The 57671-nt window shown below is 42.7% G+C and carries 51 protein-coding genes and 2 riboswitches; of the genes, 18 read left to right on the top strand and 33 right to left on the bottom strand.

Going from position 1 to position 57671, the window contains the following annotated elements; genetic code table 11:
• Positions 1-781: 781 nt before the first annotated feature.
• From LF817_RS10945 to LF817_RS10935, 3 genes are all read right to left on the bottom strand, one after another.
• Positions 782-1858 carry a nitric oxide synthase oxygenase gene (locus tag LF817_RS10945; RefSeq protein WP_253935850.1) on the bottom strand — a complete coding sequence of 359 codons (1077 nt, stop codon included), beginning with the start codon at positions 1856-1858 and terminating at the stop codon, positions 782-784.
• A gap of 99 nt (positions 1859-1957) precedes the next feature.
• Positions 1958-2164 (bottom strand): zinc ribbon domain-containing protein, encoded by a 207-nt coding sequence (locus tag LF817_RS10940; RefSeq protein ID WP_253935845.1) that lies wholly within the window; start codon positions 2162-2164, stop codon positions 1958-1960.
• Positions 2165-2222: 58 nt separating this feature from the next.
• Positions 2223-3554, bottom strand: a complete 1332-nt coding sequence (locus LF817_RS10935) for a CoA-disulfide reductase (RefSeq protein WP_253935844.1) — start codon at positions 3552-3554, stop codon at positions 2223-2225.
• Positions 3555-3700: 146 nt separating this feature from the next.
• On the opposite strand from LF817_RS10935, the gene LF817_RS10930 reads away from it, so the two are divergent.
• Positions 3701-4876, top strand: coding sequence for a pyridoxal phosphate-dependent aminotransferase (locus LF817_RS10930; protein WP_253935843.1), 1176 nt, complete (start codon positions 3701-3703; stop codon positions 4874-4876).
• Between the two features lie 255 nt (positions 4877-5131).
• Here the strand turns inward: LF817_RS10930 and LF817_RS10925 are convergent, their stop codons facing one another.
• Together LF817_RS10925 and LF817_RS10920 are read right to left on the bottom strand one after the other, a co-directional pair.
• Positions 5132-6586 carry an aldehyde dehydrogenase family protein gene (locus LF817_RS10925; protein ID WP_253935842.1) on the bottom strand — a complete coding sequence of 485 codons (1455 nt, stop codon included), beginning with the start codon at positions 6584-6586 and terminating at the stop codon, positions 5132-5134.
• A 74-nt stretch (positions 6587-6660) separates the two neighbouring features.
• Positions 6661-7104, bottom strand: a complete 444-nt coding sequence (locus tag LF817_RS10920) for a GNAT family N-acetyltransferase (protein WP_253935841.1) — start codon at positions 7102-7104, stop codon at positions 6661-6663.
• A 142-nt stretch (positions 7105-7246) separates the two neighbouring features.
• On the opposite strand from LF817_RS10920, the gene LF817_RS10915 reads away from it, so the two are divergent.
• The 3 genes from LF817_RS10915 (at position 7247) to LF817_RS10905 (ending at position 9962) form a co-directional block, all read left to right on the top strand.
• The gene (locus LF817_RS10915) at positions 7247-8632 is read left to right on the top strand and encodes a DUF2254 domain-containing protein (RefSeq protein WP_253935840.1); all 1386 of its coding nucleotides are present in this window, start codon (positions 7247-7249) and stop codon (positions 8630-8632) included.
• A 114-nt stretch (positions 8633-8746) separates the two neighbouring features.
• A complete protein-coding gene (locus LF817_RS10910; protein WP_253935839.1) occupies positions 8747-9658 on the top strand; it encodes a cation diffusion facilitator family transporter in 912 nt (303 codons plus the stop codon).
• On the top strand, positions 9651-9962 hold the full coding sequence (locus LF817_RS10905; protein WP_371925038.1) for an ArsR/SmtB family transcription factor: 312 nt from the start codon (positions 9651-9653) through the stop codon (positions 9960-9962). Before LF817_RS10910 ends, LF817_RS10905 begins: the two co-directional genes overlap by 8 nt.
• Positions 9963-10915: 953 nt before the next feature.
• Here LF817_RS10905 and LF817_RS10900 read toward each other — a convergent pair.
• The 3 genes from LF817_RS10900 to LF817_RS10890 form a co-directional block, all read right to left on the bottom strand.
• Complete coding sequence (locus LF817_RS10900; RefSeq protein WP_253935838.1) at positions 10916-11341, bottom strand: pyridoxamine 5'-phosphate oxidase family protein; 426 nt, start codon at positions 11339-11341, stop codon at positions 10916-10918.
• Between the two features lie 78 nt (positions 11342-11419).
• Positions 11420-12310 (bottom strand): manganese catalase family protein, encoded by an 891-nt coding sequence (locus tag LF817_RS10895; RefSeq protein ID WP_253935837.1) that lies wholly within the window; start codon positions 12308-12310, stop codon positions 11420-11422.
• Positions 12311-12322: 12 nt separating this feature from the next.
• Positions 12323-12529 (bottom strand): YuzF family protein, encoded by a 207-nt coding sequence (locus LF817_RS10890; RefSeq protein ID WP_253935848.1) that lies wholly within the window; start codon positions 12527-12529, stop codon positions 12323-12325.
• Positions 12530-12897: 368 nt separating this feature from the next.
• Here LF817_RS10890 and LF817_RS10885 point away from each other — a divergent pair, with 368 nt between their 5' ends.
• Positions 12898-13752 carry an alpha/beta fold hydrolase gene (locus LF817_RS10885; protein ID WP_253935836.1) on the top strand — a complete coding sequence of 285 codons (855 nt, stop codon included), beginning with the start codon at positions 12898-12900 and terminating at the stop codon, positions 13750-13752.
• Positions 13753-13795: 43 nt separating this feature from the next.
• On the opposite strand, the gene LF817_RS10880 is transcribed toward LF817_RS10885, so the two are convergent.
• The 3 genes from LF817_RS10880 to LF817_RS10870 form a co-directional block, all read right to left on the bottom strand.
• Complete coding sequence (locus LF817_RS10880) at positions 13796-14317, bottom strand: hypothetical protein (RefSeq protein WP_253935835.1); 522 nt, start codon at positions 14315-14317, stop codon at positions 13796-13798.
• A gap of 126 nt (positions 14318-14443) precedes the next feature.
• Positions 14444-15007, bottom strand: coding sequence for a GrpB family protein (locus LF817_RS10875; RefSeq protein WP_253935834.1), 564 nt, complete (start codon positions 15005-15007; stop codon positions 14444-14446).
• A 362-nt stretch (positions 15008-15369) separates the two neighbouring features.
• On the bottom strand, positions 15370-16050 hold the full coding sequence (locus LF817_RS10870) for a class I SAM-dependent methyltransferase (RefSeq protein ID WP_253935833.1): 681 nt from the start codon (positions 16048-16050) through the stop codon (positions 15370-15372).
• A 256-nt stretch (positions 16051-16306) separates the two neighbouring features.
• A riboswitch (cobalamin riboswitch) is annotated at positions 16307-16486 on the top strand.
• A 151-nt stretch (positions 16487-16637) separates the two neighbouring features.
• On the opposite strand from LF817_RS10870, the gene LF817_RS10865 reads away from it, so the two are divergent.
• From LF817_RS10865 to LF817_RS10850, 4 genes are all read left to right on the top strand, one after another.
• Positions 16638-18860 carry a ribonucleoside-diphosphate reductase subunit alpha gene (locus LF817_RS10865; RefSeq protein ID WP_253935832.1) on the top strand — a complete coding sequence of 741 codons (2223 nt, stop codon included), beginning with the start codon at positions 16638-16640 and terminating at the stop codon, positions 18858-18860.
• Positions 18861-18872: 12 nt separating this feature from the next.
• On the top strand, positions 18873-19913 hold the full coding sequence (locus tag LF817_RS10860) for a ribonucleotide-diphosphate reductase subunit beta (RefSeq protein WP_253935831.1): 1041 nt from the start codon (positions 18873-18875) through the stop codon (positions 19911-19913).
• A 180-nt stretch (positions 19914-20093) separates the two neighbouring features.
• The gene (locus LF817_RS10855) at positions 20094-20435 is read left to right on the top strand and encodes a P-II family nitrogen regulator (RefSeq protein WP_253935830.1); all 342 of its coding nucleotides are present in this window, start codon (positions 20094-20096) and stop codon (positions 20433-20435) included.
• Between the two features lie 27 nt (positions 20436-20462).
• Positions 20463-21857 (top strand): ammonium transporter, encoded by a 1395-nt coding sequence (locus LF817_RS10850; RefSeq protein ID WP_253935829.1) that lies wholly within the window; start codon positions 20463-20465, stop codon positions 21855-21857.
• 24 nt (positions 21858-21881) lie between these two features.
• On the opposite strand, the gene LF817_RS10845 is transcribed toward LF817_RS10850, so the two are convergent.
• Positions 21882-23534 carry a YndJ family protein gene (locus LF817_RS10845; protein ID WP_253935828.1) on the bottom strand — a complete coding sequence of 551 codons (1653 nt, stop codon included), beginning with the start codon at positions 23532-23534 and terminating at the stop codon, positions 21882-21884.
• Positions 23535-23656: 122 nt separating this feature from the next.
• Here LF817_RS10845 and LF817_RS10840 point away from each other — a divergent pair, with 122 nt between their 5' ends.
• Positions 23657-24247, top strand: coding sequence for a sigma-70 family RNA polymerase sigma factor (locus tag LF817_RS10840; RefSeq protein WP_253935827.1), 591 nt, complete (start codon positions 23657-23659; stop codon positions 24245-24247).
• Positions 24240-24875 (top strand): hypothetical protein, encoded by a 636-nt coding sequence (locus LF817_RS10835; RefSeq protein ID WP_253935826.1) that lies wholly within the window; start codon positions 24240-24242, stop codon positions 24873-24875. The genes LF817_RS10840 and LF817_RS10835 overlap by 8 nt, the downstream gene beginning before the upstream one ends.
• A 47-nt stretch (positions 24876-24922) precedes the next feature.
• Here the strand turns inward: LF817_RS10835 and LF817_RS10830 are convergent, their stop codons facing one another.
• Positions 24923-25549, bottom strand: a complete 627-nt coding sequence (locus LF817_RS10830) for a uracil-DNA glycosylase (RefSeq protein ID WP_253935825.1) — start codon at positions 25547-25549, stop codon at positions 24923-24925.
• A gap of 147 nt (positions 25550-25696) precedes the next feature.
• Between LF817_RS10830 and LF817_RS10825 the strand changes: the two genes are divergently transcribed.
• Positions 25697-27844 (top strand): MMPL family transporter, encoded by a 2148-nt coding sequence (locus tag LF817_RS10825; protein WP_253935824.1) that lies wholly within the window; start codon positions 25697-25699, stop codon positions 27842-27844.
• Positions 27845-28706: 862 nt separating this feature from the next.
• Here the strand turns inward: LF817_RS10825 and LF817_RS10820 are convergent.
• From LF817_RS10820 to LF817_RS10750, 15 genes are all read right to left on the bottom strand, one after another.
• The gene (locus LF817_RS10820; protein WP_253935823.1) at positions 28707-29696 is read right to left on the bottom strand and encodes a sodium:calcium antiporter; all 990 of its coding nucleotides are present in this window, start codon (positions 29694-29696) and stop codon (positions 28707-28709) included.
• Between the two features lie 770 nt (positions 29697-30466).
• The gene (locus LF817_RS10815; RefSeq protein WP_253935822.1) at positions 30467-31969 is read right to left on the bottom strand and encodes a phytoene desaturase family protein; all 1503 of its coding nucleotides are present in this window, start codon (positions 31967-31969) and stop codon (positions 30467-30469) included.
• A gap of 17 nt (positions 31970-31986) precedes the next feature.
• Entirely contained in the window at positions 31987-32547 is a 561-nt protein-coding gene (locus tag LF817_RS10810) for a methyltransferase family protein (protein WP_253935821.1), read from the bottom strand.
• A 390-nt stretch (positions 32548-32937) separates the two neighbouring features.
• On the bottom strand, positions 32938-33174 hold the full coding sequence (locus LF817_RS10805) for a hypothetical protein (RefSeq protein ID WP_253935820.1): 237 nt from the start codon (positions 33172-33174) through the stop codon (positions 32938-32940).
• 211 nt (positions 33175-33385) lie between these two features.
• Entirely contained in the window at positions 33386-34153 is a 768-nt protein-coding gene (locus LF817_RS10800; RefSeq protein ID WP_253935819.1) for an alpha/beta hydrolase family protein, read from the bottom strand.
• 282 nt (positions 34154-34435) lie between these two features.
• Positions 34436-35776 (bottom strand): copper amine oxidase, encoded by a 1341-nt coding sequence (locus LF817_RS10795; protein WP_253935818.1) that lies wholly within the window; start codon positions 35774-35776, stop codon positions 34436-34438.
• 915 nt (positions 35777-36691) lie between these two features.
• Entirely contained in the window at positions 36692-37483 is a 792-nt protein-coding gene (locus LF817_RS10790; RefSeq protein ID WP_253935817.1) for an anti-sigma factor, read from the bottom strand.
• Positions 37476-38039, bottom strand: coding sequence for an RNA polymerase sigma factor (locus tag LF817_RS10785; protein ID WP_253935816.1), 564 nt, complete (start codon positions 38037-38039; stop codon positions 37476-37478). Before LF817_RS10785 ends, LF817_RS10790 begins: the two co-directional genes overlap by 8 nt.
• A gap of 219 nt (positions 38040-38258) precedes the next feature.
• Positions 38259-39944, bottom strand: coding sequence for an acetate--CoA ligase (gene acsA, locus LF817_RS10780; RefSeq protein WP_253935815.1), 1686 nt, complete (start codon positions 39942-39944; stop codon positions 38259-38261).
• Positions 39945-39957: 13 nt separating this feature from the next.
• Positions 39958-40671: an ABC transporter ATP-binding protein gene (locus tag LF817_RS10775; protein WP_253935814.1), complete on the bottom strand. Its 714-nt coding sequence runs from the start codon at positions 40669-40671 to the stop codon at positions 39958-39960.
• 15 nt (positions 40672-40686) lie between these two features.
• Positions 40687-41517: an ABC transporter permease gene (locus tag LF817_RS10770; RefSeq protein ID WP_253935813.1), complete on the bottom strand. Its 831-nt coding sequence runs from the start codon at positions 41515-41517 to the stop codon at positions 40687-40689.
• Positions 41518-41544: 27 nt separating this feature from the next.
• Complete coding sequence (locus tag LF817_RS10765) at positions 41545-42534, bottom strand: aliphatic sulfonate ABC transporter substrate-binding protein (RefSeq protein WP_253935812.1); 990 nt, start codon at positions 42532-42534, stop codon at positions 41545-41547.
• 16 nt (positions 42535-42550) lie between these two features.
• Positions 42551-44338, bottom strand: a complete 1788-nt coding sequence (locus tag LF817_RS10760) for a PLP-dependent aspartate aminotransferase family protein (RefSeq protein WP_253935811.1) — start codon at positions 44336-44338, stop codon at positions 42551-42553.
• A 106-nt stretch (positions 44339-44444) separates the two neighbouring features.
• Positions 44445-44555, bottom strand: a riboswitch (SAM riboswitch).
• A gap of 76 nt (positions 44556-44631) precedes the next feature.
• On the bottom strand, positions 44632-45777 hold the full coding sequence (locus LF817_RS10755) for a trans-sulfuration enzyme family protein (RefSeq protein WP_253935810.1): 1146 nt from the start codon (positions 45775-45777) through the stop codon (positions 44632-44634).
• Positions 45778-45844: 67 nt separating this feature from the next.
• Entirely contained in the window at positions 45845-46444 is a 600-nt protein-coding gene (locus LF817_RS10750; RefSeq protein ID WP_253935809.1) for an NUDIX hydrolase, read from the bottom strand.
• 831 nt (positions 46445-47275) lie between these two features.
• On the opposite strand from LF817_RS10750, the gene LF817_RS10745 reads away from it, so the two are divergent.
• Both LF817_RS10745 and LF817_RS10740 read left to right on the top strand, forming a co-directional pair.
• The gene (locus LF817_RS10745; protein ID WP_253935808.1) at positions 47276-47431 is read left to right on the top strand and encodes a hypothetical protein; all 156 of its coding nucleotides are present in this window, start codon (positions 47276-47278) and stop codon (positions 47429-47431) included.
• 119 nt (positions 47432-47550) lie between these two features.
• Positions 47551-48951: a hypothetical protein gene (locus LF817_RS10740; protein ID WP_253935807.1), complete on the top strand. Its 1401-nt coding sequence runs from the start codon at positions 47551-47553 to the stop codon at positions 48949-48951.
• 180 nt (positions 48952-49131) lie between these two features.
• Here LF817_RS10740 and LF817_RS10735 read toward each other — a convergent pair whose 3' ends face one another.
• Positions 49132-49905 (bottom strand): alpha/beta fold hydrolase, encoded by a 774-nt coding sequence (locus LF817_RS10735; RefSeq protein WP_253935806.1) that lies wholly within the window; start codon positions 49903-49905, stop codon positions 49132-49134.
• A 170-nt stretch (positions 49906-50075) separates the two neighbouring features.
• Here LF817_RS10735 and LF817_RS10730 point away from each other — a divergent pair, with 170 nt between their 5' ends.
• On the top strand, positions 50076-50663 hold the full coding sequence (locus LF817_RS10730) for an SCO family protein (protein ID WP_253935805.1): 588 nt from the start codon (positions 50076-50078) through the stop codon (positions 50661-50663).
• A gap of 83 nt (positions 50664-50746) precedes the next feature.
• Here LF817_RS10730 and LF817_RS10725 read toward each other — a convergent pair whose 3' ends face one another.
• Entirely contained in the window at positions 50747-51277 is a 531-nt protein-coding gene (locus LF817_RS10725; protein ID WP_253935804.1) for a sigma-70 family RNA polymerase sigma factor, read from the bottom strand.
• A gap of 247 nt (positions 51278-51524) precedes the next feature.
• Between LF817_RS10725 and LF817_RS10720 the strand changes: the two genes are divergently transcribed.
• Positions 51525-52805 carry a tetratricopeptide repeat protein gene (locus tag LF817_RS10720; RefSeq protein ID WP_253935803.1) on the top strand — a complete coding sequence of 427 codons (1281 nt, stop codon included), beginning with the start codon at positions 51525-51527 and terminating at the stop codon, positions 52803-52805.
• A gap of 21 nt (positions 52806-52826) precedes the next feature.
• Here the strand turns inward: LF817_RS10720 and LF817_RS10715 are convergent, their stop codons facing one another.
• On the bottom strand, positions 52827-53726 hold the full coding sequence (locus LF817_RS10715) for a DUF1002 domain-containing protein (protein ID WP_253935802.1): 900 nt from the start codon (positions 53724-53726) through the stop codon (positions 52827-52829).
• A gap of 165 nt (positions 53727-53891) precedes the next feature.
• On the opposite strand from LF817_RS10715, the gene LF817_RS10710 reads away from it, so the two are divergent.
• Positions 53892-54263 (top strand): DoxX family protein, encoded by a 372-nt coding sequence (locus LF817_RS10710; RefSeq protein WP_253935801.1) that lies wholly within the window; start codon positions 53892-53894, stop codon positions 54261-54263.
• Between the two features lie 59 nt (positions 54264-54322).
• Positions 54323-54847: a type 1 glutamine amidotransferase domain-containing protein gene (locus tag LF817_RS10705; RefSeq protein ID WP_253935800.1), complete on the top strand. Its 525-nt coding sequence runs from the start codon at positions 54323-54325 to the stop codon at positions 54845-54847.
• 563 nt (positions 54848-55410) lie between these two features.
• On the opposite strand, the gene LF817_RS10700 is transcribed toward LF817_RS10705, so the two are convergent.
• Complete coding sequence (locus tag LF817_RS10700; protein ID WP_253935799.1) at positions 55411-56571, bottom strand: acyl-CoA dehydrogenase family protein; 1161 nt, start codon at positions 56569-56571, stop codon at positions 55411-55413.
• A gap of 270 nt (positions 56572-56841) precedes the next feature.
• Positions 56842-57636 (bottom strand): YtvA family blue-light photoreceptor, encoded by a 795-nt coding sequence (gene ytvA, locus LF817_RS10695; RefSeq protein WP_253935798.1) that lies wholly within the window; start codon positions 57634-57636, stop codon positions 56842-56844.
• Between the last annotated feature and the right edge of the window lie 35 nt (positions 57637-57671).

Below are 57671 nucleotides of genomic sequence, written 5' to 3'. Positions count from 1 at the left end.
CCTGTCCCGCTCATCCCACAGGAGTCGCACCTTTTCCTTCCGCCCCTCTGCCTAATGAGTATCTCGAAACCGCTTTAAGAAAAAGCAAACATTGATGTTAGTATGCTGATCCTCATAACAAGTCTCTCATGTTAAAAACCTTGTTATAGAGCTCTATATTCTCACAGAACAGGGATATGGAAGGCGCTCCTTCTGGGTTGAGGCTTCGTTTCTCCCCTTTTATCGAATGGGGTGGTTGGGAAGCTGCGAGACTAACTTGGTAAAAGCGGAAGCGCTTTGGTCAGCGGCGTATGGACTGGACTGAGCTGGCGGAGATAAAAGTAACACGAAGAACGAAGTGATTCGATGTTGACTTATCGGACAGAAGTGAAGGAAGTCTCAATAGCCGCTAAGCGCTGGAGCTGGGTAGTCCCCCATAAGGTTTATGAACCAAATCACGCCCTAGACTAATATAAGTGTAAGAGGTGGGAGAAGGGTAGGCGAGATCCCACATGGCTTCAGCCCGAGGAAGCTCGCCAGTTCCCCATAGGAAAGCGAGTAGCTTCCCAACTACCCCTGACTCTTATTACGGCGACGAACCCCGGTTATCTATAAATAAAGTCTTCCACAATCCTCACGTTCAGTAGAATAACTCACTAATAAAACAAACATAAATAAACAAAAAAATCGATCCAATCGATAAAATGTCAGGGACTAAACCCGACAAAAAACGAAAAAGAGCGATTTTATATGAGTAACTATTCAGTGGTTTTTATCATTGCCTCTTAGAGCACTCGTTTCTTCAAGATTGTTTATAAGCATGATCTTGATAAAAATAATTCGGCGTATCCATCCGATTTTCAAATGATTGGTGAAATACCTTCGTAGTTGCGGGGGAAACTGGTGGAATCAGCCACGTCCAATCTCCTGTCGCTTCACGTCCGCACTTTTGTTCTTTCTGATGAAAAAGCTGAAATTGCTGAGCCGCGCTGTGATGATCGACAATGCTTACTTTATCCCTTTTGAAAGAATGAAGGACAGCCTGGTTCAATTCAATGAGCGCCCGATCCTTCCATAAGGAGGAGTTCCTTCTTGTATTAAGTCCCATTCCTTCTGCAACAGCTGGAAGCATGTCGTACCTGAAATCATCCGCTAAATTTCTCGCTCCGATTTCCGTTTCCATATACCACCCATTAAAAGGAGCCGCCTTATAATGAATGCCGCCGATTTCCAGCCGCATATCTGAAATGATGGGAACGGCATACCATTTAAGCTGCAAATCCTGGAACCATTCATACTCAGGATGGCGCAGCTCAACTTCAAGGACTTTATCGCAAGGAATATCAAACCATCTAGGGGGATCATTTCCGATTTGAATAACTAGAGGAAGAATATCAAACTGCCCTTTCGAACCTTCCCACCCCAGCTTCTCGCATTCCTTCGTGAATTCGATCGAAGCCGGATCTCCGATTACACCTGTCGGCTCCTCATACCCAGCGTAACGGATCAATTGGTGGTTCCAAATGCGAACAGACTTCCCTTCCACATGAGGAGGGAAAATAGAAATAGTAGAGCGGATACGTCCCCCATTCGTCGCATAATCGATATGATAAAATACAGCGTCGCGAATATCTTCTTCCGTCAATGCCCCACGCTGGTCGATCACTTTCAGACTATCCCAAAAAAGACGGCCGATACAGCGGTTGCTATTGCGCCAGGCTGCTTTAGCTCCATACTCCAGCTCTTCATATGTATGGTCATAGCTTCCTGTCCGCTGGATTATTTCTTCTATCTCCTGGAGTCGTTCCTCGATTTGCTCTTCTTTTTCTAATTCCTTATAACATTGACGTATGAAAGACTCGGCTTCCTGCCACATCATCATTTCAATCCTCTCATCTCGTACTTTCTTACCTTATAGTACCATAATGGAACTGAAGCCAGAAAAATAATCAGCCTTATTAAGACTGATTACTAGATACTAACCTCCAAAGAAAAAATCGAAGATATTGCTGGCTTGGGACGCTTCTTTATTATAGAACTCTGAGTAGCCGCAATTTTTACAATAGACGACTGTAAACTGGTTATTCTGCACGTCGAACATTTTGGATAGACCTGAACCCGTCATCGAAACATCTTTCGAATCTGCATCGGTACTCCCGCATTTCATACACCCTTGTGCACTCATGAAAACCCCTCCTTTTATTCGTTTCATACTTGTATACGAAATAAGAGGCTTTTTTGTTTCACTTCGCTTTTCTGGCAGCCTGCTGGATGGGGTCCCATACGCTGTTATAAGGAGGAGCATAAGATAAATCGAGCTCCACGAGTTGGTCCACCGTCATGTGATGGTACAGAGCGGTCGCTAAAACATCGATACGCTTATCGACTCCTTCTTTGCCGATAATCTGCCCTCCAAGCAATTCTCTAGTCTTCTCATGGTAAAGCAGCTTCAGATTCATTTTCCCTTCTTTTGAGTAATAGCCAGCCGCATGAGTAGATTCGATCGTCACCGTTCGGTAAGGGATATGATCCTGTTCTGCTTCCTTAGCTGAAATTCCTGTTCTTCCTAGAGTAAGATCAAAGAACTTCAATATCGAAGTACCGACAACGCCATGGAAGCTTCGATGTTCATTCACCATATTCAACCCGGCTACCTGCCCCTGCTTATTAGCATGGGTCCCTAGCGGTATGTAATCATGCCTCTCTTTCACACGATGGTATTGTGTAGCACAATCTCCGGCCGCATAAATATCCATAATACTCGTTTCCATAAAGCCGTTCACTTGAATAGCATCATTGTAACTTTTATAAATTCCCGTACCCTCTAAAAACGAAGTGTTGGGGCTGACACCGACAGCTAAGAGTACATGATCAGCTGAGTACCTTGTTTTATCCGTAACTACACCCTCTACTTTGTCTGAACCTTCAAAGCCTTCCACGGATTCACCCAGTGCCAGTTTGACACCATTACGCTTTGCCTCTTCATGAATAAATCCAGCCATATCTTCATCGAAAATTTTAGCCAATTGACTTCCGCGGTCGATGATCGTTACATTCTTTCCTAGATGCACAAGGTTTTCAGCCATTTCTAATCCAATATATCCTCCCCCGATGATTACCGCTTCATTTACCTCATCATTTAAATCCTCCATAATGAGCTCTGCATCAGGAATTGTTTTCAATGATCGTATACCTTTTAAATTGCTGCCTTCCCACGGAGGAAGAATCGGATCAGCGCCTGTCGCGATAAGAAGACGATCATATCGTTCTTCGAAATCTTCTTTCTTCCCGTGGTCGTACCCATAGACTACCTTCTTCTCACAATCCACTTTTGTGACCTCATGAAGTACACGCGCATCTATTCCATGTTTACTTCGGAACGTTTCAGGATCACGAGCAATCAAATCATCACTAGATTCGACCTCTCCTCCAATTAAATAGGGCAGACCGCACTGGCCATAGGAATAAATTTCTCCCCGCTCAAGTGTGACAATCTCGTTCCCTTCACTATTCCTTACAATCTGCATAGCTGCGCTCATTCCTGCGGCGTCTCCGCCGATAATAACAAATTTCATGGTAAACACTCCTTCACATCTTCTTCTCTAGTTATACCCTAAAGAAGGTCTCATAAAAATAGTACTCCCTTTACAAAAGATAAGACCCGCGTTAATATGAATTATTAAACTATTCAAAAAAAATAAACAGAAGGGAAGGGTCTATTATGAAAGAATTCCAGCCGTCAGATGCAATCAAACGTTTGCCTGATCAATTCTTTGCAACACTTGTCAACAAACTTAATACATATCAGCAGAAGGGGCATGATTTAATCAACCTCGGACAAGGAAATCCTGATCAGCCCACACCTGATCATATTGTCAAATCACTCCAAAAGGCTGCTGAAAATCCCATCAACCACAAATACCCTCCGTTTCAAGGCTTCGATCATTTAAAAGAAGCCGTAGCTACCTTTTACAAAAGAGAATACGACGTCGATATTGATCCTTCCTCGGAAGTTTCTATCCTGTTCGGTAGTAAAGCAGGGTTAGTCGAATTAAATCAATGTTTTCTAAACCCCGGCGATATCGCCCTGGTCCCTGATCCAGGTTACCCTGATTACTGGTCAGGCGTTGCTCTGGCTGAAGGTGTTATGGAACCTATGCCTCTTCGGGAAGAGAATGGTTTCTTGCCAGACTATAATGAAATTGATCCAGATGTATTAGCAAAGGCCAAGCTTTTGTTTCTGAATTATCCTAATAACCCGACGGGAGCCGTAGCAAACCCTGAATTTTTTGAGGAAACTATTCAATTAGCTAATCAAAATGACTTTTGTGTCGTCCACGATTTCGCCTATGGCGCCATCGGTTTTGATGGTCAAAAACCGCTCAGCTTCCTGCAAATGCCAGGCGCTAAAGATGTCGGTGTCGAAATCTATACGATGTCGAAAACGTATAACATGGCAGGCTGGCGAATCGCTTTTGCTGTAGGGAATAAAAGCGTCGTCAAAGCCCTGGATGTCATACAAGATCATTATTATTGCAGCTTGTTCGGGGCCGTCCAGGATGCAGCAGCCACGGCACTTCTAGACTCGCAGCAATGTGTAGAGGATTTAAGGGCTGCCTATGAACAGAGGAGGAACTTGCTGGAAGAAGGACTGAAGGATGCAGGATATGAAACCACCCCGTGTAAAGGCTCCTTTTTCATGTGGCTGAAAGCACCGGAAGGATTTACCTCTGAGTCATTCGCAGACGCATTATTAAAAGAAACTGGACTGTTTGTCGCCCCAGGTATCGGATTCGGTACGTATGGAGAATCTTATGTAAGAATTGGCCTGAACAATTCAGAAGAGAAGCTCAAGGATGCAATTAGTCGTTTTAAACAATTCAAATCCAATCATTGAAAAAATCGCCGGAAACTCAATTCCGGCGATTTTTTTATTTAAGCTCTGCACATGTTGATATTCTAATAAGCTCCCTTATTTTGAAGACTCCGTTTTGAGAGACTGAGGAGGCTCACCGTGCTCCCACGGAAAGCGAGCAATCGCCCGCCGCCCTGACCCAATCATCAAACGCCTCGGAAATGAGTCTTCAACCATCCGGCTGTATCACTCAATAATTCTCTTATGAGTGATCAGCAACGGGGTTAATCATTATACTTAAAACGGAAATTCTCGGTGATGGTTCATTACACTGATCGTTTTGACGGTTGTAAATTTATCAATGGCCCATTCTCCGCCAAAGCGGCCTAATCCTGATTCTTTTTCACCACCGAAGGCGACATGCGCTTCATCATTTACAGATTGGTCATTGATGTGGATCATCCCTGTATTCACCTGCTTGGCTGCTTCTACTCCTCGATGGAGATCTTCAGTAAAGACTGATCCGCTTAAACCATATACTGAATCATTGGCGACAGAAATAGCTTCCTCTTCACTGGATACTTTTATAATAACAGCCACTGGCCCGAACATTTCATTCTTCGCGACCGGCATATCGTTTGTGACATTAGTAAGCACAGTTGGCTGCATTACATTTCCATCAGCTTCACCGCCGCACAGTAAGTTTGCTCCTTGATCGAGGCTCGTTTGCACATCCTCCTGGATGCGCTCTACAGCATCTTTGTTGATCAGGGGACCGACTACGGTATCTTTTTCAGATGGATCGCCTGCCTTTAAGCTTTCCACTTTTTCTTTGAATTTTTCTACAAACTGATCGTGGATTGACTCGTGGACAATGATCCGGTTCAACGACATGCAGATTTGTCCCTGGTGCAAGTATTTGCCGAAGGAAGCTGCTTCTACTGCTCTTTCAATATTTGCATCCTCCAACACTAACATTGCATTGTTACCGCCTAATTCAAGCGCGGTATCCTTAATGTGCTTCCCGGCAAGTTCTCCGATGTGACTCCCTACCTCGGTCGATCCAGTAAAAGAAATCAATTTCGCTGCAGGATGAGTGACGAACGCATCGCCGATTTCAGAACCTCTCCCTGCCACTACGTTGATGACTCCTTTTGGAAAACCAGCTTCTTCGAATAGGTCAGCTATTAACAATCCTGAAGTAGCAGGTGTTTCTGACGCGGGTTTAACCACTACTGTATTTCCCAGAGCTACAGCCGGTGCAATAGACCTGAGCGCTAAATGGAAAGGGAAGTTCCATGGACCGATCACTCCTACGACACCTTTCGGAGAACGATAGACTCTGTTCTCTTTACCTGGTGTGTTAGATGGCAAAATCTGTCCAGTCATTCTCGTAGGGAAGGATGACGACTCACGCACAATTCCAAGAGCTGCTTGAAATTCAACCTCTGCCTTCACGAGTGTACTTCCAGCTTCTTTTACCAGCCAATCAATGATCTCATCTTTTCTATCAGTTATATTTCTTAATAAAGCGTCAAAGTAAGATTGGATCTCAGCAGGCGTACGCTGGCTCCAGTCTTGTTGAGCCGCCTCTGCTGCTTGATAGGCTTTATTCAAATCTTCTTCATTAGCTGACGTTATATTAGCCAAAGGTTGGCTTGTATATGGATTAAGGTTTTCAAGTACTTTTTCACTCGAACCGTTTTTCCATTCTCCATTTATATATTGCTTCGTAAACGTTTGTGGACTCATATTTCATACCTCCATGAATGGTTTGACATTAGGGTATTTTCCACAACAATCTCGATACAAAACATTTAGTGTCCCTATCTAACGTGCATCAGCATATCCACATGAGGTATGTCATCTTCTAAATAAACATCCGTCATTTCCTCGAAACCGAATGACCGATAAAAGTTTCTCAAGTAATCCTGGGCATGAAGGGCGATAGTTTTCGCTCCTATTTCTTCTATTATAATGTGAATAGCTCTCTCCATGATTTCACGGCCCAGCCCCCTCCCTCTCGATTCCTTTTCAACTAAGACTCTGCCTATTGAATAAGAATCGCCGTCTTTTACAGGAGGTACGATTCTGCAGTAGGTTACAATCCTTCCATTTTCTTCTTTCCATATATGTAAGCAGTCATCGTCCTGCCCATCTACTTCCTGGTAATAGCAAGTTTGTTCTACGACAAAAACCTTGACTCTTTCTTGAAAAATCCTATGTAACTCATCTTTTGTCAGCTCTTCAAATGCTTTTTTGTACCACATGTTGAAACCCCGCTTCTCTTTAGATTTAAATCCCTTACACCTTACTTCGGATTTTATAGCATTTTTCTGTTTAAAACCACATTCGTGGGGAATATAAGGTTTAGCAAAAAAATTATTATATCAGAATAGGAGGCCACCACTAATGTTTCTTAAAATTCTCCCGATATCATTAAGTAAATATTTTAATATGTCCAAAAGAGTAAGAAGACAAGAGATCCAAACGACATTATGGTATATGCCTCTCGTCTATATCATTCTGGCTTTCTTTTTAGTAGCTTTCACCATAGTGATAGACATACAAATTGGAATAACGGAAATGACACCATCTGCTATACACATAGAAGCTTCAGCGACAAGAACGCTTGTCAGCACTTTGATCAGCGGAATATTGACACTCAGCGCCTTCACGCTGAACTCATTACTCGTTGTATTGACTACGTTCAGTGGACAGTTCTCTCCTCGCATGCTGCTGAATTTCGTCGCGGACAAGCAGACACAGCACGCACTCGGTATTTTTAACGGGAGTTTCGTCTATGTACTGATTACATTCCTCTTCATCGGAACTTCATCAACAGACATTTTTGTAGCTATTCCTGTAATGACGGTGTTATTAGCCTTTATTACGGCTGTTGTTTTCGTATACTTCATCAACCATGCCACAACGTGGATGCAAGTGCACAATATTACGTTCAGCATGAAAAACGTCTCTAAAGAAATCATTTATGATACATTAAGAAAAGACTTGGAAGTTCACCGAACCAGTGAACCGGGAGACCTTAAAGAAAACTACCGCCAAACGCAGCATCATGTACTTGCCAGAGATTCAGGGTACCTTCAATTAATAAATTATAATCTGATGCTCGAAGAAGCTAGAAAAGATGATATCATCATTCAACTTGAATCCCGTGTAGGAGATTATACACTAGCAGGAAATGAGCTTATCACCTACTGGGGACCCGGTTCCGATCAAATCGATGAATCCAAATATTACGAAATGGTGGAAACTGGCCATAAAGAAACAGAAGTACAGGATCTGCAAATGGGGATGCATAAGCTTGCTGAAATCGCCATAAAAGGACTCGGAAATGATGACCCTAAAACTGCTTCGAACACGATCCATCAAATGGCGGAGCTTATGCTGACGGTCGATAACTACATTACCTTCAGCCCTTACCTGAAAGATAATGAAGATCAAGTAAGAATCATATTAAAAGAAGAAACGTTTGACTATTATATATACCGCGGATTTGGGTTCATTAGACATTACGCTGCCAAAAACCATCTCATCATCACAGATATTATTGAAGCCCTGACGATGGTCGCTCAATCGATCGACCAATCGAAGCATGATGCCTTATGGGAATTCGCATGCAATACTATGGACCACATCGAAACCGAGGTCATCTACGAATTAGATAAAACTTTCTTATTACGAGCGATCCGAAACATGGCTGAAGTGACTGGCCACCAGGACGAGTATCCAAGAATAGAAGCTAAGTTTTATCCTAATGCTAATTCAAACACTTAAGTAAAGTCAGGCTGTACTCCAGCCTGACTTTTTGTAGTTTGACACCTTTTACTTAACACTTTAATATTATATATGTACATATACACATATATTGAAATAAGGAGGGAATTGTACATGGGACACCATCACCACCATCATCACGACCATACAACCGGAAATATTAAAGTAGCCTTTTTCTTAAACTTAGGCTTTACGATCATTGAACTGATCGGCGGTATCCTAACCAACAGTATGGCTATTATTTCAGATGCGTTACACGACCTTGGAGATTCTATTTCTTTAGGTCTCGCATGGTTCCTTCAAAAATTCTCGCAGAAAAAGAAAACGCAGCACTTTTCGTTTGGATTTAAACGTTTTTCCCTTTTAGCGGCGCTTATTAACAGCACCGTGCTTGTCGTGGGTTCTATCTTCATATTAACGGAAGCCATTCCGCGGCTGATGGATCCAGAGCAGCCCCATACGCTGGGGATGATGGGGCTCGCTGTGTTAGGGATCTTAGTAAATGGAGCAGCTGTGTTCCGTTTACGAGGTGGAGAATCGATGAACCAGAAGGTGATGACCTGGCATTTATTGGAGGACGTTTTAGGATGGGTCGCTGTATTTATTGTAAGTGTGATTATGACATTTGCAGACCTTCCTATTTTAGATCCCTTAGCTTCGATCGGGATTACACTTTATATTCTATATAACGTTATTGTAAACTTAATTAAAACGATGCGCCTATTCCTAGAAGCCGTACCGGAAAATATCGACCTTGAAGATATTATAAACAAAATGAATCAGCTTCCTGACGTACAGTCCACTCACCATACACATTTATGGTCACTCGATGGCGAGCATCACGCTTTCTCCACCCACGTCGTCGTACCGTCTTCTGCTGGAAAAGAAGAGGTTTATGCCATCAAGGAACAAGTCAAAGGAATCATTGATTCCATTCATCTCGACCACATCACAATAGAAATAGAATACGAAGATGAATACTGTGCTATGCATGATGAAGATGAAGGAGGCCAGCACCATGGATGATCCACTTTATTCAAAAGACTTGGACGAAGAAACGTTATTTGTCGTCACCCAAACCTTTAAAGCTTTATCCGATCCTACGCGTGTCAGGATATTAAATCTTCTTTTTGAAAAAGAATACAGCGTCAATGACATTGCCGAGAACCTGAAAATGAGGCAGTCGACTGTATCGCATCAGCTGCGCTTTTTAAAAAACCTACGGCTCGTCAAATATCGGAGAGAAGGCACGACAATGTATTACTCTCACGATGATGAGCACGTCATCAATGTGCTTCAGCAAATGATCCAGCACGCCCTTCACCATTAAGAAGTCTGAACCTGGATCCAATTTGCATATCAGTATTGTAAATTCTCAATTTCGAGACATAATGAGAATTTAGGGGCTCCGGGAAACGGATCGCTTTCCGGGGGGCGGGCGCTGAGCCTCCTCGAGCTTCGCTCTCCGGGGTCTCACCTGTCCCGCTCCTCCCCCAGGAGTCTCACCGTTTCCCTCCGCCCCTCTGCCTAATAAGTATCTAGAAACCGCTTCAAGAAAAAGCAAATATTTGCTAATTTTCATAACAAGTGTCCTATGTTAAAGATGTAAAGCGCCATCTTATCACCCGACAGCCATATAGAGGACCTCTTTCTTGATAAAAGAGTTCGTTTTTCACCTCTATCGAATGGGGGAGTTGGAAAGCTGGAGGCTCTTTATTAAAAGCAGAAGCGCTTTGGTCAGCGGCGTATGGACTGGACTGAGTTAGCGATGAAAAAGGAGAACACGAAGAACGGTGGGATTGATGTTTCCTTATCGCACAGAAGTAAACAAAGTCTCCTCTGTCGTTATGTGTTGAGAGAGCATGGATTGAAATATCTCCATTTTCTTATCCACCTTGCATAGGAAGAGACGTAAACTAAATTAAATTTGTGGGAGTACATTTTAACCGTTGCTCCAGGGTGTGATTCTCCCTCTTAAATTAAGAATTTTCTTATTAAGTGGATTTCGAGTAGCGCATATATAGTGAGGAGCGGCGGGGAATGGGGAGACTCCTGTGGGAAGAGAGTGCTTGGTGAGATCCCGCAGGACGGGACGTCCGAGGAAGCTCACCGCGCTCCCACGGAAAGCGAGTCATTCCCCGCCGCCCGTATCCTCTCAGCAAATTCCTGCTCGAAAAACGGATATAAACCTTTATAACAGTAAAAAATGCCTAACAAATTGATAAACAATTTGTTAGGCATTTTCATTACGTGTTCTATAGGAAACGGAATCCGTCAGCCCTCTTATAAATCAAGCGTTGCCGGAGTGTCACCTTCTGCATTCATTAAACGGATGCTTTCAGGATAAATTTCCAGAACGATATAATCCGGGTCGCCTTTACCTGTGAACCAGCGCTCCATTGGTTCGCTCCAAAGCCAGTCTTTCATTTTCTGGTCATCACGGATTTTGGCTTGACCTTCCACTTCCAAATAAGAATCCCCTAATCCTTCACCCTCATAACCGATCAGAATATGAACGTTAGGATTTTCCTCGATTTCGTCTGCTTTATGAGTATCCTTATTCGTCGGGGTGTAGAAGGTAAATTCATCATCATTGGAAAATGTCATGTACCGGGAATGAGGTTTACCTTTTTTTACAGTAGCCAGCGTGCCGATTTTATGTTGATCCATAATATTATAAATTTTCTTCTTCAATTCTTCTTGATTCAATGGAATTCTCCTTTCAGTATGAAAAACTTACTCTTAGTTTTCCTGCTGAAAGGTAAATATAAACATCTTTATGTGCGTTTATAAATTTTCCATCAACTTTTTAGCGATTTTCTGAAAATCATCGGGGTCAATTCCTGGCGCGAATTCTTCCGGCAGATCATCCAAGTCAGGCATAGGGGCTCCTTTAGGACTGCCATCTATAACGTGAAGCCGCTGACCTGTTTCGGGGTTCTCTCCCTTCCAGATTTTCCTGATGTCCTGATAATCGTTGTCGCTCCACGTATAGAGTACATTATTCAATCCCTGTTCCTCATATTTACGCGCGTAATCGAATTTAGAGTTGCTGAGATCCGGGACAGGGAGCATCTTTTTCACATCAACGCCTGTAATGATTTCAATCGCTTTAGCGTAAGCAAGCACATGCACCCCTCCACGAACCAGCAAATAGCCGATCATTTCTCTTGCCGTCGGGTGGTCCGTCATTTCGTATACTCTCATTTTATGCGTCCTCGCTCCAAGCTCCAGGAAGAAGTTATGCAAGAGATCAAGGACTAAGTTTCCACTGTTGAACACATTATCTCCGGTCCAAGCCCTGCCCATGGAATCACCTGCAAGAGCGGTCTGGGCGGTCGCAATAAATTGATATGTATTGCGCGCGTCCTTACCAGCTTGCAATGGAGCAATATTCGGGTCTCCCGAAAATGTAATGTTCTTGGACAGTAAGTTGATTGACGTGGCGACAAGCTCGACATGCCCTAGTTCTTCAGCTGTGATACTCGCCACTAAATCATAAAAGGGCTTTAACTTCCGCTTCCCGCGAAAATTAAAGGACTGGTACATGTAATTGTTTAATGTCGACATTTCTCCGAACTTCCCCCCAAGAAGTTCCTGAACAGCTGCTGCAGCGTTTTTATCTCCATATTCGGGCACAGGCAATTCGATCAATAACTTGTTTTTACGTTGGAACATACATTCACTCCTTTACGCTTCATTTGTCGGAAAGACCCAGATGATCTGCTGGATACGAATGAAAAAAGGCGTACCGCTATTTTCCACAACAATATGGTCAGGCATCACGTTCGTTAATTTACCTCTCACTGATCCGTGAGTCGTCTGAACAGTAACGGAAGAACCGCTTACGGATTGCAATGTTTGAACAACATAGGGATCGTACAGACTTAAAAACATGGGGTTATTCACTTTTATCACTCCTTTTCCATACTCTTTTATACATATGAAGATGCGATAGCTCTTCATTCATAAAATACGGACAACTTATTAGGAGTAGAAATTTTTTTCATCTTGGCCAAAGGACATCTCTATCACATAAAGCTTTATTAGCAAACTTATTTAACAAGCGCTTACTTTCCTGGTGAGCGCTTCTTTACGTTTTATAATCGCTGATATTGGAAAGTGTATGATCATGGGGAAAAGAACAAATAATCAAGAAGATACAGCACATGTTTTTGTAACATTTGTAACAATAATGAAATATAAGGTTTATTAAAGTAGAAATTTGTATTAAACTTGAGGAAGATGATATTGGGAGGACCACCATGCTTTACAAAATTATGAACCATAAATACAAGTTCATACTTCTAACCGTTTTATCTTTCTTGCTGGGCGGTTCCATCTTTTTTTCCAATTCCACACCTACTCGTTCAGAAAAACCGATGGACACGACACCCACGGTATTTGTGCACGGATTTAAGGGAGGTCACGGCTCATTTAATACGATGCTGGACCGGTTTGAGAACAACAATTGGGGTAAAAAACGTATGCTCGTCTACGTTACTGCTTCAGGTGACGTAAAAATTCATGGAGGAATCCCTTCAGAAACAAACCCTTTTATCCAGGTGATATTCGAAAATAACAGAGCCAGTATTGCTCAGCAGACGAACTGGATGCAGAAGATTCTGACTGATTTAAAGGAACATTTTTCTGTCGATCAGGTAAACCTTGTGGGCCACTCCATGGGAGGTTTGGCATCTGCTAATTTCCTGCTGAATAACCAGGAAGGAAATTATCCTGATGTAAAGAAGCTTGTTACGATCGGAAGCCCATTTTTAGGGATCGGTCAGGAAGATTATTTTGCCTTGAATACAGGAGAAGCCACAGTGGATCTCCAAGTGGAATCCAACGCACTCCTTACCATGCTTAACAGTAAAGATAACTTTGACGAAGATATTCAAACCTTTTCGATCGCTGGAGTCATTAACGAGGAAGATAAAAGCTCCGAGCAATGGGATGGTCTCGTCACGGCACAGAGCGCTCATGGAATCAAAGGTATTGTACCTAATAGTCATTACAAAAAAGAAACTTTCCGTGATAAAGGAGCTACTCATTCCGGCCTTCATGAACATACAGGTGTTGATCAATCTGTTGCTGAATTTTTATGGAACATTCACTAAAATGTTCAAAACCTCGCAAGCCATGTGGATTGCGAGGTTTTCGTTATATTTCTTTAAATGTCGTCATCACAACTTCACCAATCGCTGCGATCGTTTGATCTTTAAAGGCTAAAGAAACACTTCCACCATGAGGCTCTGCATAGAACCAAGACCCATCTTCCAATTGATGATACCCTAATGCTTTCAGCCTTTGGTTCAAAGCGTTAGGGACTTGAATTAGTCCCGTCTCTTTTGTGAAATAAGCGGTAGGAGAGATCTTTACGTCTTTGTCATTTGCACCAGTATATACGATGAATAAGTCTTTCTTATTCTGAGCAATCCACTGTCCTTTTGAAAAAAGTGAAATCCTCAGCTTCTCGAGCGCTGATATTCCTTCTAAATTCACTCCGAAAATATCAAGAATGACCCTCCTGATTTCTTTCGGGGAAATGCACTGTCCATAATCTTGAAGGTAAAGATCCATGACTTCCACCTTCGTCAACCTGCCTATGTAATCATCGGATACCTGTTCATTTTCTTGATTTAAAACTCTTTGAATACGCTGCTTAACCTCTTGAGAAAACATTTGCGCTTCGCTCCCCTAAATATTCTGCACTCGATTATCTAAACTTCAAAGATTTCATTTTCTTTCAGCTTTTCTAAAAGGAATTATTGCAGGATACTCCCACTCTCATCGCTGGCCTATTCGAAATCACAACTTTCGAAACCACTCGAACGCACGAACTTCGATTTGACCGACAAGGCTCTTCTTGCCTTGAATATACCTCTCTATATCATGAGGAAAATCGTGAGCCAAACGCTCTTTCAATTCACCATAAGCTGCAGCATCTTGAGGATGGCTCCTCAAGTAATCCCTGAATACTAAATGCCTTTCAATTTCAGGGTGACCCGCTTCAAATATATGAACATGACGGGAGCGTTCGTCTCCCCCTTTTTGGTAAAAACGACGGCCTTGTATACCGTTTTCCCCCAACCCTTCATAACCTGAGGCTACCATGTCCGGGGTATAATCGTCTGCTCGATTGATATTATCCAATACGGGCATGATATCGATGATCGGCTTGGCTTTCATACCTTCTATTGCCGTGCTGCCTATATGGTGAATGTCAACTAAGTGTCTCCCGAAAATTCCTTCTATAGCTGACGCTTCTTGTCTGAACTTACTTTCCCATCGCCTATCAAAAGGTCTGACTTCTACTTTTCTAATCCTGATTAACCTCCTCGCTAGGATCGCAAATCGATGCCTCAAAGTCATAATTACTCCACCATATTTCACTCCGTCAGGTATCACTATTTTCGTGCAACATTTAAAATATTCCTCGATTAATAACTACGCATACATGAATCTTCCTCACTCATAAACTGAGGCTTGAGAGCAAAACCGGTTACAAGGAAAAACAGTGTTTGTGTCCACTTGATTCACCTAGTTATATATAAAGATAATATTCTACATTCTTCACCAATTCCCTTTTTTGCTTCTCAAACCTTTTAGTCTTTAAAATCGAGTCGTTTCCAAACGCCCCTTCTCCCGAGTAATCCATATAACTCCTATATCCGCAATGATTAAAAATCAAGGGCATCGTTTTTTTAACTTAGGTATGTTTTTATTACTCCTAGTCACTTATCCTTCTCAAAAATGAATACCCACATGAACGTTAAGGCCTGCTGCAAATCTTTAGGGAGAAAAGAGACATCCTTTCCTTCCACCTCACGCTTGAAAACCCCGTAGCCTCCTTCAAGATGCCACCCTGTTTCCAGTGCCATTTCTTCCAATTCCCACGGCATCATCGTATTACATATTACCTCATCTCCATAGACGCGCCGGTAGCTGTTCACCCTCGGTTTTGCCGTAGGTCCCAACACACCAATACAAAGTTTGCCGCCCGGCTTAAGGATCCTCTTCATCTCTTGAAGCCCTTCGTAAGGCACCTCTACCCACTCTAAACAGTTGATTGCCATAATGGCATCAAAGCGTTCCTCTTCAAAAGGGAGATGGACTAAGTCCCCCTGGACGAATTGAAGCCTTTCATGTTCAAGTCTCGACTTTGCCCGGCGGATCATATCTTCAGAAATATCCAGGCCGGTGACATGGTAGCCTTCTTTTTCTAATTTAAAGGAACCGTAGCCATCGCCGCATCCGAGGTCAGCGACCGTACTTCCTTGTTTTATATGTTTTTTAAAAAAGGGAATGATTGTTTTCCTGCTCCCGGTATCCCACATGTTCTCACTATTCGCATTCCAAAAGCCCGCACGCTCGTCCCATTGCTTTTCCGCTTCCTTGTGCCAGTTAAATGTCATTCCAATCCCTCCTGCGGTTTACATACTTTTATAATAACAGGTACCGGGACCTTTTGCGTGAAACGATTTCGATCTTTGCACCTACCCCTTTTACATTGGTCATATTTTCGTTAGAATATAAAAGGTTTATCAAATTCTAAGATTGTCACCTCGAAAAACTTGTCCGGCTGTTCAAAAAGATTTGCACATTAGAACATTCTCAGTTATGCTTAATAACACAATATAAGCTAATCAATCACAATGAAAACACCATATATAGTATCCGCGAACAGAAGATGCCACAAGGCTTAAAAGGGAATCTGGTTGAAATCCAGAACTGCCCCCGCAACTGTAAGCACTCGCGAAACGGAATGATCCACTGTGCAGAATCCAGCATGGGAAGGTCCGGAGTAGAATCGGGTGTGAGTCAGGAGACCTGTCTTCCTTCGCAAAAGTTTCAACTTCTTCGGGGACTGAGAAGATGAGGCGATGGAATGAAGGCGGTTATCTTATTGAACCCGCTTCATTGCATGGTTTCATCCGCTCACTCCCATGAGCGGATTTTTTTATTGAATTATTTATTTTTATGATAAAAGAGGAGCGATGGCATGACTACTGTAGTAACAACACACTGGCAAAACTGGTTGGAGAAACGAGCCAATGATTTCCCATCTCTATCAATGGGACGCATCATAGAAAAAGCTAAAAACGCAGCAGGAGATAAAAATGAACAAGCTTACTCACTGATTCTCGAATGTTTGGCTGAAATAAGCGAAACGGCTCCCGACTGGACGTATTTGGCCAGCCGTATACATCTTCAGCAGATGTATGAAGAATCGGCAGTCAACCGCGGCGCTGCCAACGCATATGAAGGACTGCATAATTTAGTGAAAATATTAGTCCGTGAAGACATTTATGACCCGAACCTCCTCAGTCTTTATTCGCACGAGGAAATGGACGAGCTTGAGAAAGCGATTGTTCCTGAACGGGACGCACTGTTTACGTATATCGGAGTGAAAACACTCGGAGACCGCTATTTGGCCCGCTCTAAATCGGGGCTGGTTTATGAACTTCCACAGGAACGTTTTATGATCATAGCGATGGTGTTGATGGCTCACGAAACCCCATCCCGTCGTCTGGAATTAGTGAAAGAATCTTACTGGGCACTCAGTCAGCTATATATGACCGTTGCTACACCGACATTAGCTAATGCAGGTAAACGCTACGGTCAATTGAGTTCCTGCTTCATTGATACGATAGATGACAGCCTCCAGTCCATTTATGACAGTAATACTGACATCGCCAACTTAAGTAAGCACGGAGGCGGCATCGGCGTCTACTTAGGTAAAATACGCAGCCGCGGTAGTGACATCAGAGGGTTCAAAGGGGTCTCTTCAGGCGTCCTTCCATGGATGAAACAAATCAATAACACGGCGGTGAGCGTTGATCAGCTCGGACAGCGTCAAGGTGCCGTTGCCGTATACTTGGACGTTTGGCATAAAGATATCTTTCCTTTTCTCGACAGCCGCTTGAACAATGGTGATGAGCGTCAGCGTACGCACGATCTCTTTACCGGTGTTTCGATTCCTGACTTATTCATGGAAGCTGTTGAAGATCGAGAAGACTGGTTCTTATTCGACCCTCATGAAGTTCGTAAGGTAATGGGTTACTCACTTGAAGATTATTATGACGAAACCCGTGGCAGCGGCTCCTTCCGCGAACGTTATAACGCGTGCGTACAAAATGAACAGCTCACTAAAGTGAAGGTCCCTGCGATCGAAATCATGAAACGGATTATGGTTGGACAATTGGAGACAGGAACCCCTTACATGTTTTATCGAGATGAAGTCAACCGCATGAACCCGAACAGTCATCAGGGGATGATTTATTGCAGTAACCTGTGCACAGAAATCACACAAAACCAGAGCGCGACCAAGCAGGAGGAACAAAAAGTTCAAGACGGTAAAATCATTACAGTCAAGACTCCAGGAGACTTCGTAGTCTGTAATTTATCAAGTATCAATTTAGGACGGGCAGTAACAGCGGACGTCCTCCCTAGATTAATTCCTATCCAAGTAAGAATGCTTGATAACGTCATCGATCAAAATACTATACCCGTCCTGCAGGCACAATTGACCAACCAGTCTTATAGAGGGGTCGGTTTAGGCACATTCGGGTGGGCGCACCTGCTTGCGAAGAAAAAAATCGCCTGGGAATCCGATGAGGCTGTGAGTTACGCTAACGACGTATATGAGGAAATTTCATATTACACAATCCGCTCGAGCAGCCAGCTGGCTAAAGAGAAAGGAAGCTACCCATTTTTTGAAGGCTCCGACTGGGACACGGGAGAATTTTTTGTTAAACGGGCGTTTGACCAAGACAATAAGTACAACTGGGAATCACTCAAGCAGGAAGTCCGTCAAAATGGAATGAGGAATGGTTACCTAATGGCGGTTGCCCCGAACTCCAGCACTTCCTTGATTGCAGGAAGCACAGCCAGTATCGATCCGATTTTCAAAAAGTTTTATTCCGAGGAGAAGAAGGATTTCAAAATACCAGTAACTGCACCTGAATTGAGCCCTGCTACTTTTTGGTACTATAAATCTGCTTATGACGTCGATCAGCATGCAAGTATTAAACAAAACGCTGCTCGTCAAAAGTATATCGATCAATCGATTTCTTTCAATATATACGTAAAGAATTCAATCAAAGCTAAAGAGCTGCTTGCCATTCATTTAGACGCATGGAAATCTGGATTAAAAACGACGTATTATACACGCTCGACATCCAGCCAGGGTAATTTTGATGAGTGCGAAAGCTGCTCATCTTAAGGAGGGAACATGATGGACCATACTATACAGAAACGCAAGCTTGTCGATCATAAGGCACCCAACGCATCAACAGGCATGGTGAATGGCCAGAGTTCGAACGTGTTGAACTGGGATAATACGCGCTATTCATGGGCTTACCCTATGTACAAAACGATGCTCGCTAACTTCTGGATCCCAAGTGAAATCAATATGAGCAATGATTTGAAACAATGGCCGGAACTTTCAGAACAGGAACAGGTTTCTTTTAAAAAGATTATCGGCCTGCTCGCTTTTTTAGATTCGATCCAAACTGATTATTCTGGAAAAATCGCCGACTACCTGACCGATTCTAGTGTTTCAGCCCTGATGCAGGTGCTCGCTTTTCAGGAAGTGGTGCACAACCAGTCGTATTCTTATGTATTATCCACTCTTGTTGACCAAGTTGAACAGGAACGGATTTTTGAATATTGGAAGCATGATGACATTTTAATAGAAAGGAATAAATTCATCACCGATGGGTATGAACAATTCGATGACAAGCCCTCTGTTGAGAATTTCTTGAAATCAGTCGTGTACGATGTCGTATTGGAAGGCCTGTTTTTCTATGCAGGATTTGCTTTCTTTTACAACTTGGCCCGAAACCAAAAGATGGTCTCGACAAGTACTATGATCAATTACATTAACCGGGACGAGCAGATTCACGTCAACTTATTCGCCCATATTTTTAAAGAAACGCTGAATGAAAACCCACAGCTTGACCGCGAATGGTATGAAAAATTCGTAACGGAAACCTTTAAAGAAGCCGTAGATTTAGAAATCAAGTGGGCCCATCACATTATCGGTAATGAGTTCCCCGGCATTCCAATAGATGATTTAGAGGATTACATTCGATATATCGCAAATAAGCGCTGCAAATTGATGGGAGCCGAAAAGCCTTTTCCTGAATATGAAGAAAACCCACTGAAGTGGATTCGTGCCTATCAGGAAGTCGATGAAGGAAAATCAGACTTTTTTGAGCAAAAATCCAGACAGTATACAAAAGTTTCCGAAGATAACGGATTTGACGATTTATAATTCTATTTTTTCAATCCCGTGTCATTTTTCCATAAATGACACGGGATTTTTATTTATGTCAACTTTTCTAACATTAAATAGATAATTGGTATTGATTTTTCTGAAAATTTGATTTATAGTAAGTTTTAACATTACCCAATATGTGAAGAAAACTAACATAACTAAAGGAGGATACTAACGATGAAAAAATTGGAGGCCATCATACGCCCTGAAGCTTTTCAATCATTAAGAGAAAATCTCGATACTTTAGGCGTCAAAGGGCTGACGGTTTCTGAAGTTGCTGGCTGCGGCCAACAAAAAGGACAGGAAGGGATTTTTCGAGGTAATCGTTACGAAGTGAAGCTATATCCGAAAGTGAAAGTAGAAATGGTAGTCGAAGATAACGAAGTTACAGACATTGTCGAAGTGATTACCAGCACTTGTGCTACAGACAAAGTGGGAGATGGGAAAATTTTCGTTTCCACTATCGACGAAGTGTTCCGAATCCGCACGGGAGAAAAAGGAAAAGCTGCACTTATCTAATTTTATTCGGAAGGATGTTATGAAAAGATGAAAAAAATTATCCCGTTATTATTAATAGCCTCCTTTAGCTTTCCAGTAGCTGCTAGTGCTCAAACAGAAGCTACTGCCGCATCTGTACTAGAATCGCTTGATATGGTATGGATCATGATTGCCGCCTTCCTCGTATTTTTCATGCACGCTGGATTCGCGATGGTTGAAGCAGGCTTTACACGTTCAAAAAATGCGTTAAACATTCTCATGAAGAACTTTATGACGATGTCTATCGCCGCCACTTTATATTTTATTGTGGGTTATGGAATTATGTTTGGAGCTTCTGGGGGAGGTTTCATAGGTCTAGATGGATTTCTACTTAGCGGACACGAAGACCAAATGGGTTTCTTTGTCTTCCAGGCTGTGTTCGCAGCAACATGTGCGACCATCATATCTGGTGCTGTCGCTGAACGTATCAAACTAAGCTCATACTTGATGCTCACTGTAGCCATGACAGCTTTCATTTATCCAGTAGTCGGTCACTGGGTATGGGGCGGCGGCTGGTTAGCTGAATTAGGTTTCGTGGACTTCGCAGGTTCGACTGTTGTTCACTTGACTGGTGCATTAGGCGCCATCGTTGCTGTCATGTTCCTTGGACCTCGTTTAGGTAAATACAGCGGAGGCAAAGTCAACGTCATCCAGGGTCACAACATTCCAATAGGTGCATTAGGTGTGTTCATCCTTTGGTTCGGCTGGTTCGGATTTAATGGCGGCAGTACGCTGGCAGCCGATCCGACGCTTATCCCTGCCGTTGTAGCTACTACTCTATTATCTGCTTCTGCAGGGGTCATTGGTTCTGGTTTTTATTCACAGCTGAAATACAAACGAGTGGACGCTACTCTTACATTAAATGGTGCATTAGCCGGGTTAGTGGGTATTACGGCAGGGACAGGCGATCTTTCCCCGCTTGGCGCCATCGCAACTGGTTTGATTGCCGGAGTCATCCTCATAGAAGGTGTAGAACTGCTTGACCGTAAACTCCACATCGATGATCCAGTCGGAGCCATCGCTGTCCACGGTCTTTGCGGAGTTTGGGGTACGTTGGCTGTCGGATTCTTTGCATTAGAAGGCGGACTATTCTATGGCGGTGGTTTTTCACTTCTCGGAATCCAAGCTATCGGTATTCTAGCCGTTGTAGCTTGGACAATGGGGATGACGGCTATCGTAGTATTCGCCCTTAAATCTGCATTCGGTATTCGCGTTTCCCGTGAGGAAGAAATTTCTGGACTGGACTTCTCCGAGCACGGATCAAGTGCCTATGAATCTTCTAAGAGCATTTTCAACGAAAACCCGAACCCTACAGTCGATAAAGACTTTGGTGTCGGATTATTGAGCAGGCTGGATAGTCTGGATCACGCGAAAACGAAGAAAGAAGAGCGTCCCGCTCAATAAACATCCAAAACCACCTGAAGCGACTCAACCGAGCTTCAGGTGGTTTTCTTTTTTCTCGATCCTATATGAAATTTTTAACAAAGCAGCTTTGCCCACCTTAACTTTATAGCAGGCCTGAAGACGTCCGGGATGCTCAGCCCTCACATGAAAATCAGCACACAAAATTGTCCGTAATGTCCAATTGCCAAAAGATAGGTATACCCCCTCATCCCCTCTCCTATCCTCTTTCGAACTGCTCGATAAGATGAGCCCGCCATCTCCATCATTTATGAGGATTTGAACCACTGTTATGACACCCACAGGTAATGGATAAGCTATATTTATATATGTCCTTCCCCTATGGTGATGAGAAGAATAATAGTTTGTAAGCATCGTTTCATTAGTATCAATGTTTTTCCTCACCCATGCCTTGACGTTTTTTCTACCGTCTTTACCCTCGCGAACAGGTACGACCTCCCCTTCCACTTCAAGGTAACTGGATAGATCGATACGGTTTACTCCCGCTCTTTGTCTAAGTCTTTGGAAAAGGACTGCAATTAAATTGAAACCTCTTCTCCACCTCACTGTCATCCCCATTTTGTAATCAGTCGTCTTTTCGAGAAAACGACGCACTTCAGTATGGACACTTCCAGGGTCAAAATGCACCGATTGATGAGAGGAGAGATCATGAACCAATCCTTCCGCATACAAATGCCTGGCTCTCCATTCACTTACATGATCTGATGATCCACGAATACGCAGCCGACTTACAGGAAAATTTGTGTATGTATAACCTTTCACCGGATGAATGCTTCTCCACGCCGCTACGGCCAGCCACGAAAAAAATAACGCATTGAACGTACCATGCCACTTCGTCATATCACCTACACCCAGCCAATAAGTGTTCATCTCTAAACCCAGCCTGTACATAATGGATAGTCCCATTGTCAAAATCAAAAGGAGAGAAGCGATCCGCAGCGCCATTTTAGGCCACATTTTAAATTCCACAGAACACCAGAGCCACCATAAACAAAGCCATACGAGAAACAACACGTAGACAGCAGTGACCACAAAACCTAGAAAGTGTTGGTGAGATACATTCAGGATAAATAACGGCCCTAGAGCCACACCTACCCCCAGTACTTGATAAGGCCGCCCCGTGCCTGTCTTTTTATAAGCACTCAGCCAGCGGCCGAACAATCCAATCAATACCAGAAGAACAAAACCAGCATAATGGAAATGGAGCGCCTGTATTTGCCCGGCGATTGTCTCCACTCCCACACTCGCCAAAACAAACCATACTCCACCTGCAGCTATATAGATTAAACCGATATCGATGATGGTTTCATGAATAGGAAACCAGCCTCGCCCAAGCCACCTCATCAAACCTCCAAAAGCTATTAATAAAGTGAAAAAGAACCATAATAACGCCCAACTCCCAGATTTCAGACCAGGAGGAAGCGCTACCGCCAACATACCGGCTACAGAAAAAGGCAGATAAGCAAGCATAACATTCCAAATCCACTGTTCCGCTCGATTATTTTCGGGAGATTGAATGATTTCTTCAAGCAAGAGTGGAACAAGTATGAGAAAAGCAAAGATCAAGGAGGCATCCAATATAGTCGTCTCAACAAAAACAAACCAAAGGAACATAATAAACACACCAATTGCAGCCATCGTTAAACCAGGCTTCTTCATAAATTCATTTCTCCTATCTGGCTTATTCAAATTAGGAAACCATATGTTATGCTAGAAATATTATACAAGGTGAGTCGAGCAGGTATGGATAAAACCTTGCCGGAAGGGGCGTCGTCTATTCTATGAGGTGGAACGAATCGTTTGGAAAAGAAGGTTCTCAGGAATCTTTAGAAAACAATAAAACCGCGGCATCACTGAATGAGAAAATCGAAGAATGGATTCGTTTATACAGCCACGATTTGAAGTGGCTTGCTTACTCCTACGTAAAAGATCATTCACTCGCAGAAGATATTACGCAAGAAACGTTTATCAAAGCCTACCAAAAGTATACCACTTTTAACCAAAATTCCACCGAAAAAACATGGCTTTACAAAATCACTATCAACTTGTGCAAAGACCATCTTAAAAGCTCCTATATCAGAAGGGTACTTAAAAAGGGGGCCGAGGTATTTCAAAACCTCCCTTCTCAAGCAGAAACACCCGAACAGCATACGATCAATAAGAGCAATGATGAGGAACTCTTTCAACACATATTACAGCTCGAAGATAAATACAGGGAAGTGATCATCCTTTTTTATTTCGAAGAATTCGAAGTGAAGGATATGTCTCAATTAATAAATGTGAGTCCGAATACCATTAAAACCAGACTTCGCAGAGCCCGCCAATTATTACAGGAGCAAATCGCTTCAGAAGGGAGCTCAACAGATGAATGAACTAATGGACCGTCGCTTAAAAAAGATGAATCATAATGTTAAATATCAACAAGTTCCTATGGATGAATATGAGATGGATAAGCTGCTTAATCAGGCTACGAATCAGGCGCCAAAGAATTCAAAAGTATGGAAGAAGTCTGCCTTACCGATGCCGGCCGCTGCTGTATTGATATTCATGATTTTTCAAGTACAGCCTTCTCATTCCTCCCAATACGATACAACATCCCTATCTCAACGCCCTGTCCATACTGAGATGAAAGGCCAGCAATTGATCGAGAATGATGAAGCCCAGCATACGATTGAACAGGCTAGCGCACAAAGCGAACAGCAAACCTATACAATGGTGCGCCACACCTACATCATCTTTAATGATGAGATGTTTGTTCAAACTGGGGAAACCATTGAAAAATCCAAGCTTGTTGAAACGATAGGTACTGTAAAGCCTGAAACTTCGGCTGAGTTACAACGCAGGCAATCCATCACGTCTAAAGAGAACATTTACAGCGTAGAAGGAATGGATGAGAATGAAGTGATCGCGATTAAAAGCAGACGAAGCACGGGCCATGAAACAACAAAGAAGGATTATTATATTTTCCAAAAGCAGGACTCTCTTCCTATCGCTCAATAACAAAGAGCCGCACCCTCTTATAAAAGCGGGGCGGCTCTTTGTTATTTTCAAAGGTTCAAATATTCTTTAAGCTTATCAAGTGAATGATAAATATCTTTCTTGATAACGGGATTATAGAACACAGCAGCAGGATGATAAAGCGGGAACACGGCATATGGTTTTTCGCTTAAGACATATTCATTATTTTCCCATTGATAGACAGGTCCTTCAATAAGCTCACCAAGCACCTCTGAAATTTTGTACTGCTTCCCCGCTAATCGTTCAAGGGCTACTCCGCCTAAAGCTATAATCAAGCGGGGCGAAATGGCATTAATTTGATAGTCTAAAATAGGAGCATGCGCGGCAATTTCCCTTTGATTCGGCTTGCGATTCGCTTTACGACGCCCCCCACTCCCTTTTTTTGTAGTATCTACCCACTTGTAAGGGCGGCTTCTCACCACACTTGTAATATAGACGTCCTCCCTTTTAATCCCAAGATAGGCGAACTGTTTATCCAATTCATCGCCCGCTCTTCCGATAAAAGGAACCCCTTCCACAGCCTCTTTTTCGCCAGGAGCTTCACCGACAATCATAATATCAGCCTCAGGGTTTCCATTCCCTAGAACGAACCCTTCCACCTTTTCATCTTCCATCTTCTTATTGGCTTCATTGATTATGTATTCTGGTAATTGCATAATCTGGTCCTCCATATACTAGTTTTATTATCATGTACCACCCCGGCACTAATCCAACACTCCTTTAGACATGTAATAATGTTTTCATTTGGAAAATTTAGATGTATGATTTATTAGAAATAAAATAGCAAAGGGAGATCATGAAAAATGAAAAAAACAGCTTCGTTAATTGTTCGTTCTTATAGATGGATTATTGCATTGTGGCTGATTGCTTCCCTCGCCCTGGGATATTTTGCACTTCAACTCCCTTCATTATTAGAAGGAGACGGTTTTAGAACGGATGGTGAATATGAACAAGTTGAACAAGAATTGACAGATACCTTTGATTTCCCTGAATCCACTCTCCTCCTTCTATTCGAGAAAGGGGAACAGACAGATGCCTCTTTTGTGCAATCCATTGAGGATAGCTTAAGCAGCATCGAAGAATTAGATGTCGGCGCCTCTATAATTTCCCCTTTAGATGACGAGTCGATGTACAGTGAGTCATCTGCTTACGCTGCGCTGAACTTTGAGAATGAACCAGAAGATCAAAAGAAAGTTATTGAAGATATCCAATCCGTCATAAACGAAGACGAAGCCATTCTTACAGGGGCACCAGTCATTTCAGAGGATATTAACAAAGCAAGCCAGGATGATTTAAAGCGCGCAGAATTGATTGGCGTACCGGTAGCTCTTATTATCCTGGTGGTTGCTTTTGGCACTGTAGTCGCTTCACTGCTTCCTTTGATTATAGGCGGCATCACTATCGTAATCGGTTTTGGATTATTAGCCCTTATTGGAAATCAAATGGACCTTTCCATTTTTATTTTGAATATCGCTCCTATGATCGGCTTAGCATTAAGTATCGATTTCGCTTTATTATTTATTAATCGATACCGCGAAGAGCTGATGTTCAAAGAGAAGACAGAAGCTCTCATCATAACGATACAGACAGCGGGACGTTCCATTCTATTTTCAGCCATCTGCGTGTTTATAGGATTGGGGGCAATGAGCGTCATTCAGGTCGATATTTTCATGAATATAGCAATTGGCGGGACAATCGTAATCATCGTTGCTGTTCTCGCGTCCCTGACTTTTCTTCCTGCCGTTCTATATGTTGCTGGTCCTCACTTGAATAAGTGGAGGATTATTCCTGTCAGTGAAGGAAGCACTGCAAGATGGAAAAAGTTCGCTTACGCCGTCATGAAACGCCCTCTTGTCATCACGTTTACCGCGCTCGCATTATTAGTAATCGGCATCCTCCCTGTTTTCAATATGAACTTAACGATTCCGACCATCAGTTCACTGCCAGAGAGCTATGAGTCCCGCGCAGCTTACGAACAAATCGATGAGGAATTTATGGGTGATAGCGAAAGTACCGCCTACGCCCTCGTTCAACGAGACGATGGATGGCTTGACCAAGCAGGACTGGAGGAAATCGAACAGCTTGAAAAGATACTTAACGAACCGGAAATCGTGGATTCGGTAAATACCATTTACTCATCGAGTGATATTTCATCTTCAGAAGAGTTCTATCAAGCTGTGGAAAACGAAGCTTCTCGTACTCAGTTGGAACCAGTTATTGAACCATTCATTCAAGAGGAGCAGCTCATGATTCCGATCAACTTGTCGGTAACAGCTAACTCATCTGAAGCACAAGAGCTTCTCTCTGACTGGAGTTCACAAACCTTCGACCAGGAGATAAGCTTTGGCGGCCAACCGAAGTTCAACGAAGAAATCTACACAGAAATCTATGAGAAAGTCGGTTATGCTCTGGCGATCATACTGCTTTCCACCTTCATCATCCTTACGATCGCTTTTCGGTCGATCATCATTCCTTTAAAAGCTATTTTTATGAATATCGTCGGGCTGATGTCCACATTCGGTGTGCTTGTATGGCTTTTCCAGGGCGGTCATTTCGGCCTGGAGGAAGCTGATATAGCCCTTATCCTGCCGGTTATTGTGTTCAGCCTGGTTTTCGGGCTCAGCATGGATTATGAGGTCTTCCTTATTTCTAGAATTCAGGAATATTATTTACAATCAAAAGACAATACGCAAGCGACAGCAGATGGGCTAGCCAGTACGAGTAAAATCATCACGTCCGCTGCCCTGATCATGATTGTGATTACCGGAGCTTTTGCCTTTACAGGAGTGGTGCCTGTTAAACAAATCGGTATCGGCATCGCAGTTGCCATCTTTATAGATGCGACCATTATACGACTGCTTCTCGTTCCAAGCCTTATGAAGCTGTTAGGTGATTGGAACTGGTGGCTTCCTTTTAGAAAAGTACCTAAACAACAAAAACAGCGTTCGTAATAGTAACCTGAAATTTTCTACTTATATTGCGTAGTAAATTGTAATGGAATTATTGAAAAAATATTCTTAAGCAAACTGGCAGGATAGTGGAGACTTGATTTCGAGACATTTGGTGAGTGGATCAGGGCGTCGGGGAATGACTCGCTTTCCGTGGGAGCGCGGTGAGCTTCCTCGGACGTCCCGTCCTGCGGGATCTCACCAAGCACTCTCTTCCCACAGGAGTCTTCACCATTCCCCGCCGCCCCTCCCTATATATGCGCTTCTCGAAATCGTTTTAAAAATAACTACTTAATATTAGTGGGATCATTAAACTCCAGTGGTATGGATGTAGCATTTTAGTTATAAACCTGCATTTTAAGGTAGTTTCAAATATTTTCTTGCATCACTTCTGAGCAGTTATTTTTTAAGTGAAGCACCACAAAAATGTTTCCGTTATCCGAGGAAAGGATAGACTCTTGGAATACAAGTTTTTTACTAATATTCCCAATATATTGCTAATACTTTTAAACTTGGTATAGTTTCGAGCACCTTCCAATCGGATGGTGGCTTTAGAAAACGGTGAGACTCCTGTGGGATGTACATGGTAGGTGAGATCCCGGAAGGCGAAGCCTGAGGAAGCTCACCACATGCCCACGGAAAGCGATCCGTTTTCTAAAGCCACCATATCCCCATACATAAGTCTCGAAACTGAGTCTTCCACTAAAGGAGAGCGTTAGTTTAACGAGTTCAATTTTACATTTTAAAAGGCTCGGTCGATAGACGACCGAGCCTTTTGTGATTGCAAAAGCTTTCACATTATAAAGAAATTCACTATACCAATTGTTAGTTTTGCCGAACCTGTGTACTATCAGAGGAGCTTTTCTTAACGCATTTGGAATACAAAAAACGTGGTGACAAAATAACCCACTATGATCAAAATCGAAGGCAGCGAATAACTCCAGGTCGGCTTCCCTCTCTTTCGAGAAATACTGTAGATAATCAGCATAATAAACACGATGGAAACGCCGCCGGTAATTAAGTTGGATGGACCCGATTCACTCAACAATCCTCCTCGTAAATAAATAAGGTCTGTTATCGCTAAAATCATCAGGTTAAAGGCATTACTTCCAAGAAGAGAACTGACGCCCAGGTTGAATTGACGGAGCTTTAAAGCCGTCCCTACACTGACAGCATCAGGCAATGAGGTACTGATCGCCACGAGAAACGCTCCGACAAATGACGTACCAAGACCTGTAATCGTAGCGATTCTTTCAGCTGTAATAGTCAACACACTACCGATGATCATAATACCTACCGCTGCTGCAGCAAAGTAGGTTACGACTTGCTTGTACGTATACTCTTTATACCGTTTAATCTCGCGTTTGATTTTTCTTCCTTTGTATTCTGTTCGATCATTAATCCATTTAGCACCGATGAAATATAATAAAACGACCGCGATCGTTGAATAACTTATATGAAAAATATGAGTTGGCAGACTTAAGCTCAACCCTAAAAGTACGATAAGCGTTAATAGAATAACGAGCCACCCATATAACTTACTTTCAACCGTCGCATGGGTCATCACTTGATGACGTCGATAAACTAAATCGAAAATTGCCAGCCCCATGATATTGAATAGATTACTTCCTATCAAATTCCCTACTGCCAGATCGGGAGCGTCAATAGCAATAGCGGTAACACTGGACGTTAATTCCGGTAAAGAAATAGCAACTCCAATTAGAATTCCCATAAATGAGGAAGATGCCTTTGTCTTCTCTTTCACCGCATCTCCGAACATGGTCAGCCTTGAAGCTACAAAAAAAGTAGCCACTGCGGCTAATATAAACAATCCAAATACTATAACATTACTCATAAATTGATCTCCTTAATTTACTCTCTTTTAGCATACCGATACGTTTCCCCAATTAGCAACACATAAAACTGCAAAAAAAAAGACAATCACTATGAGGAGGCAGTCTTACTACTGTAATGTGACTAAAGCTCCCTATAAGACGCAGTTTCGAGACGTCCGTGCTATTTCCGCCACAAGAATAGTGCTTGAAGGTCCGGGAAAGTCTCGCAATTTCCCGGTCCTTCTTGCTTTTGTGAGGATAACGGAAACATCATATGCGCTGCTTCACATTATAAATAACGGCTTTTGAATAATAACCAGTGAGACTTTTGTATGCAAAGGCGCTTTACCTAAAAGTGAAGAGGATCTTAGAACTAAAAATGCTATACCTAGATCACTGGATTTTGATGCTCCTAATAGCATTATCAGAATCTTTTTCAAGCGATTTCCAGAAGTACATCTTTAGTGAGGGGCGGCGGGGAATGGGGAGACTCCTGTGGGAAGAGAGTGCTTGGTGAGATCCCGCAGGACGGGACGTCCGAGGAAGCTCACCGCGCTCCCACGGAAAGCGAGTCATTCCCCGCTGCCCTGCTCCACTCACCCAATGCCTCGAATTCAAGCCTTCAAGTATCCTGCCAGTTTGTTTAAGACTTATTCTTAAGAACCTCCATGTTTGTATTTTAAAAAAAGCAGACCAAATCCTATGTGGATTGGTCTGCTCTTTATCAGCCTATTTAATATATGTTTAGAAGCACCAAAGCTGCTAACTTTACGAGGGTGGCTTCTTGAATTTATGTTACTTTTTCAGTAGAATTTTCTTTGATTAAATCTGCCGTTAATTGACCTGAAAGAGTCACCATCGGCACCCCGCCGCCTGGATGTGTTGAACCTCCTACAAAGTATAGGTTCTCATACACCTGACTCTTCGAAGGCACCTTAAATCCGCCATTCGTTTTCTTGTCAGAGGCTATGCCGTAAATCGACCCTCCATTTGGACCATATAAACTTTCCAAGTCTTCTGGAGTAAAACGGTACTCAAACTCGATCGAGTCTCTTACGCCTTCCATTCCCATACGTTCCAGCTTATCAAGAACCGTTTCTCTGTAAGCATCCCAATCAATTGGTTTGCGTTTGCCATTCGTCAAAGGAGGAACGTGGGTGAGTACGAAAAGATTATCTTTACCGGCAGGAGCTTGAGTCTCATCGGATCGAGCGGAAATGCCGATATAAATGGTTGGATCGTCAGCCGGTACACCTTTGTCAAAAATCTGCTTGAATTCTTTCTCCGGATCTTCTGAGAAGAAGAAGTTGTGATGCTTAAGGTTTTCAAACTTTTTATCCGTTCCCAAAAGCAGCACTAGACCAGAAACCGTCGGCTGGAATTTTTTCTCGAGCGCTTTTGTTTCTTTTTTCACTTTTGAAGAATTCGGAGCCAGTCGACGATAGGATGGGATTGCCTCGAGGTTCGAGACGACGACGTCTGCCGTATGAACCGTCCCATCTTCCGTTTCCACCCCTACGACCTTCTCCCCTTCAACGACGAGCTGTTGAACAGGCGTATTCAACTGGACATCTACACGTAGTTCATCCATCAATTTACCCATTCCTTCAGCGATTTGATACATTCCGCCCTTCACATAATGAATGCCTAAACCAAGCTGCACATAGACGAGCTGATTCAGAATCGCCGGAGCCGAGTAAGGGTTGGATCCGACATACATGACGAAATAGTTGAACATCTGCTCTAAATATTTGTTGTCGAATTGCTTGTGAGTAGATTTAGCGATGGTAGTCATCGGATCCATTTTTAACAGATCACTTAATTTATGATGGCTTTTTAGATCCTTTAAATCTTGAATACTATATTTATAGAAACTCTTCATACATAGCTCGTACATATCCTGGCTATAGGAGAGAAAATCGGTCAGCTTACGATTAGGACGTTCAGTGACCTTAGCCATTTCCTCAAGCATCGTAGGCAGGTCGCTCGTCACATCCAATTGTGTCCCATCTTCAAAGAATGTACGCCACTGTGGCTCGACTCTTTCTACCGTTATGTAATCCTCTAAACGGCGATGAACACTACTGAACAGCTGCTCTAATACCCACGGCATCGTTAAAATGGATGGGCCGGTGTCAAAAGTGAAACCTTTGCCTTCTCTTCGGTTCAACTTTCCACCGAGGTTGCTGTTTTTTTCAATCACTTTCACATCATAACCGTCTCCACTCAACCTGATAGCTGCCGACATTCCGCCTAATCCTGCCCCGACTACAATCGCTTTTCTTCTTTCCACTCCATCCACCTCCAAAGTTAATAAACAAAAGGAATCAACCTGTATCGTGATTCACACCACTTCCGATACATTTCTCCGTGCGCTTCTATCAGCATAGCTTCTTCGAGTCGAATTCTGTATATTAAGGAGAGCGCTACAAGCCCTCCACCTATCACTGCTGTCCAAACGTTCCCTACCCCCAGGCAAAATCCTACGATAATTAATAACAAACCGGTATATAGGGGATGCCTTAATTTCCTATATGGACCAGTACTCACTAGACGATCACCCTTCTTCACGGACACATCTCTAGTAAACTGTTCTCTCAGGTGAAGAATTCCATAATACCTAAGAAATACTCCGATCCCGTACATTACAAGTCCGAACCACCAAAGCAAAGGTAGATCGATCACTCCGATATGTAACTCCCTCATCCATAAAGTCAAGGGAATCGTCAACCCGACTGCAAGAAGAATCAGGGGAAATGACTTCTTCTCCAATCGACCCTCGTCAGATGAAGACAGCCGGTTGCGGAAAATCAGAAATTCCGCCAGCCAAATTAATGTAATCCCTATAAAGATGTAATCAAACATAGTCATGTATATGACCCCATCTTAGAGGCGATAGATGCATGTCACTCCCCCGTTCTTCTAATCAAAGCTGCCACACTTGTCAATTCCCCGAGACGCACAATCATAAACGAAAGAAAACACATTAGACGCTTCTATGCTATTCTTACGTTACGTATGAATTTTAGTAGGAGGTACCGCTATGCACATTCCATCGATTACGAAAGAAAACCTAGAGTAATGGAGATCATCTATTGGAGTTTTATATTAACTGTAGTAGCTCTGACTTTTTTGATCATTTTTAAAAAGCTGAACAAGACCAGCTACATTCTCATTACAATTATAACTCTAGGTTACGCTATACTGTTAGCATTTTCCTTTCTTTATCCATAATAAAAAAGGCAGATTCACTGCCTTTTTTTATTTTATATTGGATTTTTGCTCCTGCCGCTGCTTATTAACGGCCTCACGAATATGATAGAGTTCAGCGTACATAGCTGCAGCAAATACTGTCAGCACGCTTAGAAACATAGACAGGACAAACACAGAGCCATCCAAACCGAAACCTAGCACCGAACTAAATCCGATGACCGCTCCGATTGTAACTCCTATTCCTAAAAAGATCAGTATTTTTTGTAAAGTAACTGAATAAAACAACCCAAATCACCTCTCTGCAATTAACATCTACTACAGCTATACCCAATTATCGTAAAATGCACACATAGAGAATTTGAATAAGTATTTTCTTTTTAAGTACGTTTTAAAATCTCACAGCTGCCATTACTGAAAGAATTATTAAAGTAGTTGCAGAAGTTTAATGATTGGTGGATGAGAAGCGCTTTTTATCGGCAGACTTTTAAAATCCTTCCTAATCCATATGTTCCTGAAACCATTGATTAACCGTGTCAGTATACTCATCTACATGCTTGCTTAGGTCATGATCGCCTTCTTCGTATTCAACATATTCAAACTCGGTTTCCTGATCAGGCCAATATACGGCAGACCGACTTTTATAAGCATCTTCGTTTTGTTCCGGCGGACCAACCAGGTCATTTAACACTTCTTTCATACCTGCGTTTCTCCTGTACTGATGGAATAAATCTGTAATTCCTCCTATAACAGCGGCTGCTTTTATATGAATACCTTCTTTAATAGACAAGTAAGTCATCATACCGCCCCTAGACCTTCCTAGCATTACAGTATGTTCAGTATCAATGTTTGGAAGCTCATCTGCAGCTTGCAAAAGATTTGAGATGTCCCTCACGTCAGCTCCCCCAAATTCCTCCTGCCCTTCACCGCCATCATTGCCGCGATACTGAGAAGCTAGCACAATGTATCCTTTGTTTGCCCAAAAGGACAAGTATTTTGAGAGCATCTCTCGGTCAATCTTCCCATATTCCTGATTTCCGCCTCGGTTGTAAATCAACAAAGGAAGGTCTTCTTCTATGTTCCTGGGGCTGACCATATATCCTATCACTTCTAGCTCTTCACTTAAGTATGTAATTTTGTAGGTATCAGTAGATTGGGAATAAACTGTTTCTGGCAGCTCTATTTTTTCCTTATTTATAATTACGTCCTGCCTCTCTGCTTCACAACCGGCTAAAAACAAAAGCACCCCCATTAATACCCGCTTCAATTTAATCCTCCCTTTCATACATCTTTACAGTAAAAAGACTCCAAGCTTCCTCTCTAATTATTAATTTCCATAAGATATTCTAATTTCCTTCATTGGCTTCAAATCCTAAAAGTACTTGATTAAATTCTTATCTTATAAAATGACTAGATTTCTCTCTCTAAAAGAAGTTGTTTTTTATCTGTAATGTAAGCTTCTCACCACAAAAAAACGGACGAAATCACTGAAGATTCCGCCCGTAAAATGGTGTGGCACATTAACTTTTTTGCCGTTAGCTGATATCTATTATTGGTTTGACTTTTTCTTGAATACTAACAGTCCGCTGGCTCCAATTAAGGCAATAATAGAAGCGAAGATCCATAGATCGATATTTCCATTCGCCGTTCCACCCATACCTGTTTGAGGCATTTCTTCTGGCATTTCACTTGCAGCGAATTGATCAGGGAATTGATCGACAAACTCTGCAGACAAGGCCTTAGAAGCCATGAACATATGGCCATAAGACTCTCTTAAAGTTTCGTAAGCCATTTCATAATCTTCCGCTGTATATTGATCAAAAGTATGGATGAGCAGATCAACGTGTTCTCCGAGGCTTTCAGATAAAACATCTGCGTCCAGACGTCCTTCAGATGCTGTCTCGAGGAAAGAAGAGAAATCTGCGCGATAGGCATCAAGAGCTTCAACCGCTTCTTCTTGCTTAGCTTCTTCTCCTTCAGCTGTTCCTTCCACATACGTTACAAAATCGCCAATGTGACCTTCCCACATTTCTTTGAATTCCATTCCAGCTTCTTCTCCATATACAGAAGCAATAGCATTAGAGAGATCTTCGGTATTATTTGATAAGGCTTCAACAGACGCTTCATAATCTTCCGTTCCTTCTACTCCATTTTGCATAGCCATTGTCGCAAGACCTGCATGTTCACTTAATAAATGGTTCAAGTTAGAACGAAGGTCAGCTGCTGGTGTATCAGCCGTTGTATCGTTGAATTGATCAGGGAATTGATCAACGATTGCTCCGGTCAGTCCCTTACTTACGCCATACATATGATGAATAGCTTCACGTTCCTTCGAATAAGCTTCTTCGTAATCCCCTTCTACATAATTATCGAAAGCACCAATCAATTGATTGACATGCATTTGCAGTCCTTCTGCCAGCTCATCTGCGTTTAAACGTTCGTCAGTTGCTGATTCCAGGAAAGCAGAAAAGTCTGCACGATAGTCATCCAGTTCTTCTTTTGCCATTTCTTTTGCTTCTTCATCTTCTTCAGCCGTTCCGTTAACGTAATCTACAAAATAACCGATATGTTCAGACCACATGGCTTTAAACTGCATGCCTGCTTCTTCACCATATACAGAGCCGATTGCTGCGGATAGGTCATCAGTATTAGCTGATAAAGCATTTGCTGAAGCTTCAAAATCTGGTGCGCCTTCTGCACCTTTCCTCATCGTCTCAGCTGCTAGAAAGGCATGTTCACTTAACAGCTTGTCCAGTTCGGCACGAAGTTCTACGGCCTCCGTTTCTACCGTAGGCATATTATGGTCATCTGCGTTCACCACATCCAGTGACGTCGGAAGTAACAATGCCGCACTCATAGGTACAACTAAACATGCTTTTTTGAAATCCATTTTCACATCGCTCCCTTTTGATAATTAATCATTCATATAGCTATCGAAGCAGAGGACAAAATGGATCATTATTTTTCAAAATTCTTGTTAAATATCTTTATCTATTATTTTTAAGAGAGATATTCAACAATATGGCAGGATTGTTGAAGACTCGAGATAACCGGGGTTCGTTGCTGAATTAAGAGTCAGGGGTGGTTGGGAATCTACACGCTTTCCTGTGGGGGACCTGGCGATTTCCTCGGGCTTTCGTCCTGTGGGATCTCGCCTACCTCCTTCTCCCACGGGAGTCTCGCAGTTTCTCGACCAACCCAATAGAAACGGCAAATGAACCCTCCCCTCAAAAAAGATCGTCTTTCCGATTCCTGTCTATGAAAAATATTGCGTTCTAACTCATTTTTTAACTAGGAACCTAATACGTTACGCCAATCAGTATGCTCATTAATGTTCGTATATGCTTGAGGAGGGGCAGTGCCAGAAATATTCGGAAAATGCGTGGTTCATATCAAGCGAATTAAGGAGAGAAGCTGCTTCTACTTGATAGTGTACGTTTTCCGCTAGTCATGTTCTAAGTAACATTCATGGTTTCACGTTTCTTAAGTGCTGAATTTCAGTCAAATGAGTTTCCGTTCCAATAAATAATCGCAAAGAGCTCCGGGAAATCGCGAGACTCCTGTGGGAAGAGAGGGCTTGGTGAGATCCCGCAGGACGGGACGTCCGAGGAAGCTCACCGCGCTCCTACGGAAAGGGAGTGATTTCCCGGAGCTCTATCCGGTGTTAAACATAACGGAAACAGCCCCAAACATCTTGAAAATGAGCCTTCCACATAAGGGAGCTTATATAAAAAATTAACGTATGTTTTATGCAAAGCCTTCTTCAAAAAAAGACAGGCAGCTGTCGAAATCTGCCTGTCATCTCTTATAATTCTGCACTTAACAATATATTTCCTTGAGGTGTTTCGCTATTAGCATCTGGTTCTTTTGTGATGGCCACAGCGTCCCAGTCTATTCCTTCAGGTAAACCTTCCATAGAATAAGCGACAGCCCCGTCCCCGTTTTCATTGGATATAAAGGACCCAGCACGGTGCGGAGTTTCTCCTTCAAGCAGCCAAACCTGGTACACTTCTTCTCCATCAAGTTGTTCCAATTGTTCAGCTTGTAGCGTCAGGATTCCTCCATTGTCTCTATTGATCATAGCCGCTGTTGCAGATGCCGAAGATTCCCCCTGCAACTGAACTCTTTCAGCCACTTGATCGGTTCCTTCGTCTTCTTCAGGAGGCGTCACTTCTTCAGGATCTTCCGGTTGTTCAGCAATATCCTGCTCATTGACTAAAGCATATATATTTCCTGCTAACGACAACAACAGTGCCGCTGCTAATCCGCGCATGACCCATGAATTCCTTTTCGACTTCGAAGCCGTTTGTTTAGACATAGGCACTACTGGAGTTTCTGCAGGTTTTGTCACAGGTGCTTCATCATCGCTTTCCTCTGTACTTTCCGAAAAAACAGATGTCAGCACTCTTTCTTTCATACCTTCAGGCGGGTCTACGGGCTCCGCAGCGAATGGCAAGTCTCCAGTCAACAAACGAAGCTCTTCCAGTTCTTCCTGACAATCTTTACAGTTCTCTAAATGAGCTTCAAAAGCTTTCTTTTCATCTTCGTTCAATTGATCATTAAAATAATCGATGACTACATCACATTCGTTACGCATCGTAAACGCCCCCTTTCCCTGTTGATAAATTCTTCTTAAGGTGTTTTAAAGCCAATCGTATTCGTCCTTTTACAGTGCCCAGCGGTATATCACATTGTTCAGCAATCTCCCGCTGACTTAATCCTTTAAAATAAAATAAGTCCACCATTTCTTTTTGCTCTATTGATAATTGGTTCATTGCTGTACGTATCGTTTCCCCCTGCTCTTTCCACTCCACAAGGTCTTCAGTCGTTTGATCCGATTGTTCGGGCAGATCTGTTTCTTCTTCTATAGAAACTGCCGATTTTTTATTTTTTCGAATGAGATCAATGGCCGTATACCTTGTAATCGTAACGATCCATGAAGAAAACTTGCCTTTTGATTCGTCATAGACCGCCTTCTTTGTCCATAGTTTAATAAATACTTCTTGCAGTGCTTCTTCTGCTAATGTCTGATCACCAGATAACTTGATAACAAAAGAATAAAGCAATTTTTCATACTTGTCGTATATTGCTTCAAGCGATTGTTTATTACCATCTGCCATCTGGAGATAGAGCTCTAAGTCACGATTTCTCATAGCACTCTCCTTCAGTATTGGATGTAGTTATCATAGCATAATTCAAGTGACATTCTCTTTTTTTGAAGGTATGCTGTATAGCTATCGTAATTGGAAGTGAATTGGATCACTTTATTAATCAAAACACATGATGCAATCCCTTTCGCATAAGAATAACGAACACCTTTGCACCTCTTTTATGGAAGGATCGTTCACAAAAAAACAGAGTAACTTTGTAAGTTACCCTGCCTTATCTCTTTTCTTCAATTCTCTTCGTAAAACTTTACCGCTAATTTGAGTTTTCGGAAGCTCGTCTACTACTTCGATTTCTTTCGGTGCAGCATGAGCAGCGAGTCCGCTGCGGACGAATAATCGAATCTCCTCTAATAACTCGGCACTTTCTTCATACCCCTCGTTCAGAGCGATGAAAGCTTTGACGATTTCTCCTCGCACGGGGTCAGGTTTTCCGATGACCCCTACTTCTTTAACAGCTTCATGTTCAATCAGTTTACTTTCCACTTCAAAAGGTCCAATTCTTTCTCCAGACGAGTTAATCATGTCATCACTGCGTCCCTGGAAAAATACGTAACCTTCTTCATCAAGGTAGGCGAGATCACCTGCAATATACCAATCTTCGCCATATGGGAAGTAGGAGTTGAACTTCTCTTCATTTTTCCAAACCTCTTTCATTAAAGAAGGCCAGGATGATTTGATAGCTAAATGTCCGGTTTCTCCTGCCGGTAACTCGTCTCCTTCTTCGTCCAGGACGGCTACCTCAATACCAGGGATCGGCCTTCCCATAGACCCTGGCTTGATCGTTCTAGTAGGCAGGTTGGCTACGAGCTGAGCACCTGTTTCTGTCATCCACCACGTATCGTGAATGCGCAAGTCAAGAGCTTTTTCCCCCCAATAAATAACCTCAGGATTAAGCGGCTCTCCTACACTTAAAATGTGGCGAAGAGAAGATAAATCATATTTCTCCAATGTTTCCTCTCCATTTGCCATCAGCATACGAAAAGCAGTAGGGGCACTGTACCACACAGATACTTGAGCCTGCTCAAGAACCTGATACCATGAGTCCGCTGAAAAACGGCTGCCGTGAATAACTGTAGTGACGCCATTCAACAGCGGAGCGAATACACCATACACGGTCCCGGTCACCCAACCAGGGTGGGCCGTACACCAGTACACGTCATCCTCTTTCAAATCAAGCACCCACCGGCCTGTCTGATATTGCTGGATCATGTTACGGTGAGCATGAATGATCCCTTTCGGTTTGCCTGTGGATCCGCTTGTATAATGAATATTCAAACCATCGTCTAAATCCACCCAAACGGTTTCTGCTTGATCGTCAGCTTTTTTTGCTTCGTTTGTAATCGAAATATCGGAGCCGGAAGCTTCAAGATCTGTCGTAAACACCGTTTTAAGGCTGGGGATCTCAGGTCTATTCACACGGTCAAGGAAATTGGAATTCGTTATGAGGAATTCTCCTTCACAATCATTGATTCTATCTTTGACAGCCTCTTCCATAAACGCTTCAAAAAGCGGGCCGACGACGGCTCCGATTTTTATCGCAGCTAACATAGCGATATGACAATGAGGATGTTTAGGTAAGAATACAAAAACGAAATCTCCTTTAGTTACACCATGATCTTTGAGCACGTTACTCCACCGGTTCACTTCCCGTTGGAGCTCTTTATACGTATACGTCTCTTCTTCATTTTCAGAAAAATAATGGAGGGCGGTTTTATCTCCCTTACCTTCATCAACATGTCTGTCTACGCATTCATACGACATATTGACCTTCCCTGATTGATACCAGGTGAATACTGGATGGACGCGTTCCCAATTAAAAGGTTCCCCTTCCATCCATTCCTCAGCTACATTGTATGATCCATGCCGTGGCGGAAGAATTTTTGTCGTCATACGATGAGCCTCCTTACTCTTTAGTAAAGTCCAGTTCTTTTAATACGTCTTGCTTCAGCTCTGCCAAGTAAGAGTCCCCGCGCTTCCGCGGCCTTTTTGCTTCCACGGTGATTTGGGATTCAATCCGTCCTGGCTGGCCGCGCATGATGATGACACGATCACAAAGGTATAAAGCTTCATCTATATCGTGGGTCACCAGCAAGGTTGTCGTCCGGTGCTTCTCAAAAATATCCAGAAGCAAATCTTGCAGCTGCATTTTCGTAAACGCATCAAGCGCGCTGAATGGCTCATCGAGCAGCAGAATCTCTGGACGGATAAGAAGAGAACGGGCAATGGCGGCTCGCTGGGCCATTCCTCCTGAGAGATCTTTAGGATAATGATTTTCAAATCCTTCTAACCCCACCGTCTTCATCAGCTCAAAAGCCTCTTGCTTTTTATCTTTTTTTCCTGTGCCGAATACTATGTTTTCCCATACGTTAAGCCAGGGCATCAGGCGTGGTTCCTGAAACATCATGCCAAACGCTTGCTTTGGATCATTCGCTTCTGTCTTGATCTCTCCTTCGAAATTTTCATCAAGACCTGAAAGCACTCGAAGCAGGGTGCTTTTTCCACACCCACTTGTGCCGAGAACACCGACCACTTCACCTTTTTCCAAACTCAAGTTCACATTTTTAAAACCGGCTTTGCCACCCTGGAATATTCTTGATACTTGATCGACTGCTAACATGCCACGCCCTCCTCTCTATGAAGCATTTTCCATATTGTCCTGCCATTTCAACGTCCTCGTCTGAATTCGTTTGAGTATCTCATCAGTGATTTTTCCAAAAATAGCGAACAGCAAAATACTGGCAATCACCAATTCTGGAGCAGAAGTGTTTTGGCCGAAGACCATCAAATATCCAAGGCCCTCACTTGCTCCTAATAATTCGGCAGCTACTACGAACATCCAGCCTAAACTCAAACCGCTTCTTAATCCCACGAGAAATGAAGGGAGAGATGCCGGCAAAATGATCCGCTTGATTTGTTGCAGAGCTGTAAAGTGGTACATCCGTCCCACTTCAATTAATTTACGGTCGACTCCTTGAATCCCAGAAGTTAAATTCAAATACACTGGGAAAAACACCCCGACTGCCACAAGAGTAATCTTCGAAGTTTCTCCTATTCCCAGCCACAGGATGAACAAGGGAACCCAAGCGAGAGAAGGAATAGCGCGCAGGGCCTGAAGCATTGGGTCTAATATTCTTTCAACAATTTTAATATAACCAGTTGCCGCACCAAGGAGAATCGCCGCTCCTGTGCCTAATAGGAATCCAGTGAATACTCGATACAATGTTATCCAGATATGGCCCCACAGTTCACCTTCCTGTGCCATTGTAATCACTTCTTCGACTACAGTTGTAGGTGCTGGAAGTAAGTGAGGTTCTACAAATCCTCCCCTGGAAGCCAGCTCCCAAATGATAATTAAAGTAACGGGGAGGAGGCTTCCTACAACGACATTAGATTTCAGTGGATTGGTGGTTGATTTTTCTTTATTTGTTGTCGGCCTTACCGCAGCTTCTGTTTGACTCGCCATGTAATCGACTCCTCCCTGTAGTTTTTATTATTCAATAACGTTCTCAGCAAAGCTCGGATTGATCAATTCGTCAGTCAACTCTTCTACATCACTATCAGCATCGATGATTTCTTCTTCTTGAAGTACTTTACCTGCTCCATTAATGGATTCTTTTAAGTCATCGCCAGGGATAGGCTGGCTGAAGTCATTGCGCTCCATCTGGATTTCCGCTACCTCCGGATCGATATTAGCTTCTTCCGCTAAAATCTGTGCTGCTTCCTCCGGGTTTTCTTCTGTCCATTTGCGTGCTTCTTCATAAGCTTCGATCACTTTTTCAACGGCTTCTGGATGCTCTTCAGCAAAATCGCTGCGGACATTCAGTGTTCCGTAAGTGTTGAAGGAGGGCTCACGATAGAACAAATTAGCATCTGAGCCTAACTCTTCACGCGCCATATGAGGATCCAATCCAGCCCAGGCATCCACACTTCCAGAGTTCAGGGATGATGCTCCATCAGCGTGCTGAAGATTCACAAGCTCAATATCATCAATAGACATCCCATGTTCTTTCAAAGCCCTGACAAGGAAGATATAAGGATCGGTACCGGTAGTAGCCGCAACTTTCTTGCCTTTTAAGTCTTCCACAGATTCAATACCGGAGTCTTTACTTGAGACAAGTGCCGTCCATTCCGGCTGAGAGTACAAATAGACCGATTCGATCGGGGAACCATTGTCTTTCGCCATCAACGCCGCCGCTCCCGCTGTAGATCCGAAATCCACACTGCTTGAGTTCAAGAATTCTAAAGCTTTGTTACTCCCTTGACTCAGTACATACTCAATTTCTGTTCCTTCTTCTTCAAATGCTTCTTCAGCAAAACCTTTTTCTTTTAAGACAAGACTTGTCGGAGAGTAGTGCGCATAATCAAGAGTGATCTTATCAGGACCGCTCCCATCTCCCTTGTTTTCAGCGCTGCTTGAGCAGCCGATTAACCCGACACTTAATAGTAACCCAATGGTTAGAAAAGTATATTTTAAGTTCATGTCATCCTCCTGGTGTTTAAATTTCACATGCGTACGTGTCGATTGTTCCTCTTAAACGCTGCGCTTCTTTATAAGTACAACGGTTGTGAACGACTTGCAGGCCGGCATCACTTGCGATTTTAGCTGCTTCCGGGGCAATGACACCTTCCTGGAGCCAGAATACTTCCGGTTTCACTTCTGCAGCTTCTTTAGCAATTTCAACTGCTGCTTCTGGACTGCGGAAAATTTGGGCGACATCAATTTTGAATGGAATCGAACTTAAGTCCGGATAAGCTTTCTCGCCAAGCACTTCATCTTCCCGAGGGTTTACTGGCACGATTTGATAACCTAACCGCTGCATTTTACGAGCCAGCCGATGACTTGGACGTGACGGTTTACCGCTCAGCCCTACGACAGCTAGACGTTTCGGCCGGGTTACCTCTTCGCCGTTCTCTTCTTCCTTCACTTGAGGGGAGCTCAGCGCCCACTTAATGACCCCTTCGTCGTTTTCCGTAATGGTTGAGGTCACTTCATTTCCCGTCGCTTTTCCAATCGCACGATTCAAATCATTGATTAAATCTTTAACTGATTCAATGCCGACAGATAAACGAATCAGTTCTTCTGTAACACCGCTTGCGGCAAGGTCTTCAACAGACAGCTGCTGGTGAGTCGTAGACGCCGGATGGATAATAAGCGACTTAGCGTCCCCGACATTGGCTACGTGAGACCAGAGCGCAATATTGTTAATGACTTGACGTCCTGCTTCACGTCCTCCCTTTATCCCAAAGTTCACGATCGATCCAAAGCCAACATCAAGATACTTTTTGGCCAGTTCATGAGCCGGGTGCTCCTGCAAACCAGGGTATGAAACCCATTCCACATCCGGATGTGCTTTTAAATACTCAGCAAGCTCCTGCGCATTATCATTATGACGTTCGACGCGAAGATGCAGTGTCTCAAGTCCTTGAATCAGCTGAAAAGCATTTTGCGGGCTTAAGCATGCACCCAGATCTCTTAGCAGCTGGACGCGAAGCTTAGTGATAAAGGCTAAGGTGCCAAAGTCAGCGGCATAGCGAATGCCGTTATAGCTCGGGTCAGGTTCAGTGAAAACTGGGAATTTCCCGTTACCCCAGTTGAACCGGCCGCCATCAACAACAACGCCTCCGATGGTCGTACCGTGTCCGCCAATCCACTTCGTTGCAGAATGAACGACGATATCCGCTCCCCACTCGATTGGTTTGCAGGAATATGGCGTTGCGAATGTATTGTCAACAATGAGCGGAACTCCATTTTCATGAGCGATGGCAGAAACTTTTTCAAAATCCAGAACGTGCAAGCTAGGATTTCCGATGGTTTCAGCGAACACCGCTTTCGTTTTATCAGTAATCGCTTTGCGGAAGTTTTCGGGGTCATCCGGATCAACGAACACTACTTTAATGCCATATCGCGGCAAAGTATTAGCAAACAAATTATAAGTACCACCGTAAAGATTTGCAGCTGCAACGATCTCATCCCCGGCGCCTGCCAAGTTCAGGATAGAAAGTGAGATAGCTGACATCCCGGAAGCGGTAGCTACGGAAGCCACACCATTTTCAAGTAATGCCATCCTCTTTTCGAAAACATCCACCGTCGGGTTCCCAATACGAGAATAGATATTGCCCGGTTCATCTAAAGCAAATAAGCTTTGCGCATGATCTGTATCATGGAAAACGTAGGAAGTCGTCTGGTAAATCGGTACCGCTCGAGAACCTGTCGTCGGGTCAGGTGACTGACCGCCATGCAGGGATAATGTGTCTAAATCGTAGCTTTCGAATGAGTTTGTCATAAGTGAATCCTCCTTGAGATTATTTAAAAATGTAGAACATTTTAGATGTCGAGACGCAAAAAGCCCCTCTTCGATAAGAAGAGGGGCTGTTAATAACATTTTCCTCCTCTTATCTCTCAGATCACATGGATCTGTAGGATTTGGCACCTTTTCAAACCTATGTTTGAAGGTTGCCGGGCATCACAGGGCCTATTCCCTCTGCCGCTCTTGATAAGAGTTTATATTTAGTTGTTTAGGCTATGCTTATGAATTATAAGGACTATTTATTCTAAAGTCAATAATATTTAGAATATTTATTTAACTGAATCGGCTATCGCTTTTTTTAACTGAGCTATAATATCCTCTGCTTCTTCAATACCGATTGAAAGCCGAATTACATAATCATCAATTCCGACTTTGGAACGTTCTTCATCTGTCAAAGAACGGTGAGAGGTACGAATAGGATAAGATACTGTCGTTTCGACTCCAGCCAAAGTCGGTGCTATTTTAATCCAGCCTAACGATTTAAAGAAGCTTTCCAAGTTCACACTCTGTTTTAATTTAATCGTTACAATCGCACCCTTGCCGCGATCTGACACTTGTTCAGGGTAATAAACCTGCTCTACCCCCTCGTCTTCTTTTAACGCATAAGCCAGCTGTTCGGCATTAGAAGACTGCTGCTTCATACGCAATGCGAGAGTTTTTGACCCTCTTTGGGTAAGCCAGGCTTCGAATGGACTCAAGTTTGTACCTAGGCCGATCACTTTCTTTTTGGCTTTATCAATCAAATCCTCATGACCTACTACTACGCCGGAAGTCACATCACTATGACCGCCGATATATTTTGTAGCACTGTGGGCGACGAGATCTACACCCATAGTGTAGGGCTGGAGAAGGTAAGGCGTGGCAAATGTGTTATCGACCATCGTTTTCAAACCACGTTTCCTCGCAAGGTTAACAAGCCCCTCTATGTCCTCTACTCTAAGAAAAGGATTGGAAATCGACTCGGTATACATAAGCTTAGTATTCGGCTTAATCGCCTGTTCAACTGCTTCTATGTCTGAAAAAGATACCATAGTGTACTCAATTCCAAAGCTTGCCAGCTGTTTCGTAATAAGATGATGAGTCCCACCGTATAAATCCTCCGCCGCTACGATATGATCTCCTGACTCAGCTATGGAAAGGATTCCAGCCATGATCGCAGAAATACCAGATGAAGCTGCCACCCCTGCAGGTGCAGCTTCTAAATTCGCCACAGTCCTTCCCAGCTCATCCGTGTTCGGATTGTTTTCCCTCGTGTAAAGATAAGGTGTGTCTCCTGAATAATAACTTTCCAGATGATCCAAGTCTTTGAAAGTAAATGCAGACGTCTGATAAATCGGCGTCGCTTTACTGTTCAAGGCTTGATCTTGATTTATTTTATTATGTACTACACGTGTGTTAAACGATTTCTCGCTCATCGATCATCTCTCCTTCTGTTGCAATTTTTAAATAGTATATAACAACAGGTCTGTAAACTGTCAAAAATTACACTTCCCTAGTATTCCATATTGCTTGCACAACGTGCTGATAATAATTGAAATCATGTGGGCAAAAGTGGTGTACCTCCAAGTCGATCTCATGTTTATTTAAGAGTGAATAAGCTGATAGATATTTGCGTTTCTTAGAAATCATGCTTACAAAATCCTCGATATCAATTCTGACTACATCGGTAACTTCATCATTAATAGCAAGCTGCATCGCTTCATCATAAGGGAAAATATAAATGTGACAGATTTCTCTGTCGTTCAGTGCCTTCATCTGCAGCTGTTCTTTATAAAATCCGGAATAACTGATATTTTCTTCAGACAGTGTAAGGCCTAATTCTTCACGGACCTCTCTTAAACCGCCTTCAATCCGACTTTCATTAATCTGTATATGACCGGCTGCTGTAATATCATATAAATTAGGGAAATCCTTCTTAATATCCGATCGCCTTTGGAAGTAAATAGCTGTCCGATTATTTTCATGTCGATAAAACCAACAATGGAAGCTTTCGTGCCAGTCTCCGTCCCTATGCACTTCGTCTCTGTCTTTTTCTCCGATAGGAGTAAGCCAGTCACTGAAAATTTTTAAAATTTCTCCCATATGCCCACTCATTTCTCCTAAATAGTCTGTACATTCATCATATCATACTACGACAAAATACGACGATATTCGTTTAGATGCTTCCAAATTGTCTTTGTTCAATTCCATGTTGATATTCATATAAGCTCCCAATTCTTGAAGGCTTGGTTTCGAGACATAGTTAGAGTTTTGGGGCTACAGGAAACGATTCGCCCTCTGCCTCATAAGTATCTCGAAACCGCTTCAAGAAAAAGCAAGCATGTAGGTTAGAGCGCCCCATGTTGAAATGCTTGCTATAGAGCTCTAAATTCTCATGGGCCAGAAATGTAAAAACGCTACTTCTTAGAAAGGGTGCGTTTCTGACTAACTTTGTATAGGGGGTGGAAAGCTTCGAGACTCCCCTTGTAAAAGCGGAAGCGCTTCGTTCAGCGGCGTATGGACTGGACTGAGCTGACGGAGATAAAGGAAACACGAAGAACGGAGTGATTCGATGTTGACTTATCGTACAGAAGTGAAGGAAGTCTCAGTAGCCGCTAAGTGCTGGAGCTGGATAGTCCCCCATATGGTTTATGAACTGATTCACGCCCTAGATTAATATAAGTGTAAGACTGGGAGAAGGAGGTAGGCGAGATCCCACAGGGCTTTAGCCCGAGGAAGCTTGCCAGTTCCCCCACAGGAAAGCGAGTAGCTCCCCCCCTGACTGGCAACCTGGCAATGAATCCCGGTGATCTCGAAGCCAAGTCTTCCGCAATCCTGCCATATTGCAGAGTAACTGTTTATAAAAAAACAGCAACGACGTTTAATATAAAGCTTTCAGAATAGAAATACTAAGCAGACGAAGGGGGTGATTTTTTGAATGATGACAAAAACAAAAAACATACTATTACTAATGAAGCAGCTGAATTATTATCCCATCCCGTAAAATTCAACCAGGCTTTTTCAGATAACAAGGAAGGTGAGGACACTGAAAAGGAAGGAGAAGCAATGTTCAATCACTATGACGATTAACTCTATAACTAATTGCACGCACGATGACTAAATTCCGATCGTGCGTTTTTTACTTGTAAAAAATCTGCTATGCTTCTATTAAAGAGGAACCCATTATTTTCAAGAAAGGAAGCGGATAGATGAAAAAGAAAGGAAAATGGATCGGACTAGTATTTCTCCTCGTTATTTTCGCTGCAGCCGTCCAGTGGAGTATGAGCGATGAAGACAATGCGACGGAAAAATTAGAAGTTTTTCAAAACCCAACTGCTGAAGAACTCGAACTTCCCCAAAATGTGACTAGAGCTGAAAGCAGGGAAACAATCGATAACTTTTACAATATGCAAAGTCCAGGCTATAGGAAAGCCAAGGAGTTGGAAATCATCCAATCCCCAGGACAATCCTATGAAATCCCCGGTCATGAAGGTGAATTGACCATTGATGAGATATGGCACTCCCAATATCAAGTGTTCATGTATTACTCCGTGGACTTGAAAGTTTTCGAAGACAAAGATAACTTACAAACCTCTCCTCTATTTGATATTTCAAGTGTCAACGTAAATCCTGAAGAAGGAAATATGACGAGACAATCACATTCCCCATTCCAATCTAACGAATCCAATGACGGGCTGATGAGTTATGATGGAAAATTATATGGCGTTCTAGTCATGCCACCGCTTGAACAAAAGGAACCTATGGATATGGAAATAAACGAAACGATTCCTACTTCTTTCCGTATCAGCATGGACAATACGAGCGAAATTACCGATGAAGAACCATTGACTTATACATATGAAAAAGATCAAGAAATCAGACAAACTGCAGATTTTAATGATGTATATGAAAAAAGCGGCCTAACGATCAAACCAATAGACGTGGCTTTAGGGATTACTTCGAATAAAATCACGTTAGAGATCACACATGATGAGCATGAAGTAAGCAATCTGACAGGCAGCGTGAGTGATGAAAATACAAGCACAGAAATTTCCTATCTTCATCCTGTCGAAGGACAACCTGATGTATATGAAGCTCAATTTACTCCTTATGATGAAGACCCGGAATCTTTGGACATTGACATTGAATCCGTCTCGCTTTTAACAGATGAAGATTTATCTTTTGATGTGGACGTCAGTGATTATGAAGAAGAAGTCGGGGAGGAACGGGAACGAGTAATTGTGGATGTAAACGAAAAAACTTCCGAAAAATTAAATACAGACATTGATCTAGAGCAAAAAGTGTATGACCCTTCCATGGGGATGGAAATCCACCTGGGATTTGAGCCGAAACCGGGTGACCACACTCTCACATTAAGTCCAAACCTTATGCGTACTCCCGCATCTGCCATGCAATACGAACCGTTTATAGCGGTTAATGAGGACGGAGAAGAAATCATGGGAGCGGGAGGCGGTATAAATAATGGCAATACGGTCCTTAGCCTGTCCACTTCTTCCCTTCAGGACAGTAATATGATTACTATAGAGATGCCTCAACTCCAGGCGTCTCAAAAGGTGGATTTCCAAGAAACTGTCGATTTAACGGAATAAAGGATTTGACCAAATGGGCCTCACAGCCTTATAAAACATGAGGTTCGGAACAATTCTCTTTACTGCGGGATTCTCGTCGTTTCCTTATCCTTACAATCGCAAGGGGCCATGATTGAACCTAGCCTTTAATAAACAAAGCAGACCATAAAAGTTAAGAAATAAACTTTAAGGTCTGCTCCTTTATTTTTTCATAAACGTCCTATTAAAAAACTCCCTGACTGCCTGGTTGACGACAGGAGCATGAGTGGCAGGAATTTGGTGAGAAGCATGGTCCACTACGACAAGAGAGGCTTTGGGCAGCACACGGTAATACTTTAAATGTTTGTTGATCCATGGCGGACGCGTACCGTATAAAAGCAGCACAGGCATGACTAATTCATCCAATCGGCTCGTACAATCATAATGATAGGCATTCTTATAAAATTGATGCCATACCATTCGATCTGATTTCATCATATGCTCCTCGACCTCCAGCCTGATCTCCGGCTCTTTAAAATGGGAGGCTGCAATGATTTTTGCGAGGGAGCGCGCTTCTTGTTTTAAACGGCTCATCCCGGCTTTGAATTCAAACTTAAGTATCATAGTGTCGACTTTAGGAAAAGCCCCCGCAAGAATCAGCCCTTTCACCTTCTCTGGATACCTTAACGCAAATTGCTGAGCTACAGAACCTCCGGCCGAGTAACCAAATACAAACACTTGGTCTACTTTCAAATAATCGACCAAGTGTCTTATTTCTTCTGCATAATGCTCGATCGTTGGTGAAAGGTTTACGGCGTCTGAGTCCCCATGCCCGCTTAAATCAGGCACTATGATACGGAACTGTTCCGCTAACTCATGCTGCTGTAAAAAAGCCTTCCGCCCCATCCCAGGGGGGTGGATAAATAGAATGATGCTCCCTGTACCACAGTCTTCAAAAAATAATCGCTGACCATCTTCATTCATGTAAAAAGGCATAGACATCCCCCTAATTTCTTATCTAGATGCCTAGTGTTTCCTTATCTATCCTCCACATTCGTATTTAAAGCGAACTTCTAACATAATTTTTGTTGGACCTGGCAAATTGACACCTTACTCAAGACAGTCGTAAACTATATAGAGATACACAGAAATGGAAGGAGCTCACCATGCGTCATAAAAGATTATACATATTTTTCTCACTCATCATACTTACACTTATTCTGGCAGCCTGCGGTGAAAAAGAATTAGAGGATCCGTTAGAATGGGAAATTGACAACTTGTCCGGAACTACGCAAGCTGGCGAAGAATTTTCTGTCGATGAAATGGAAGGTGATGTATGGCTCGCCAACTTCATTTTCACGTCTTGCGATACGGTCTGCCCTCCAATGACAAGGAATATGGCGAACTTACAGGAAGAATTGAAAGAAGAAGACATTGAAGTCGAGATTGTTTCCTTCAGCGTAGACCCTGAAGTTGATACTCCGGAAAAACTTGAAGAATTCGCTTCGGCCCAGGAAGCCGATTTTGATAATTGGTCCTTCATCACTGGATACTCACAAGAAGAAATCGAAACCTACGGACAGGAAAGCTTCAGAACCATCGTGCAGAAACCTGAAGGAGCTGAGCAAGTTAACCACGGAACTTCTTTCTTCCTTATGGATAAAAATAATCAGGTCATGAAAAGTTATAAAGGCGATACCAATGTACCTTTTGAAAAGATTATAGAAGACGCTGAAATTCTGGCTAATCAATAAAAGCGGGCACATGCTGCTCGCTTTTTCCTTTATTTGTCCATATAAAAAAGCAGCACCTTTTTGTCAGTCAGGTACTACTTCAGCTATCCTTGAGCCGCTGCCGCTTCTCTGATTTCTCCTCCTAGATGGTCGCGGGCCCGCTTCATTCTTGTTTTTAATGTATTCTCGTTCATGTGTAATACGTTGGACATTTGTTTGACCGATAAATCATCGAAATAATAAAGGTGCACTGCTTCATGATAATCCGGCTTCAGATGCTCGATGGCTTCATGAATATCAGCAACCTCTTCCTTTTCTAACATAATTTCAAGGGGGTCACGTGCAGCGGATTCTGTCCGCTCCAGCCAATGGTCTTCCCAGGGCGTTACGTTACGATTAGAATAACTGCGCAAATGATCCTTGCAGTGGTTGATCATAATACGATACACCCAAGCTTTTAAATTGCTGCCTCTTTTAAAAGAATCAAACCTTTCATACGCTTTCACTAAGGCTTCCTGCACCATATCCTCGGCGGTCATGCTTTCTTTTACGTAACAGCGTGCGGTTCTCAACATCGCCCCATAATGTTCCTCAGCGATTTGCCTGAGACCTTCATCCCTATTTATATCTTTCATATTCGGTCCACTCCATTATGAGAAATCATCTTTTCATTTTAATCGTACAATATTCCCACAAAATGCAAATCTTGTTTTTGTACTATTATCGAATGGGAATTAAGCAATTTTTTTGAAAATTAACGCAATCTATAACATCATTCATTATTTTTTTACATAATAGCCAATTAAGTAATTCTTTAGACCTATTCAAAACAAGACAAATTATGTATGATGGATATATACGGGATAAAAGAGGTGGTTGCTTGTGAACATCGGAAAAAGAATTAACATCTACCGTAAAATATATAATATGACGTTGAACGACCTTGCAGGTGATTCGATATCCACTGCTCACCTCAGTAAGATTGAAAATGGGTACCGTAATCCTGGGTCACCGACTCTTCGGAAAATTGCTCGGGTTCTGGATTTACCATTTACTTTCTTTGAACACTATGCAGAAGAAGACCCTGAGGTTCATCATATACTAGTCCAGCTTGAACAGCTGATCATAACAGACATTAAAAAGGCCCAGCCTCTTATAGAGACACTGGACGAAAATTATTATGGCTATTTATCGAACGTGAATCAGGAATTATATTATTTGTTGTTAAAGTGCGCTTACTACTGTAAGTGCAAAAACCATAACGAAGCTCAGAATGTTTATGAAGCTTACATACATCCATTTATCGATGAAGATCAAATGAACGAAGCACCTCTATACGTAAAAAACGCCTACCACTATTGTTTAGGCATCCGATACTACCAGATGGCGGAGTACTCAAAAAGCCTTGAGCACTACAAACTTTTCTCTTTCGATAATCAATCGCTTTCTGTCAAAGCTGCTTTAACTTACAATATCGCGGTACTATCGAATGCTGTGGGTGATTACCATACAGCTGTTACATACAGCCATGAGGCTTTAAGCTATTATGAAAGTCTGCACCAGCCTAATGAACTATCTATGGTGTACAATTTAGTAGGCGTCATTTATTTAAATCAAGAAAAGTTCGAGGAAGCTATGGATTACCTGACAGAAGCTGAAAAACGCGCAGAAGATTGGGGTGACCGGCGATTACTCACTCAAATCTTCCATAATAAAGGTGTGGTCATGCGCAAATCTGGATGCAATGAGACAGCTTGCGACTTTCTTGAACGTGCCCTTCAACTCAAAGAAGAACAAAGCCTGACCGCAAGTAAACAAATCACCTATCATTCTTTGTGTAAGGCGTACGTAAGTTTAGGAAGGTTACGAGAAGCTGAAGCTTTATACAATCAAGCAAAACAAGAGGTCTGTCATCCTTCCGACGATTATTATCTGCTTGAAGCTTTTCTCGCCTATTACCTTCAAACCGGTAATGAAGAAATGTACCAGCAAAGTTTAGAAACTTGCATCGGTTTTTTCGAACAAGATGCTGATAAAGAACCCCTCGATCACCTGTATTTAAAGCTTGCCAATCATTTATACGAAACCGGAAAGTACAAACGTGCCGCCGAATCCTACTTTTCTCATATTAAGAGAACTGAAAACGCCTCAGGTTCTGCATGAGCAGAATCTGAGGCGACTTTATTAATTGAATATAGACCTGAAGAAATCAGCCAGTGCCTTAAAGAAATCCTGTATCGCAGTAGATACTTTATTCCAAAAGCCTTCATCGTTTATGACGTCTTGAATTCCGCCAGTCAGTTCATCTAATTGATCTTTAACGTTATCGAAGTTGATGTTCAAATCTCTCATCTGTTCAAACAAATCAATCAGCCTCTGCCGGTCTTCTTCACTCAGCTCGATATTCAAATTATTCATTTGTTCTTCGACGATTTGTTCTATTTCTTCTTTAGTAGCCGGGTTTTGCTCAGCAATCGCTTTCTTGATTTCTGTCAATAGTTCGCTGACCTCCGCCTCGTCTACCCCCTCATCAGCAATCGATGTGGCTACATCTAATTCCTCACTCGCCACTTCCATCCGATCTTCATCTAATGTGACACCTTTAGCATCATAGGCTTTATATATGCCTGTCAAAGCAGAATGACCACTCACTTGCACAGAAGAAGCGACAAAAACTTCGGCATTTTCGACTCCTGCCGTGAGAAGCGCATTGCTGTACATTTCTTTTGTGACTTCCGTAATGTTGTCCGGGGAGACGATATCAATATTCAGTCCTTCCCCGTTATCCTTATGAAGGATTTTTACAGAAGAATACATATTTGAATTGGGATTTCCCCCGATGTAGTTAGCGATATCCTGGCCTGTTACAGTAAACTCATCCACTTCATCATGCTGTCCAACTTCCAATAGCTCAGTGACTTGTGACTTTTGCTCCTCTGATAATGCATCTCCATATACAACAATAGGCAGCCCCAGCTTTTCATTGATGCTTTCATTACCAGTAGAAGCTTGGACATTATTGGGAATAAGGGCAGCGGCCACCAATAAAATCCCTATCAGCGCAACTATAAAACGGTTTTTCATTACATTCGACCCCTTAAAATAGTTTAAAAATTCTTTGAAAATTATGCTAGACTTAAATTTAATTATACTTGTTTATCAGCTTTTAGCATCAACTCTTTGGCTTATTTTTCACACATCCTATATACGCATGGCGACCAAAAAACGTTTCACAAGGGAGTTCTTTTTATGAAGACTTTTAAAATCATGGCTTTGTACCTATTTGCCGCTGGCTTTTTTCTCGCCGGCGTGGCTCATTTTATATACGATACAGGCTTTGCTGCAATGCTTCCTGATTTTGTACCGTTCAAACTGGAAGTTGTTTATGTGACCGCGATTATTGAGTGGATGCTTTCGTTATTCCTCATCTTCCCGCAAACTAGACGCCTTGCGGGAATCGCCACAGCCATATTTCTCTTAGCTGTTCTTCCCGCTAATATTTATGCGGCGATTCATGGGATACCGGCGCCATGGTCTGAGGAAACCAACCTCACCGCTCTCTGGATACGTCCTCTCTTCCAGCCGCTGCTCATCTGGTGGGTACTCGCTGTATCGAAATAGTGTTGTGCGTCCATTCTATTTGATACACTGAAGACAGGATAGATAAAGGAGGCAGCTCAATGAGATTACAAAATAAAAAAGTCATTGCTCTCGTCAGTAAAGATTTCGAGGATTTAGAATTATGGTATCCCCTCCTTCGTTTACAAGAAGAAGGTGCAACCGTGGATCTTGTAGGTGAAGAAGCTGGAGTAGAATACCCAGGAAAATACGGTGTTCCTGCCACAGCTGATTATTCTTTTGAAGACATTGATCCTGCAGACTATGACGGAATTCTAGTCCCGGGAGGTTGGTCCCCGGATAAACTTCGCCGTTATGACACCGTCATTCACATGGTCCGTCATATGGACGAAAACAAAAAGCCGATTGGGCAGATCTGTCATGCTGGTTGGGTGCTCATTTCAGCCGATATTCTAAAAGGCCGTCAAGTGACGAGCACCCCAGGTATCAAGGACGATATGGTCAATGCTGGAGCGATCTGGCATGATGAGGCAGTCGTTCAGGATGAACATATCGTATCGGCACGACGTCCGCCTGATCTCCCACCGTACGCCAAAGCTTTTGCTGATTTGCTAGCTGACAGCTAAATAGTTACTCATAAAAAAATCGCTCATTTACGTTTTCTGTTAGGTTTATTCACTAACATCATAACGAATGGAGCGATTTTTTTCGTATAAGGTTAAGTTTGTTTCAATAGATAGGTATTTAATTATATGGAAGTTATCTGGAAACTCGTTTTCGAGACATTTTGTGAATGCATCAGGGGCGGCAAGGAATAACTCGCTTTCCTTGGGAGCATTTGAAAAAGCTGAAATACCGTTGTAGTTTCTTTTTCATATATCTTTCCTTGGGTTTCGTTTCTCCCTCCATGGTAATGGGGTCTTGGAAATGGTGAGACTCCTGCGGGAATGGATGGACTGGCTAGACCCCGCAGAGCTTTAGCTCGAGGAGGCTGGCCGTCATCCCCGCGGAAAGCGAGCTATTTCCAAGACCCCATTTCTCCAATTAAAAAAACGAAACCATTTTTCAAGATCAGGGAGTTTTAACATTTTAACAAGTTGGTAGCGTCATCAGTTTCTTTTTTAGACTTCAATCTCATCATGGCAGATATCTTCATATAAAAAAGCTTAGACACAACACGTCTAAGCTCTCATGCTTGCAGGGCTTTCCCCGCAAGCATTCTGATCACAGCATCGTCCATCGGCGGATTATGGAGACCTGCCCGCACGTCACGATAATATTTCTCGAAAGGCTGATCCTTAGATAAACCACGTCCTCCAGCAATACGCATAGCCAAATCGACGACTTCGGCAGCAGTATTCGTAACAGCGAGCTTGACGGCGGCGAGCTCAGGTCCCATGTGTTCCCGTTGCTCCGGTTCCTCATCCCAGCGTCTTGCCGTGCTGTACATAAAACTGTGCGCCTGCATCAATTTCCATTCCATTTCCCCTATTTTATCCTGTATATGACTTACTTCAGAAATTGTAGTATCTAAACTGTTGGGCTGAAAAGACTTGGCAAATTTAACGGCATCATTACGAGCTGCAAGTGCAATCCCCAGGTAGCAAGCTGGAATATGCAGGAGCCAACCTTTCGGCGAAGGTTTCCCTTTGGTTTTCACTTCTACTAAATCATCTGTACTAAGCTCCACGTGATCAAGTACTAAGTCATCACTCTCTGTACCGCGCATGCCGAGGGTGTCCCACGTCTTTTCAACTCGAATCCCTGGTTGGTGGCGATCGATCAAAAACCAGCCGATGTCATCTAAATCCTCTACATAAGCAGATACGATATAATAATCCAAATGATCAGCCATGGAAGTGAAGGTTTTTCGACCATTCACAATATAGGTATCCTCTTGCCGCACAGCTGTTGTTTCAGGAATACCTCCTCTGGTAGGACTTCCTGTGGCAGGCTCTGTAGCTGCCCTGTTTACAACGGCTTGATTCTCCGCTACTTCTTTGGCCAGACGTTCGAAGTGATGTTTCTTCCAGCTTTTTTCATCGCTCAACTCCATCATAATTCCTAAATGCCAGCCAATGGATAAAGCAGCTGCTCCATCTCCTTCAGCAATTTTTTCTTGTAATAACAAAAACTCATATAAGGAAAGACTTTCTCCCCCGAATTGAACCGGTAAACTTAAGGATGGATATTTTTCTAGTTTCATGACCTTTAAGGTTTCGTTCGAAAACTCCGCATTTTGATCAGTCTTAATTACATGGGAACGAGCTTCCTCAGCTATCACAGACGCTTTAGTATATAAGCGCTCCTGCCTGTCATTTCTTATCCACGAACGAATAAAATCACTCATTTCACTCACTCCATTAAAACAATTTAATTAAATCATACAAAACCTGTATGTATTGTGCGAATCATCCGCTTGCCATTTATTGATCATTTATAGTCCTTAGAGTTTTACGCTCTGCAACTTTTCATCCTTAAAGATCTTTTTGAGGAGTGTAGAAATGTTTAATTATCATTACTTTCGTACGAGGTGAGCATAGAAATTAGATGTCCGATTAATAATTATATGAATACGGCAGCTTGTCAGAAGTATTTTAGGCCAGTCCTGCCAAGCGATTCACCGTATTTCCTGCAGCGCCTGTTTCACTGATATATAACTCTTCAGTGACAGCTCTCCTAAATTTACATAAGGAGCACTTTGGAGTGCGAAGTTCGGTTTGACTCCGGTCAGTACGAGGGTTGTACCCATGAGGTCAAGCAGCTGGTTCAGCTGGTAGATTCCGATATGAAGATCTTTATTGAACGTATGCACTGCGGATAAATCAAGGATGAGATAATCTTCCTTCGATTCCTGGACATGATGGCTCACGACATCCAATATTTGCTGCAAACGATCTTCATCTACCGTTCCGACCAATGGAAGAACTGAAATATTTTCCTCAATAGGGACAATAGGGGTTGAAAGACGTCTCACTTCAGAGGAATAATGGCCCACAAGGTTTTCTGCATCTTTTCTTTTAGTTATATCTTTTTGCACACCAACAAAAAAGTTTTGATCCATATTTTCTATATAGACTGGGAAGATTTGGAGTTCATTCCAAAACGGCGTCCCATCTTTCCTATAATTCAAAAGCTCGACTTGCACGGATTTAGAGTTGGCGAGAGCCTCTCGTATTTTTCCGAGAGAATCTGCTTCTGTACCTTCTCCTTGTAAGAACCGGCAATTATATCCCAGAATTTCATCAGCTTCGTAACCTGACAAGTCCACAAATCCCTTATTCACATAGATAATCGGATTATCGTCCTGCTCAGGATCTGAAATGACCACCCCTGCTCCTACATGGTCAATGGCTGCTTTAATAAATTCATTTTGCTGTATTTCTTCAAGTTTATCCAACGAGTTATAATTCATTATGTATGATCCTCTCTAGAGAAATGGGTTACTAT

The organism is Halobacillus sp. A1 (assembly GCF_024189295.1).
Classification (GTDB): domain Bacteria; phylum Bacillota; class Bacilli; order Bacillales; family Halobacillaceae; genus Halobacillus_A.
The sequence above is the reverse complement of the archived record's forward strand: the minus strand, read 5'-3'. Positions and strand labels throughout refer to the sequence as shown.

Excerpts from the sequence above, each read along its gene's own strand:
- LF817_RS10715 (WP_253935802.1), bottom strand. The coding sequence starts at position 53,726 with ATGAAAAACCGTTTTATAGTTGCGCTGATAGGGATTTTATTGGTGGCC.
- LF817_RS10850 (WP_253935829.1), top strand. The coding sequence starts at position 20,463 with ATGAAAAAAATTATCCCGTTATTATTAATAGCCTCCTTTAGCTTTCCA.
- LF817_RS10750 (WP_253935809.1), bottom strand. The coding sequence starts at position 46,444 with ATGGGAGAAATTTTAAAAATTTTCAGTGACTGGCTTACTCCTATCGGA.
- LF817_RS10885 (WP_253935836.1), top strand. The coding sequence starts at position 12,898 with ATGCTTTACAAAATTATGAACCATAAATACAAGTTCATACTTCTAACC.
- LF817_RS10930 (WP_253935843.1), top strand. The coding sequence starts at position 3,701 with ATGAAAGAATTCCAGCCGTCAGATGCAATCAAACGTTTGCCTGATCAA.
- LF817_RS10835 (WP_253935826.1), top strand. The coding sequence starts at position 24,240 with ATGAATGAACTAATGGACCGTCGCTTAAAAAAGATGAATCATAATGTT.
- LF817_RS10795 (WP_253935818.1), bottom strand. The coding sequence starts at position 35,776 with ATGGATTTCAAAAAAGCATGTTTAGTTGTACCTATGAGTGCGGCATTG.
- LF817_RS10810 (WP_253935821.1), bottom strand. The coding sequence starts at position 32,547 with ATGACTATGTTTGATTACATCTTTATAGGGATTACATTAATTTGGCTG.
- LF817_RS10830 (WP_253935825.1), bottom strand. The coding sequence starts at position 25,549 with ATGCAATTACCAGAATACATAATCAATGAAGCCAATAAGAAGATGGAA.
- LF817_RS10790 (WP_253935817.1), bottom strand. The coding sequence starts at position 37,483 with ATGCGTAACGAATGTGATGTAGTCATCGATTATTTTAATGATCAATTG.
- LF817_RS10890 (WP_253935848.1), bottom strand. The coding sequence starts at position 12,529 with ATGTTTTTAAGTCTGTACGATCCCTATGTTGTTCAAACATTGCAATCC.
- LF817_RS10825 (WP_253935824.1), top strand. The coding sequence starts at position 25,697 with ATGAAAAAAACAGCTTCGTTAATTGTTCGTTCTTATAGATGGATTATT.
- LF817_RS10860 (WP_253935831.1), top strand. The coding sequence starts at position 18,873 with ATGGACCATACTATACAGAAACGCAAGCTTGTCGATCATAAGGCACCC.
- LF817_RS10940 (WP_253935845.1), bottom strand. The coding sequence starts at position 2,164 with ATGAGTGCACAAGGGTGTATGAAATGCGGGAGTACCGATGCAGATTCG.
- acsA (WP_253935815.1), bottom strand. The coding sequence starts at position 39,944 with ATGACGACAAAAATTCTTCCGCCACGGCATGGATCATACAATGTAGCT.
- LF817_RS10765 (WP_253935812.1), bottom strand. The coding sequence starts at position 42,534 with ATGAACTTAAAATATACTTTTCTAACCATTGGGTTACTATTAAGTGTC.
- ytvA (WP_253935798.1), bottom strand. The coding sequence starts at position 57,636 with ATGAATTATAACTCGTTGGATAAACTTGAAGAAATACAGCAAAATGAA.
- LF817_RS10785 (WP_253935816.1), bottom strand. The coding sequence starts at position 38,039 with ATGAGAAATCGTGACTTAGAGCTCTATCTCCAGATGGCAGATGGTAAT.
- LF817_RS10760 (WP_253935811.1), bottom strand. The coding sequence starts at position 44,338 with ATGACAAACTCATTCGAAAGCTACGATTTAGACACATTATCCCTGCAT.
- LF817_RS10755 (WP_253935810.1), bottom strand. The coding sequence starts at position 45,777 with ATGAGCGAGAAATCGTTTAACACACGTGTAGTACATAATAAAATAAAT.
- LF817_RS10710 (WP_253935801.1), top strand. The coding sequence starts at position 53,892 with ATGAAGACTTTTAAAATCATGGCTTTGTACCTATTTGCCGCTGGCTTT.
- LF817_RS10725 (WP_253935804.1), bottom strand. The coding sequence starts at position 51,277 with ATGAAAGATATAAATAGGGATGAAGGTCTCAGGCAAATCGCTGAGGAA.
- LF817_RS10880 (WP_253935835.1), bottom strand. The coding sequence starts at position 14,317 with ATGTTTTCTCAAGAGGTTAAGCAGCGTATTCAAAGAGTTTTAAATCAA.
- LF817_RS10705 (WP_253935800.1), top strand. The coding sequence starts at position 54,323 with ATGAGATTACAAAATAAAAAAGTCATTGCTCTCGTCAGTAAAGATTTC.
- LF817_RS10700 (WP_253935799.1), bottom strand. The coding sequence starts at position 56,571 with ATGAGTGATTTTATTCGTTCGTGGATAAGAAATGACAGGCAGGAGCGC.
- LF817_RS10845 (WP_253935828.1), bottom strand. The coding sequence starts at position 23,534 with ATGAAGAAGCCTGGTTTAACGATGGCTGCAATTGGTGTGTTTATTATG.
- LF817_RS10855 (WP_253935830.1), top strand. The coding sequence starts at position 20,094 with ATGAAAAAATTGGAGGCCATCATACGCCCTGAAGCTTTTCAATCATTA.
- LF817_RS10770 (WP_253935813.1), bottom strand. The coding sequence starts at position 41,517 with ATGGCGAGTCAAACAGAAGCTGCGGTAAGGCCGACAACAAATAAAGAA.
- LF817_RS10905 (WP_371925038.1), top strand. The coding sequence starts at position 9,651 with ATGGATGATCCACTTTATTCAAAAGACTTGGACGAAGAAACGTTATTT.
- LF817_RS10935 (WP_253935844.1), bottom strand. The coding sequence starts at position 3,554 with ATGAAATTTGTTATTATCGGCGGAGACGCCGCAGGAATGAGCGCAGCT.
- LF817_RS10870 (WP_253935833.1), bottom strand. The coding sequence starts at position 16,050 with ATGACATTTAACTGGCACAAGGAAGCGGAAAAGCAATGGGACGAGCGT.
- LF817_RS10875 (WP_253935834.1), bottom strand. The coding sequence starts at position 15,007 with ATGACTTTGAGGCATCGATTTGCGATCCTAGCGAGGAGGTTAATCAGG.
- LF817_RS10740 (WP_253935807.1), top strand. The coding sequence starts at position 47,551 with ATGAAAAAGAAAGGAAAATGGATCGGACTAGTATTTCTCCTCGTTATT.
- LF817_RS10840 (WP_253935827.1), top strand. The coding sequence starts at position 23,657 with ATGAGGTGGAACGAATCGTTTGGAAAAGAAGGTTCTCAGGAATCTTTA.
- LF817_RS10945 (WP_253935850.1), bottom strand. The coding sequence starts at position 1,858 with ATGATGTGGCAGGAAGCCGAGTCTTTCATACGTCAATGTTATAAGGAA.
- LF817_RS10865 (WP_253935832.1), top strand. The coding sequence starts at position 16,638 with ATGACTACTGTAGTAACAACACACTGGCAAAACTGGTTGGAGAAACGA.
- LF817_RS10920 (WP_253935841.1), bottom strand. The coding sequence starts at position 7,104 with ATGTGGTACAAAAAAGCATTTGAAGAGCTGACAAAAGATGAGTTACAT.
- LF817_RS10775 (WP_253935814.1), bottom strand. The coding sequence starts at position 40,671 with ATGTTAGCAGTCGATCAAGTATCAAGAATATTCCAGGGTGGCAAAGCC.
- LF817_RS10925 (WP_253935842.1), bottom strand. The coding sequence starts at position 6,586 with ATGAGTCCACAAACGTTTACGAAGCAATATATAAATGGAGAATGGAAA.
- LF817_RS10730 (WP_253935805.1), top strand. The coding sequence starts at position 50,076 with ATGCGTCATAAAAGATTATACATATTTTTCTCACTCATCATACTTACA.
- LF817_RS10820 (WP_253935823.1), bottom strand. The coding sequence starts at position 29,696 with ATGAGTAATGTTATAGTATTTGGATTGTTTATATTAGCCGCAGTGGCT.
- LF817_RS10910 (WP_253935839.1), top strand. The coding sequence starts at position 8,747 with ATGGGACACCATCACCACCATCATCACGACCATACAACCGGAAATATT.
- LF817_RS10895 (WP_253935837.1), bottom strand. The coding sequence starts at position 12,310 with ATGTTCCAACGTAAAAACAAGTTATTGATCGAATTGCCTGTGCCCGAA.
- LF817_RS10915 (WP_253935840.1), top strand. The coding sequence starts at position 7,247 with ATGTTTCTTAAAATTCTCCCGATATCATTAAGTAAATATTTTAATATG.
- LF817_RS10735 (WP_253935806.1), bottom strand. The coding sequence starts at position 49,905 with ATGCCTTTTTACATGAATGAAGATGGTCAGCGATTATTTTTTGAAGAC.